The organism is Legionella moravica DSM 19234, assembly GCF_000423305.1.
In the GTDB taxonomy this organism is placed as follows: domain Bacteria; phylum Pseudomonadota; class Gammaproteobacteria; order Legionellales; family Legionellaceae; genus Legionella; species Legionella moravica.
In genome coordinates, this window is record NZ_KE383999.1 from 57672 (window position 1) to 115342 (window position 57671).

Here is a 57671-nt window from a genome sequence, read left to right on the forward strand (position 1 = left end):
CGAAGGTATTTACTATGGATGATTTATTGTATATGACGCTAGCTAACTGCTTTAATGAAAAGGGTCAATTTAAGGTAAGTTCGGTACTTTATGAAATCACGCATGGTAAAACTATTGAATTTGGCTAGTTTACAAAGAATAGGGAATAGCGCTTAGAATCAAAGAATATTGATTTAACCCAGTAGGCTAATGGTCCATCGAACTGGTGTTCAAATGAACCATTAATGCTTGGCTTATTATGGCTCAATACTGGGTATTTGTGAATAAGAATGCTCCGTTTCATTTTGAACAGTACTTTCGCCACTAAAAAATCCAAATGGATTCGAGAATGATGGCATCATCAATTCACAGAGTGATACTGTATCTGACTGAAGAGGCTGAGGTAACTGTTCGAGCGTTAGGGATTGAGGATGAGCCATAACGTATTGATTGCTGTCACTCAGATATTTACAAATCAGTTTATTATAGACTCCTTGTCCGTCTTCATAAACCAGAAGAGTCAAATCTGCCAAATGCGTATCGATCAATCCTTCACTGTTTCTACCGTATTTCGTTTCCAGATATTGTTCACCATACGCGCTTAATTTAGCCCAATGCAAATGATTATATGAGTCTCTTATCTCGCGATAATCTTCAGGGCAGGGATCAACGAAATCCTGCAGTTGAGAATTAGATTCAATTAATTCAGCCAGCGTTGCACGTCCAAGAGTCAGATCTCCAACGTGATTCACATGTATCCGGTAAGGAGTATCTTGACCGTAGAGGTCTCCAGGACGAATATCCCAGCCAAGATATCGAAGCACAGGCCTCACCGCAGGTTTCAATGGTTTCTGCCAGATAGATTGGTTTAATGCATTTTGCACTGCTTCTTGAAAAGTTGAAAAGGTGTTATTCAAAATACATCGTATTTCAACTCCAGCCTGTAGTTTAAATTGATCGCTTACTTTCCTGGCAATTGCGGCTCCAAAGGAATCACCTTGAAAAATTATGTCATCAATGGATATACCTTTTCGAAGCAAGTCATTTGTTACGGCGATTCCCGTATTAACCAAATCATTCACCTCGAGAACTTCTCCTCCCAGATGTCTCATCCCTGGGTATTCAAAAGCATAATAACTGGCCTCGGTTATGCGCACCGCTTCAGTGATATCTCCAAAACAATTTTGGTATAAAGAAGCAATACCCGTAAAATAGACAATGTGCTTTCCTGCACCATAGCCAGGTGACAATAAATCTCGGTTATTGTTGTTATGGAAGGCAATCACCTCAGTTCGGCAAGGGGTTTGATTTGCCAGAGTGACGTCAACTTCACTGCGTTGAAGGGCTATATCACGAAATGATTCATAGTATGGGGTTTCTTCCTGACGGACTGATTGTTCAAAGAGAGTGAACCGTTCATCCAATGTTGATTCATTAGTACCGTATCCTTTACTAATATACCAGTCTTCACGATTTGCCGGAAAGGTACTATCAGCGATTTGTCTTTGTAACCAGATTTGTAAATAGGAATTAGCCATGATGTACTCGCTTAATCTCTGAGGTAATATTGTGCGCCTTGCTCTCATTATTGTCAATTGTGGGTGTTATGAAAATTCATTGAACTGGCTCATTTTGTTTCCGCAGATAATCTATTATGGTTATAGGGAGGACTGCTTCATTTATCGAGCTGCCCTGATTTGCAACTATTAAAGTATAAAAAGCTTCACATCATTATTAGTATAAAACTAAAAAGCTCGACGGTAACATTATTTTGTGAAAATAATTCTTTATTTATCAATCATGTTTAATTTTGGCTTGTAACTCGGAGGATTTCTGCCAGTGACGTATCACCACAGAGTACGCGTTTAAAACCATCATCTCGAATACTTGGAGTTGTGGGTCTTAGATAATTTTCCAGTGTTTGCATGTTTTCATGGCGATGTATCATGCCTCTTAGTGTTTCATCAATGGTTATCAGTTCGTAAATACCAGTTCTGCCCCTATAGCCCAGGTTATTACACAAATCACAACCTTTAGGTTCAAAAACCTGGGAAACATCAGCATCTGGAGCAAGTCCCATCAGTTCTTTCTCATCAACACGCAATTGATGAGGTGTTTTACAATGAGGACAGAGTTTTCTTACAAGTCGTTGTGCAATTAAACCGACGATACTGGAGGACATTAAAAATGATTCGACTCCCATATCACGCAGACGGGTTAGCGCTCCCAGAGCACTGTTGGTATGTAGAGTAGATAAGACAAGATGACCGGTAAGACTTGCCTGAACGGCAATTTCTGCTGTTTCCAGATCCCGAATCTCTCCAATCATGACTACATCGGGATCTTGCCGTAATATCGCTCTTAAACCTTTAGCAAAAGTCATTTGAACTTTGGTATTTACCTGGGTCTGTCCTATGCCTGCCAAATCATATTCTATTGGATCTTCGATTGTAAGAATGTTTCGCGTGACCTGATTCAGTTCTGTGAGCATGGCATATAAAGAGGTCGTTTTACCCGACCCTGTGGGGCCTGTAACTAAAATGATGCCGTGGGGTTCAGAAATCATCTTACGCATAGCGTTTAGTGTTGATTTGGGCATCCCTAAAAGGTTTAAATCCAGCTGTGCAGCTTGTTTATCCAATATTCTCAAAACTACTCGTTCGCCGTGGTTTGAGGGAAGGGTGGAAACCCTGACGTCAATGTTGTGACCTCCAATTCGTAGGGAAATGCGGCCGTCCTGGGGAATTCGTTTTTCAGCAATATCCAGTTTTGCCATCACTTTGACCCTTGAAATGACCAAAGGAGCTATAGCTCTTTGAATTTCAAGAACTTCCTGAAGCACTCCATCAATTCGATTGCGCACCAGGACTCTATCTTCATACGTTTCGATATGGATATCGGAAGCTTTTTGTTTAATAGCTTGAGTAAATAATGCGTTTAGCAAGCGAATAATTGGCGCATCATCCTGGTTTTCCAATAAATCCTCGCTCACTGGAAGCTGGCTGGCCAGCATGGAGAGATCCATATCATCTTCCATGCCTTCTGCTGCATCCAGAATGGATGATTTGGATTGATAGATATGCGCAAGGTGTTGCTGAAAAGCAGACTCATCTATTTGTTTTAAATCCAGATCACGCTGGAGTATGCGTTTTACTTCAACCAGTGCCTGTAACGAAGTGTTCGGTAAATGGTATACCGTTGCAGTTCCATTTTTAATTTCGCTGACCACTACTCCATTGTTTTTAGCAAAGCTATAGGGCAGAGTTAGTGATTTGTCGTCTTTATCCATAGTTTACTTGGTCATTTTTGATAAGTTTTTAGGCCGGCCACTAAAGGGTACAGGCAAACTCCCTTGGGTTAACGGTGGTAATAAGGTCTGATTATTTACTTCTTCATATTGTTCCTGTGACCGTATCCAGTCTAATTGGTATTGCCGAACGTCATTGTATTTTGCTCCGGTAACCTCTAAGTTGTCTCGCTCATTACGAAGTATAATCGGTTTAATAAAGACCATGAGAACACGTTTGTCTCTATTCCGAATGTTGTGTTGAAACAGTTTACCAAGTCCAGGTATGTCACCAAGGATGGGGATGCGGTTATTGTCATTTCCCAGGCTGTCCTGGGTTAAACCACCTAATACAACAATATCCCCGCTTTCAACATGCACGGAGGTCACGATGCTGCTGATTTTAAAAGTGGGGTTAAGAGAACTTTCAGTAGTGCTGGATGGATCAAGGGTGTCGTTACCCTGGTCAATTTGCATTTGAATTCCCTGACCACGTGTGATTTGCGGTCTTACATAAAGGTGCAAAGCCACATTAACCCGGTCGAACGTTGTGAATGGAGTTCCTCCATTAGTCGAGCCTCCTGCGTTACTAGGCTGTGTGGTTGATGCTACAGATACCTGTTTACCTACGAGAATTTTAGCCTGACGATTATCCAGAACCACTACTGATGGAGTTGATAAAATATTGGCTTTTTGTTCTCGAGCCAAAGCATAAATCTGTGCCTGAAAATTATCGGTTCGTGTTTTGCTGTTTATAATGGCAAACCCTGGTCTGAACTTTTTGGGATCTCCAGTTTGCAGATCAGAACCCCATTCAATACCTAAATTATTAACATCATTTTCATCAACTTCCGCAACTAAAGCCTCGATCAATAGCTGGGCTGGTTTGATATCTAATTGAGCAATTACATTTTTAAGAATGCGAATAATTGAAGGAGGAGCATTGATGATAATGGAGTTGGTATTGGGTTCACCGATAATTTGTACCGTCGGCTTGGTAGACCCTTCATTTTGGGTGTTTGCCGAGGTGGTATTTCCCGTTGCCTGAGATGAGTTCAGCCCTGAGTTAGCTGACATCGATTGTGATGAACTCTGGCCATCTGCTCCGCTTAAACTGACCAGATTGGAGGCAGGATTGGTGCTGTCTAATGCAGGACGAGTAATGGTGCCAATCGTTGTTCCCACATTACCGCTGAAATTTGCCTGAGCAATGCCTGCGAGTATGGGGACCAAATCCTCAGCTCTCAGGTAATTTAGATAAACTACTTGCGTATTGGAGTTAATGCCTTCTGAACTTTCTCTATCCAATTTTAATATTAGCATTCTTAGTCTGATTCTATCGGTTTTATTGCCACTAACCAAAATAGCATTAGAACGATCATCTGCTGCAATGGTAATTTGCGTCCTGCTTCCTAAACTGGGTTGCGTCTTAACCAAATCTTTCAGGGTGTTGGCAATATCCATGGCAAGCGCATGTTTCAGTGGTACCATGTCAATTCCGTTTGACGAAGAGGTGTCAACCTGTCTGATAATATCCGTCAGACTTTTGATGTTATTTGCCCTTCCGGACAGGATGAGCATATTGGAGGGGGCATAAGCAGAAACACTGCTCCACTGGGGCATCAACGGGCGCAATACAGGAACAAGCTGTTCAGCCGGAACATAATGCACCGGAATGACAGAGACCATCATGTCATCCCCCCTGGGAGGATTTCTCATATCATTAAGCAGATCTGGCGATTGGGTCTTCGCATCAATATTCGGTATAATTTTAATGATTTCCCCGTTAGGAATGGCTGCATAACCTGATACCTGTAGTACTGAGAGAAATACTTGGTACAATTCACGATTGGATAGAGGAGATGAAGAGATGATCGATATCTTTCCTTGTACTCTGGGATCAATCACAAAGTTTTTACCGGTGACTCGTGAGACTTCCGCTATAACGGCACGGATATCTGCATTTCTCAAATTCCACAGCTTACTGGAAGGGGGAAGAGAGTGCGATTGTTCTGGATTTTGAGGCACCTGTCCAGCGCCAAGAGATGAGGAAGGTTTTACGCTTGCGCCATTCTGTTGGTTATCAGGTTTTTGAGACAAGGCGTTTTTTAGTTCTCTGGCGGTCTGATAATCTTCTATTGGCCCAATTTGAACAAGGTACAGATGCTTATCAGCAAGATTTTTAATCTCAATTTTTTGATTTGTTAGTTTTGCAAGTTCCTGTTGGCGTAGTTCTGCATCTTTCTTTAAATTAAATGCACCGGCCTGTAGATAAAAAATAGTCGAGCCATTTTTAGTGATGGTCGAAATATTAACGTCATTAGCATGAATTAAGGAAGACCACATCAAGGCTAAAAGTACAATTACTAAAGAGCGCATTTAAAAACCGTAAAGTCATGAATGCTAACATAATAACTAAAATTGACTGGTTACAATAGCTTTTTTGATAACTAACTTAAGGATTTTTATAAGGAAGTGAATTGGTGGCTATGGGTGGACTCGAACCACCGACCTCAGCATTATGAGTGCCGCGCTCTAACCGGCTGAGCTACATAGCCACAAGAGGCGTGATTTTGTCTTTTTCACGTTCTGATGTCAAGAGTGTGAGCCTGTTTTTTTTAATTTTTTTTATTTTTCCAGGCACAGAGTTTGTGCCATATCGTTCCACTCTATAAGACTCTATATTAAGCAATGCGATAAGTGTTTTGTTTGGAATCACTTAAGGTTTATTTAATACTGGCAGTTTATAATAGATTCAACTTCATTGTATGGGTGATAGCGTATATGACAAAAGTCGCGGTTACTTTCAGTCCTATTGTTGGTGGAAGCAGCGTTATTTCTTTGAAAGAAGCATTTGAACACGTTGGTTCTACTATTGTGGATGCTGATTACAGAAAGATGCTGGAGGATATCCCTGATGAACAATTTCAAGAGCTCTATAAAGATCCTCAAGGACGACAAATCCTTTTTGCACATGCTAAAGCTCGAGCCGCTGAAGTACTAGAGGACGTTGATTGTCTGGCATTATCGGGCAACAATGCAATGATTGATCCTGAATTATTCAATAAAGAGAGAGAAGAAGGGCAGCCTTATGACTTTTCCCGCACGGTAGCAGAACTTGCATTAGTCCATGTTGCCATCGAAAAAGGGATGCCAATACTGGGTGTCTGCGGTGGACATCAGGTGATCGCTGTATATGGTGGTGGGGAAATTGCTGATCTGAAAGCAACGCAGTTAGAGACGCAATGCTACATGAATTACGATTCGATCAGAATAAATAAAGACACCATGGCGGCTCAGATATTTGGCGGGCGAGAGTTTACTGAAGATGTTACTGCAACACATTATGAAGGTAATTTTTTTGGTGCACACAGTCAAATTATATCCAAATTACCTAAAGGTTTTATCGAGTCAGGTATCGCAAGTGATAATCAATCCAACGAATTAACAGAAAATATCAATGGTGTTCCAATTATCACTACTCAATTTCATCCTGAAATTGGTGCAAAAGGTTTGCCTGAAGCCAAGTTTGTATACAGAAGAACACAACACGACATAGAAACCAACCTGAGAATCTTCGAGTTTATGCACGGAGCAGCAGTTGCGTACAACCAGAAGAAACAAATGATGAATCAATTGCGTCAATTCAAAACTGAAAATGATGAGCAGATAAAGCCATCAGAAGTTCAATCTTCTATGAAAGAACTACGTGAACAAAAACAGGGCGAAGCACAAAAAATACTCTCTAAAAAGTCGCATGAATCCGGTATTCATTGGAGTGAACCATCAGGATATGCTTTGCTGGGAGTTTCACTTTTGCTAACGGGACTGTTTATTCTATTTCCTCCGGCAGGTTTAGCTGCAGCGGTAGGGATTGGTTCGGCGATTATATTGAGTGCTGTATTAGGAGTTCTGGCTGTTGTCGCGTCTGATTGGGTTGAAAAAACAACTAATGCTGTTATTGATAGCATTTCATCTTTAACTGCTTCTGTATTTAGAGCGACTATTTCAATGGGAATTACTAAATTTTTAGTCAATCAATTAAGTGAAAAAGAAAAGCTGAAGGCTAATGCAAATAGTAACGAAGCTGAACTAAATACAGCGAATCCATCATTAGAAAATGATAGTTCCACATCAAGAATACTCTCATCTATTCCTGATGTACCAAATAGAGAAGTTTTAACACCAGCAGATATTTTACGAGACACGCCTGCTCGGTTATGGACAGCTACAAAGGCTGATAAGGTATCTGTTACTGATGTAATGGAGGCCAATGGGGTTAGTAACAGTGAGCATGAGGGTGAAGAGCAAACACAAGAGCATCGAAATGAGTCTGGAATGAATTTAACTGCTTAACGCACTTTTAAGCTGTTTCCAAGTTGCCTTTTATCAGATTCAGCTCATATGCAGAATAGATGAATTATAGATTTTCTTACTAAGACCTATGAACAGTTTTGATTTGGTTCGTGCATCGTATTAGTTGTTCACGCATTTCCACCCAATTTATACCGAATGATCTAAACAAGTTGATTAAAGTCTGATGCATGTATTCATCGAACTGTTTTTCTATAATCAGCTGGTCGACAAAGATAGTGTTGTTCGTCTGCTCCTGACGACTAATTAGACTCTATCACAATCAGTACATCTTACTTCAACAACTGCCTTAACTAACTCTATGAACAATTGTGAATAATCATAAATTAACACTTTCAAAGCATTACCCTAATTAGCTTTACCGATGGAGGTAAACGCTTATTTTATTTCCTACACAATACCCCTTGAACTCTGTTTTAAATTTGTCTGATATAATTAATATATGAACATTTGAAATATTAATGTGTCTTTGCTTTATTGGCATGGAGAACTATATATGTCTCGCTCCAAAGATGAACATTTAGAAGCAAATGATTCTTTATTTGATATTACTGTCCAAACCTGGGGTACTCAGGATAGGCCTAGTAATGGAATGATGACTTTTGCGGATCAGACTCTATTTGGAGGAAATGTTGGTCATGCTGCGATAAATATGAAGTTACCCATTACAGAACAAATCAAAAAATGGATAGAACAATATTGCTGCAAACAATCATTTGAACAATTTTGCACAGAAAAAAATGATGAAACGATAACCTTTGATCAATATCTTGAGTCAGTTGAAAAATTAATTCCTGTCAGTAGAAAACGTGTTGAAGTACGACAAGCAAAATATCATTCCTCGGGTGTCATAATCCCAACTGAAAAAAGTTCATATGAACAATCTTTTTTTGAAATTGATTGGAGTTGGTGGCCTGGGAGGCTTCAAACAGAAAAAGATGATTACTTAAAAGAGCGTGAAGGCAAAGAATATCATTATGCGCCTGAATGGAAAGAATACTTTCAGCCAGAGCAACGAGTACATCGAGGTAAGTTAAGAGAGCGCGTATTAGACTACGCACCTTCTGTCATGATACATCAACGTGATTTACCCGAAGTTTTATTAAAAAGATATCAACAAGTAGCACAACTCGCTCAAATTGACGAAAAACTCAATTTAATTGAGCGTGTACAAATTAAAATTAATGGTCTTAATAGTTATAATGCGAGTGGATCTACTCGGTTGATGTTTAAAAATTTAAATTTAAATTTTGATGAAATTTGTGATGGATATTTAGAGCAATTAAATGGAGATAAATCTACAACCAAGAAATCAGATAATTCATCAAAAAATCCTCCTACGGAGAAGGAAATTGATAAATTTATTAAATATCTTACTTCCCAAATAAAAAAGAAAACACAAGAGCTCTTGAAAGAAAAAGCAATAATTGAAAAAGAGATTAAAAATCAAAATGTCACTGCAATTTTAGAAACTAAAATAGATGGACTTCAAAAACGAGTGGAATTTTCCCAAAATAAATTAGATGAACTAGCAAAAGCCCTTGATCCCTTTAAAACAGAACATATTGAACCAGTTCTATTATCAAAAGGAATTAATGCCGCTTTAGAAAAAGTATTCCCTGAATTGGAGATACAGCTGGAATATGGTGATATTTCAGTTGAGTCAATAAGTGCAATTTTAATACAAGTGGAAAGTGCGTTTAATAAACTATCAAGAAATAAAAATAAAAGCCCCGAAGATGAAAAACGCCTGGAAGTACTTAAAGACCTCAAAAACGAATTAATGCACTATGAAAATCATGGTGTAAAATTAACAAAAGAGCTAGAGCTTCTATTAAACAACGCTCTAAAAAACTGGGAAGAGTTACTTGATAAACCATGCAGAATTATTCCCATAGAGAATGTCAAAACAATTCGTGATAACTTATTCTTATTAGAAAAAGTCTTCTTGGGTAAAATTCAATTTTATGAACAAAATCATAAAAAATTACTGCAAGAATTAAATAAAGCAAAAATAGATTTGATGAAATTAAATAAATTTGATGAATTCTATAAGAACAATAAAGATCTCTATGTCATAGCCGGTGTTCCTCCTGATCATAGGGTATTATTGCCTTTAGCGGTGAACGGTAAAAGAGGTTTACACCCTGAGGCTATGCTAAAAAAAATGCATGAAATTGTAGCAGGGCCCCAAAAGAAAGAATTCAATTTACATACCAATAATTGTTCACTTACTTCAATAGAAGTCTTATCTGCAGGAGCAGAACATGATCCATTATTGCACTCAATAATGGGAACACGCGCCTTGGATTTTTTCGGAACACCACAGCAGGTACTGGAAAATGCCAAATTAACAAGTAAAGCCATTAATGGCGGGAAAACAAGTAATTTTTTTACACTAATAACTACTGCACGTCCATTAGACAGAGCTTTGGGCTATGCCTTTTCAATATATTTGGATCCTGAGGCTTCAAAAACAAAGCAAAATGCCGGTTTAGTACTTGGTGTATTGGTTGGTTTAGTCAAAACACCAGGCATTATTATTGGCTCTTTGTTAAATCCAAAAGCGGGTTTTAACGATATTTTAAATACTTTAAGTCGCGTCTACAGTCGTAATTCTACGGGATTAAAAGTTGGATTAACTCTCATGGCACTACTGCCAATGATAGTATTGGCTCCTTTAGCAGCAATACAAAAGGGCGTGGAAGTCATTGCAGAAACGATAGCCACGCCATTTAAACTGATAGCAAGTTTTTTTGAGCAAAAGCCTCAAAGCACTGATGAGATTACCGTGCCTGTTGGTAGTAAAAAGGTAGCTGAAAAGGAAGGCAGTTATTCTAAAACCGCGTTAGCTGGGTTAGTTAATAGTAAAATAAAATCAAAAATTGATGAACATACGATCACAGTAGAATTTCAAAAATCACCTCAAAAAATGATAGAAGAGTTTGAATCACAGTTAAAGGAAAACCCTGGCAAAGTTGTTGTATTGACTGAAAAGGCACATAGTGCTGTCCTGAAATATGTATCAGAAAGTGATGATGAGGCACTAAAACAGAAACTTTATTATTGTTTTAACCAATCAATAACTCGTAGTCAGGAATTCGCTCCCAGAACGAGGAGGGATATAGATGAATTGGTAGAAGAGGTTACATCGACTGATAAAACAGAGTTAACTACCGGCTCCAGACAAGAATTATTGATGAGTCCTTTGATTGACGAGGAAGAAAGCATTGATTTAGACCATCAACTAGAAACTAGAACTGAGAGTAAGATGCGCATATAAATCAAAGAGTGATATGTGATCAGGTTAATTTTAAAGCGATTATTATTTTTTTACTGGACTATCAGGGATAATATTTAGAGGCTTGGCCGATTAAAAAAGGCAGACATCATGAGAGAATTTATTGATGTCTGCGCTTTTATGAATATGAGGAATTAAATGATTAACAGGAATAAAGCTCCTGGACCACGCAAAACCTGAACTAATAATTGCTGCTTTTTATTTTGAGCTATGGATTGTAATGTTTTTACGTCTTTGGTTGGGACTTTATTAGCAGAGATAATAATATCACCCGGACGTAAACCTGCTCGCCATCCAGCACTGCTTTCTGACGCGCCTACAACCTGTACACCAACAACATTACCGTGAGGTGGTGATTCTTGTTCAAAATTGCGTAGAGCAAGTCCATAGAGAAATGGATTATTGGATTGCAGTTTTTGCTCATGTTTTTTGATATCAGTCACTTCAGCATTTAATGTTAAGGGCTTATTATCACGTAAAATCATGATTTTTGCTGTCGATCCGACCCGCAATAAACTAATCGTTGTTTTAACCTGAGTTGCTTGAGTAATTTTGGTATCATTAATTTGTACTATGATATCACCTGCTTTTAATCCGGCAATTTCGGCTGGAGAATTTTCATTAACCTGTGATACCAGCGCTCCCTGGACGTCTTCAGGATAACCCATAGATTGCGCTAATTCAGGAGTTAAGTGCTGAACAAAGATTCCCATCAGCCCTCTATGGATAGAGCCAAACTTGATAATTTGCTGAGTAACATCTTTAACCATATTGATTGGGATGGCAAATCCTATTCCGATATTTCCGCCGTAAGGGGATATGATGGCTGTGTTGATTCCTATCAATTCGCCTTTGGTGTTAACCAGCGCTCCTCCAGAGTTTCCTGGGTTAATCGCTGCATCAGTTTGAATAAAGTTCTCTACACCTTCAATATTCAGATCGCTGCGTTTCAGTGCACTTACGATACCAAAAGTGGCCGATTGGCTGTTACCAAAGCTGTTTAATCCAAATGGGTTACCAATTGCAACAACAAAATCACCGACTTGCAAATTATCTGAATCACCAATTACCAGTGATTTCAAATTTTTTGCATCAATTTTTAGGACTGCCAAATCTGTTTCGCTGTCTCCGCCAATCAAGCGCGCTTTCAAACGTCGCCCATCCTGAAGAGTTACGGTAATTAAATTGGCGTTACGTATAACATGGTCATTGGTCACAATGATGCCAGATTTGGGATCAATGATAACGCCTGATCCAATACTTTCAAATTTACGGCCTTTATCTGGAACTCGAGACTGGCGCTTGTTTTCTGGAGCTGCATCATCATCACTTCCTGAAGCTGAGGCGTCATTGGGTAAATAACCCTGAACGGCAACATTAACAATTGCTGGCATTATGTTTTTTAAAACGGGTGCCAAATTAGGCATAACAGTCTCATCAGCTTGCACTGCTAAAGAGACTGTTAAAAGAAGTAAGGTGCTTGCTAATAACTTTAAGTGTTTTATCATTTTATTCATCCCGAGGTTGATCGTTAAACCAGATAAAAGTACCTATTCTACCTGTTTGTGATTGTCTACGATAGGAATAGAACTCATTTTTTAATTCAAAAGTACATAAATCCGACTGATAAACCGCTGTTACTCCATGTAAATTAAGGATTAATTTGGCAATTTTAGGCAAATTTGCAAGCCATTTGCTGCCCGTGGGTTTAAATGCTACATGACTTAAAGGGTATTTTTCAGTAAAGGATTGATGTACTTCATCTCCCACTTCGTAACAATTTTGGCAGATTGCCGGACCAATCCAGGCCAGTAAGTCTGACGTATCGCTGTTCATTTTAGACAGAGTGTTTTCTACAATCCCATTAAATAAACCCTTCCAACCGGCATGGATGGCTGCGATTTCATCACCTTGTATGTTGCACAGAGTAATGGGGAGGCAATCTGCTGTCAGAATGACTAAGGGATGTAATGGGGAGCGAGTTATTGCTGCATCGGCACACCGATTCGAGTCTGCTTCAGGAATGACGCATGTGGTGCTGTGTGTTTGTTCTAACCAGACAGGTTCTTCCGGAAGACGCAAAACCTCTTTCAGCTGTTCTCTGTTTTTCATTACATGCAGGGGATCATCACCTACATGTAAACCAAGATTATTTTCATTATACGGCGAGACACTATACCCTGACAGGCGAGTAGTCGATAATGCTGTAATATTTCGTGGAGCGGACCAATTGGCTAATCTAGTATTCATAATGCTCATCCAGGGTTTCCAGCAATAATTTGAAATCATCAGGCATTGGGGCTTTAAATGTCAATTCCTCTTCTGTCTTGGGGTGACGAAAGGTAATGGAGCAAGCATGAAGTGCTTGTCGTTTAAATTGCTGAAGTTGCATTCTTAATTGATCGTTGGCATTCAGCGGGAATTTGATTCGTCCATTATAAAGTTGGTCACCAACAACAGGATGATTGATATGAGCCAGGTGAACCCTGATTTGGTGAGTCCTTCCTGTCATCAGGCTCACATCTAAAAGCGTGAAGTCATTATAGTGTTTTTTAATTGCATAATGAGTAATGGCCTGTCTGCCTTGTCCAGTAACTGCCATCTTAAGCCGGTTTCTGGGATGTCTGCCAAAACCTGTGTCAATCGTTCCTCCAGATATCACATGACCGAGTACCAGGGTGATGTAGTTTCGTTTTATGTCTCGTGCCTGCATTTGGCGAATTAAAGAGGTATGCGCCATTAGTGATTTTGCTACAATCAATAACCCTGTTGTATCTTTATCCAGACGGTGAACTATTCCTGCTCGAGGCAAATGTTGAAGATCTGATGCATGGTGCAGCAAGGCGTTGACTAAAGTATGTTCTTTATTACCAGCACCTGGATGCACCACTAGCCCAGCAGGTTTATTTAGCACCAGAACATCTTCATCTTCGTAAATGATATCAAGGGGAATAGATTCTGGTAAGCACTGGGTAAAATCAGTATCGATTGTATTCAGATCAACATGAATTTCGATCCGGTCGCCATCAAGTGTTTTATCTTTGGGTTTGCAGGGCTTGTTATTTAGTGTTACCGAACTTGATTTAATCCAGTTGCTGATTTGTGAGCGTGAATATTCCGGCAACAGTTGAGCGAGTACACTGTCGATACGTTGACTGTGATACTCGCGAGGAATTGTAATTTGCTTTTGAATGTGTTCTATCATCAGGCTGGTTGCATCTCAACTTCAGTCAGACGCCCTCGTAAAGAATTCGGCAAAGCATCTGTAATGTGTAGTGTGACAAATTGGCCAATAAGCTGCTCGGGGCCTTCGAAATTGACTACACGATTACATTCAGTACGGCCAGCTAATTGATTATTATCTTTTTTAGAAAATCCGGTAACCAAAATTCTTTGCGTCGTGCCTATCATGGATTGGCTGTAACGAGAAGCATTTAGTAACAATCGGTTTTGCAAGATTTGCAGGCGTTGTTTTTTTACCTCCAACGGAGTGTCATCCGGTAAATTGGCCGCAGGCGTTCCTGGTCTTGGGCTGTAGATGAAGCTGAACGAAGTATCAAATCCAATCTCATGAACCAAATCCATAGTGTCCTGGAAATCCTTATCAGTCTCACCAGGAAAACCTACGATAATATCGGTAGACAACCGGATATCAGGGCGGATTTTACGTAATTTTCTGATTTTGGATTTAAATTCAAGAGCGGTGTAACCTCGTTTCATTAATCCTAAAATACGATCGGAACCGCTTTGAACAGGAAGATGTAAATGATTGGCCAGTTCAGGAACTTCAGCATAAGCATTGATTAGATTGTCTGAAAAAGCCAAAGGATGAGAAGTAGTAAAGCGAATTCGACCAATTCCCTCAATTGCAGCGATATAGTGAATTAATAGTGCCAGATCAGCGGTTTCTCCGTGTTCCATGGCTCCACGATAATCATTCACATTTTGTCCCAGTAAATTGATTTCTCTTACGCCTTGAGCTGCAAGTTGGTAGCATTCAGCCAGAACGTCATCAAATGGTCTGCTGATTTCTTCTCCACGGGTGTAGGGAACCACGCAAAAACTGCAATATTTGCTGCAACCCTCCATAATCGATACAAAAGCTGTTGGACCCTCAGCTCTTGGGGCAGGAAGATGATCAAATTTTTCAATTTCAGGAAAGCTGATGTCAACAACTGATTTGTTTTTTTCAAGACGTTCATTCAACAGAGCAGGGAGCCTGTGCAAGGTTTGAGGACCAAAAACAATATCTACAAAAGGAGCTCTTTTTATAATATCAGCACCTTCCTGGCTAGCTACACATCCTCCAACACCTATAACAACGTGAGGATTTTTTGCCTTATATTCTCGCCACTGACCTAACTGTGAAAATACTTTTTCTTGAGCTTTTTCTCTGATAGAGCAAGTATTCAGCAATATGACGTCAGCGTCATCTACTTGATCGGTCTTAACCAAACCATGAGATTCCATTAAGACTTCTGCCATTTTTGATGAATCATACTCATTCATTTGGCAACCATTGGTTTTAATATATAATTTTTTAGCCATAATCTTCTACTTTTAAAACGCCGTATTATTTCATTAATGTACACTTTGGCAATAGGTTTCTTTAATTTTTGGTAAAATAAGCAGCGCAATGATCATACCCAAAGGCAGTATTGCCAAGGCGGTATGGTACGCAGCAAGTGGGTAAACTCGAATGGTACCACTTATTTCACCTTGCCACATTTTATCGAGAACATAACCTATCAGGGGTTGTGCCAGAGCAATGCCCACCATGTTCATCATATTCATAAAGCTCAGTCCTGTAGCAACGTATTTCTTGTTACACAACTCTTTTGCAACTGAGAATGCGGGCAGAAAGCCAGCCGAAAAAATCCCAAAGGCAAGGAGTAAAATTTGCATTATTAATGATGAGCTGACAGGAACAAAAATAAAGATGCTGGAACAGAGTAACGCGCCAATGCATCCAATATACATAGGGGGTTTTCTTAAACCGATGCGGTTGGAGAATATCCCCCATAGAGGACTGGCTATCGCCCATCCAATAAATACAAGCGAAATATAATTTGCTGCCGTTGATTTGGCAATCAACATTTTATTCATTAGAAAAGGAACACCCCATAGTCCACAAAAAACGGGTGTTGCCATATACATAAGGCCACCATAAGTGGCAACAAGCCATAGTTGTTTGTTTTTGATCAAGGCCATTAAACTGGGTAACAAGCGTTCTTCATCGTCAACCGGATGTTGGTGTACTGGAGGTTTATAATTTTTAGGGGTATCTCGGGCGATTAAGATGATCAAAATTGCAAGGAGCATTCCAATGACACCCATAATGATCATGCTATGACGCCAGCCAAAGCCATCAATGAGTAAGGCCAGGGGCGTTTCTCCGCCTATGGCTCCCAACATGCCAATAGTGACCATGAGTCCTGTTAATAAAGCGAATTTTTGTGCTGGAAACCAGTTTGCTGCTAATTTCATCGTACCAACTGCTGCAAAAGCAGAGCCAAAACCAATCATAAGTCGAGCAATGCAGGCCATAAAAAAATTATCAGTCATGCCAAAAGCAATCGTACTGAGAGCACACACTACTGTAGCTACAGTTAACAGGCGATGAGGACCAAAATAGTCCATTAATACTCCACCGGGCAATTGCATGGCAGCATAGGAGTAAAAATATACTCCAGAGAGTATACCCAGAGTTTGACTGGTTACTGAGAAATCTCTCATTAATTCATTGCTCATGACACTGGGAGAAACTTGTAACAGACACTCGTAGAAATAAAACAGGCATCCTAAACCCCAAACCATCCAGGGCATAAAGGATCGAATAGCAGTTGTCTGCACTGATTCTGACTGTGTATTATAATGAGCCATTATTTTATTGATCTCCAGGTTTACCAAGGTAATTTGATTTTGCGAGAATTACAGACCAAACAAAAAACGATAAAAGACGGGGGTACAAGATCCCTTGAAGTTCCGTCAGAGGTGCGGTTTTTTTAATCACAAAGTCAACTTTATAAGTTAGCATACCTAAAGACAAATATCACTTATTAAAATAGTACCATTTTGTGCTTTATTTGTCTATTGGGCTGGGTATGAGTACTTATTGTTCATTAGGGTCATCGGGAGCATCAAGAACCACGCGAGTTCCCTTCATTCCACCACCTGGAAGATCAATAAATTCTTCGTTGAGCCATCGGGCATCCTCTATGAACATTCGAACACAGCCATGGCTGGCTCTGTAGCCGGGAACATCATAGCTTCCGTGTAAGGCAAATCCTCTAAAAAAATGCATGCAGTAGGGCATTAAAGCGCCACCACTTTCTCCATTGGCTCTGCGCGGAAATACCGTTGAGACACAGTCTATATCCTGTTTTCTAATAATGCGAAACGAGCCAGTAGGGGTGCCACAGCCACCGGCAACATTACATTTTCCCACTCCTGAAGAAATGGGTCCCCACCAGAGCAGTTCTCCATCTTCATCATAAGCTCCCCAGGCTAATTTCTTTTGGCTTACATAGATGGTTTTTTCGCCATCAGATTCTATATAGCGAGGAAAAGGAGATACGTCATATATGGTCAGGCGCTCTATGTTTTTAGGAATGGCGATCGTCATTCCTGGTTTTAAGCTAATATTCATACGATTAATACGTCGGACTATATCTCGTTCTTCAGTATTGGGAAATAATTCCTCCCAGCTCTCCCCATTTTTAACTTTCATACAAAAATAATCAGGTTTATTGCATAAGGTTTCGCCGTAACGAACATAGGCAAAGCTGGTGTGACTCGTTAACATAAACCCAAGCAATGCGGATATTGATATCAAAATTTTGTTCATAATGATTTCAATTTTTTATTCATCGTATCTTTTATAGCGGCAAAAAGTGTATTTACTTAACATTTTTTAATGGATATTACTTGAATACTAGGCTCCGTGAATAAAATTCAATTGTTGCACAAAAAACCTTCATTGCGAGTGTTAGCGAAGCAATCCAGATCGAATCTTCGCTAACACGCTTTAATGGATTGCTTCACTTCGTTCGCAATGACGACTTATTTGCAATATATTAAAAATTCGTTCACAGAACCTAAGATTCAGCACTGGAACTTATAGATTGCCAGGCTTGATGAATTTCAGCGAGCAACATATTCGATTGAGCTAACAAATCTTCATCATTATTCAGATTGGCTTTAAGCAATATATGTTGAATGTATTCATATATTTTGTGGAGATTTACAGCGATTTCACCACCTTGATCCTGATTCAGGCTTGATTTTAAACCCTCCACAATGGTGATTGCTTTTCCAATGTGCTCACCCTTATCCTTAATTTGTTTCCTTTGAATATTTCCTTGTGCGGTGGCTATATGTGATCGCGCCCCTTGCAGGAGTAATTCAATGAGTTCATGAGGGGATGCCGTATCAATGCGAGTTTGCAGTTCAATTGATTTGTATTGATTTGAAATTTGCGCATATGGATTTTTCATCTCTGTACTCTCATTTTATTTTTTAATTTGGGGTAAATTAGCCAATTGCTGAGTTAAAAATCCGCTGGTGTTTTGCAGTTGTGTCAAGAGCGTATCAAGTGCAGTAAATTGTTTTAAATACCTGGCTTGAATGGAGTCGCTGCGTGTATCGATGACGTTTTGGACTTTTCCCAACTCTTTCACCTGATTGTTCAACTGGGATGCTCGAACATTTAAGTCTCCATCAGTACTCATATAAGTGTTTATTAACGAATTCATTAATACCGCGATGCCATCGGTTACCACTACTTGTCCTCGTGACCCAGTAGAACCAGACAGGACATTGATGGATAATCCTCCCAGTGCTCCGCTCCCACTTAACGTGACGCCATCAGAGGACGTTGCAGAAAGAGAGCCGATAGTTCCTGACATACTGACGCCTGGAGTGAATTCTGTCAGGGCGACGTTATAAGAGCCTGCTTTTACAGTTGTATTGACTGAGTTAATTCGAATGTTGGCATCAGTTGCTGAGGCGGTTTTTGCAAACAAGGAGCCAATATCTTTATAGTTATTATCAAGAGCTTTTTTAAATTGAGTCTGATTGAGCTCCAATAAGCCCTGTTTATTCGTGATAATTCCCAAATCGGCTAGTGATTTGATGGGACTGGATCCATTGTTTATAGGACTGGTGGCCCATTTGTTAATATTGAGCTTCAGATTTCGAAACTGAGGATCGCCTTGAAATACCCCACTTTGCTTCGTGTCAGAGTTGTAACCGGTCAAATTGGTGAGGAAGGTCATTGTGTCATTATATTGTTTAATAAAATCATTCACCAAACTGGATAATTGGTCTTTATTATCATCAATATTTAACGTGATCTGTTTTCCAATCTCTGCTTGTTTCAAGTTCAGTGTGACACCGGCTATCGCATCCTGCAACTGGTTACTGCTTTGGCTCAATGTTAACCCATTAATCTTTACAAGACTGTTTTGCGCACCGATGGTTTCAGTTAAGGCATTGACCCCGGTTGTTGGATCGTAATTTAGTGCCGCAACTCCTCCTGTAATTTTCATGGCATAATTTTCGCCGGTTTGTGAGGAGGTTAGGGTAAGTCGAGATCCCGTACTATCTTGTACTATACTCGCGGTAACAGATGTGCCTGCGTTATTAATGGCATCTCGTACAGCGGCAAGACTATCGTTACCTGGAGCAATCGTGATGGATAAAGGCGTAGCTGAAGCATTTGGAGTAAATACGGTCTTATCGGCATTATAGGTGCCAAAATTAATCGTCAGTGTACCACTGCCTGTGTTGGTCATGTAGTTGCTGGCAAGACTTTGTTGTTGAGCCAGCTTTTGAACCTCAACCTGGTATGAGCCTTTTACTGCCTGTGGTGTTATCGAGGTTGAAAAATGATCCTGATCGCTCATGGAGTATTTCATAGTATAAAACTGACTTAAATCCGATAACTTGGTCAAAGAGGCCTGGAAATTAGATAAATAGCTTTTTAATTGCCCAATAGCGGATAATTCAGTGTTTACATTAGTTAACTGTTTGTCATGTCGGGCTTGTGCTGGCGTAATTTCGGCTTTGACTAATGCATCAACCAAAGTTTTTACATCTAGTCCTGAACCCACGCCTGGTGATGATAAACTCATATAGTCCCTTAATTAAATTGATTTAAAATACTACTTTTTATTAAGTCAGTTTGAACAGGTCCATTTATTAAACGTGCTTATCTATAGAACCACTTATTATTTCATCAAGCAAACTTAATAAATGCAAGTATTCATCTGATGGCATTTTGCGTATTACTTTATCTGACAATTTATCGGAAACAATGGTCTGAATTAGACCTGTTGCTTCATCCAATGTCTGCTTTGTTTCAGGATCCTTGACAGAACCTACAGAGCTTTGTTGCTCCACACTGGCAACTTCATCTGCGTCAAGCAGAGATTCATTCTGGTTTGTCTGACTGATTGAAGGTGTAGATTCAATTTTCATTTCATACTCCTTTATACCCAAATTACTTTGGGGTACAAACTAATTAAGGTGCAGCAAACGCTGCACCTTAATTGTTACTTCATTACCGACCTAACAAGGACAGAACAGATTGTGGCATGCTGTTCGCTTGAGCCAGCATTGCTGTACCAGCTTGTTGCAGGATTTGGTTCTTGGTTAAATTAGCCATTTCAGCAGCGTAGTCAGCATCCAGTACTCGGCTGCGAGCAGCGGATAAGTTATCTGATACGTTTTGAAGGTTGGCTATTGTAGAGTCAAATCGGTTTTGCAACGCACCCATGCTAGCGCGGTTGGCGTTAACACTGTTTAACGCTGCGTCAATACGCTTGATAGCAGTTTGAGCGCCAGCAGCTGTGCTGACATCAACAGAGTCCACACCAAGAGCATCTTTGGCAATTGCAGCATTAAGGCCCAAAGTAGCAACTGTACCGCCGATGTTAATTGTATCTGTTGCACTTACTGACAGAGTTCCACGTAACGCGCCATCGAATGCACCACCAGTAACCGTTAAGCCGTCTGTACCTGCTGTAAAACCGGTACCACTCTCAGTTACAGTAATGTTACGACCATCAGCTGCGGTTAAGGTTAAATCACCACCGTTCAATGATGCAGTAACACCAGTTTGATCACTGACTCCATTGATTGCATCACGAAGAGTAGAGTTGGTCATTGCTGTTGCAACATCCTGTCCGGTGAAAACCGCAACACCGTTAATTGTCAAGTTATAAGTATCAGCAGCAGTACCACCTATGGCGCCAACTGTCTGAGTACCTGAGGTAGAAGCTGTTACTGATAAACCAGCAACACCAGCATCATTTATAGCGGCTGCTTTAGCGTATGCAGAAGTACCGTCTTGTCCGTTCTCTGCTCCAGCAAATCCAGCAGATGAGTTAATTGTTGTGGCTGCACCACCGCCTATAGAGATAGTGATGTCAGTAGCTGCTGCTGCGGAAACTTCAGTACCTGTTGCTGTAGCGATACCACCAATTGCTGAGGCTTTAATACTGCCAATACTGAAACTGATTGTTTGGTTTGCATTAGCACCAACCTGGAAGCTGGCATTAGTAAATGAGCCGTCCAGAATTCTTTGTCCGTTAAATTCGGTGTTGTTAGAAATACGATTCAACTCACTTTGCAGTTGTGATACCTCACTCTGAATTGATTGACGGTCAGATGAGTTGTTTGTTGAGTTTGCGGACTGTACTGATAATTCTCTCATACGTTGCAGAATGTTAGTCGTTTCCTGCATCGCACCCTCAGCTACCTGAGCCAGTGAGATACCGTCATTAGCATTTCGAACAGCCTGGTTCATACCACGAATCTGGGCAGTCATACGTTGAGAAATCGCCAAACCGGCAGCGTCATCTTTTGCGCTGTTAATTCTAAAACCGGATGATAATCGTTGTATTGATGTTTGCATTGCGTTTCCTGACACCCCGAGGTTTCTTTGGGCCGTCAACGACGCTACGTTGGTATTAATTACTTGAGCCATGATTTAGTCTCCTCAGACCTGAATCCTTGTTTATTGTTCGATAAATTCATTATTTTTCTTGCAAATTTACCGTACCCACTATTGTTATCGGAACAGACTCGAAAAACTTTAGTGCGCTTAGTACACTTTTTTAAAAAATACAAAAAATTGGCTAATAAAATTAGGATGTTATGATTTTGGTCATGATGAGTTAAATGTGGTGTAGAGCATGTATTGGGTAGATTTAAATCATTAATAATGAGAAAATGCGGAACGTGAATGTGATCCCATCAGGGGGCTGTATCTGGAAGTTTTAGTCCCACGACTTGGTCACTTAGTTCCAGACAAGGAATGGCAGAGCATGATGTGTTAAGTATATCTTCTCTTTTGTGTATAATAATAATCGATTCACTATATAGGTTCTAATTTATGAGCTGGTTTAAAAAACTATTACCGTCCAGGATACGTACTGAAACCTCACAGAAGAAAGGGGTTCCTGAAGGATTATGGGTTAAATGTTCAGGATGTAATGAAGTGCTTTACAGTACTGAGCTGGCAAAAAATCTCATGGTATGCCCGTCATGCAATTTTCATCATCGAATTTCAGCGCGCACACGAATTGCTCAGTTTCTTGACGAAGCTGGTCAGGAAGAAATTGCCGCGAATCTTGAGCCACAAGACAGATTAAAATTCAGGGATTCTAAAAAATATAAAGACAGAATTTCCCAAGCTCAAAAAGCTACTGGTGAAAAAGAAGCTCTTGTTGTTGTAAAGGGAACCTTATCCCAACAACCCATTGTAGTCAGCTCTTTTGAATTTAATTTCATGGGTGGTTCAATGGGGGCAACCGTAGGTGAAAAATTTGTCCGAGCAATCAATATTGCTACCAAGGAAAAACGTCCTTACATTTGTTTTACTGCAAGTGGCGGCGCTCGAATGCAAGAAGGATTGTTCTCATTAATGCAAATGGCTAAAACTTCTGCTGCTTTAGCTAAATTCGCTGAAACTGGATTGCCTTTTATCGTTGTATTGACCGATCCAACTATGGGAGGTGTTTCTGCCAGCTTTGCTAGTCTGGGGGATGTGATTATAGCGGAACCTAATGCTTTAATTGGTTTTGCAGGTCCTAGAGTTATTGAACAGACTGTCAGACAAACATTGCCCGAAGGATTTCAACGAAGTGAGTTTTTGCTGGAGCATGGACACATAGACATGATAGTTGAACGCAAAAATCTGCGTTCTACGATTTCTGAATTAGTTGCTAAATTGACGGGTAAAAATTTAGGGAGTCATTTTGCCTAGCCCGTCAAGTGAGTGGGATTTAAACCAGTGGTTACTTAATCTGGAATCCCGTCATAATCAGGAAATCCAATTGGGTTTAACACGAATCAGGGCAGTAGCAAAAGAATTAGATCTGCTTGCCCTGGATTGTAAAATAATTACTGTGGCGGGTACTAATGGTAAAGGCTCTACAGTATCTGCTCTTGAAACAATATACCATACCGCCGGATATCGGGTTGGGGCATACACCTCCCCGCATCTTATTCAGTTTAATGAACGTATTCGAGTCAATTTAAAGCCTATAGCGGATAAGGACTTGTGTCATGCATTTCAGGTTATAGAACAGGGACGCGGTGACGTTCATCTGACCTATTTTGAAATGACGACATTGGCTGCATTATGGTATTTCAAAAATCAACATCTTGACGTGCTGATTCTTGAGGTGGGATTGGGCGGTCGACTGGACGCGACAAATATTATTGATACAGACTTAGCAATTATTACGACTATTGACTACGATCATCAGGAGTTTTTGGGTACCACTCTGGAAGCCATAGGCAATGAAAAAGCCGGTATTTTGCGATTGAAAAAACCATTTATTTATGCAGATATAAATCCTCCCGCAAGCATTCTTCATGTGGCAAAAGACCTTGATTCACCGAGTTTTTTGTATTCAAGGAATTTTTCATTTCAGCTTCATGAGTCGAATTGGAGCCATGATTTTGAAGGCAGAACGATCTCTGATCTGCCAATACCTTGCATACAATTAAAATCTGCTTCCGCTGCTATTAGCGCCTGTTTATTGCTGGAAGAGGAAGTACCTGTATCAAGTGAACATTATCGTGCGGCAATGAAGTCTTTGTTTTTGCCAGGAAGATTGCAGCTGTGCAAAAGGGGTGATGTAACTGTATTATACGATGTATCGCATAATCGCCAATCTGCCCGTCTCTTGGCAGAGCGAGTCAAACACTTGAAAAACAAAAGTAAGGTACATGCAGTATTTTCCGCATTGAGAGATAAAGATATTTTTGGTTTAATTATTCCTCTAAGGGATTGTGTTGATCGATGGTATCCTGCACAATTAGATAACAAAAGAGCTGCCAGCGCAGATTTTCTGTTGGCGCAATTCAAGGGGGCAGAAATTGGTGCAGATTTATGCTATAATTCCCCGCTTCTTGCTTTTGAGCAGGCTTGGAATAATGCTGAAGCTGGAGATTTAATTGTGGTTTATGGTTCATTTTTTACGGTTAGTCAGGTAATGGCTGCCCAGCATAACACTTTGGAGCAGAAGGAGAGTCAATGAAACTGGTAATGGATGAGAAACTGAAACATCGTTTAATTGGTTTGGCCGTTATTATTTCATTAGGCGCGATATTTGCACCTGCCGTTTTGAAAAAATCCAGCCAAAATCTTGAAAATAATTACAGTGTTAATATTAAATTACCACCAAAACCATTTGTACCTGATGTGGTTTCTACCAATGAGAAGGATGTTTTTAAAACCATCAAGGTCGCTAAAGTCAAAATCCCGGCGGTCTCTGAAGAGAATCAGCTGTCTGAGTTGGTTCGGGCAGAACCAATTAAATCTGATCTGGTGAATACGAATAAGGCTGTTTCAGTTGCGAGTATAGAACCTGAACTTAAATCAGAACCCGTTCAACTTGCATTAAATCAGGCTGCTAAATCCACTGCAAAGCAAACGATAGCGAAACAATCCGTAGCGAAACAAACAGTAGCTGCAGCTGCCATAAAACATAAAAGCCCTGCACCTGTTGTCGCCACACGCAATAAAGCGATTCCAAAATCGACAAAAGTGCTTTCTGTTGCCAAAGCAAAAAACATCCCTGCAAATAAAAAAGATCTATACGCGCTTCAATTGGCATCTTTTTCCCAAATATCCAATGCACAATCACTGGTAAAACGATTACAAACCAAGGGCTATAAAGCGAATTTTATAAAGACTGCCAGCAGGAATGGAGCCGTTTATAAAGTATACGTTGGGCACTCCCCTAGAAAACTGGATGTAATGAAATTAAAAAATCAATTAGCTAGTGCCATGCAGCTTAATGGCTTCATTGTGAATACTGGAGTGAGTTAACCATGCAATTACAATGGGTTGATATTGCCATCATTTCTGTCATTAGTTTATCCGTTTTGACTGGATTATTTCGAGGATTTGTAAAAGAACTCGTCGCATTGTGCGTGTGGGTTCTGGCCATATGGTTAGGAATCAACTATTCGCAAAGGCTGGATCCCTGGCTTCAATCTTATATACAGGAGCAATCAGCACGGACTGCTATAGCGTTTATTATCATCATGTTTGGCACTTTATTCGTAGGTGGTGTGATTAATGCCATTCTCAGTTTTATTTTAAAGCGTGCAGGATTAAGTGGTACGGATAGAACCTTGGGCATGGGATTTGGATTTGTACGAGGTGTGTTTATCGTTGCGCTCCTTATGGTTGCAGTTAAAATGACTTCCTTGCCGTATCAACAGTACTCTAATGATTCAAAGCTTTATGCGCGTTTTGATCCTGTGGTTTCATTACTCTACGCTCATTTCCCTGAATTTATTAAACAGGTTAAAGCTGTAGATCAAACCGAAAACATTATTGATACAATGCCCACAACTTAATGTATTCATAAACTTCTTTGGGTAATTCCTTATTAACATCCAGGTTTTGCTTTAGTTTATTGCGTATGTCAGTTGACGAAATTGCATAATCTCCTGCATCAAAAAAGCAGATGATTCCTGATTCACTGTTTAATAACTCTTTTTTAGAACAATTTTTGTTAGCTGCAATGAGGTGTGCAAGGGCTTCTGGTACAGGGGTTCTCTTGTAGTGCTCTCTGTTAATGACCACCAGATTGGCTAGTTCTATAATTTGATTCCATTGATACCATTGAGGCAATGAAAGAAAAGAGTCATATCCAATAATTAAGCTAATTGATGCGTGTGGATAGTCCTTTCTAAAGCTTTGTAAAGTGTCAACCATATAGGACGGAGAGTCGCGATTGATTTCTCTTAAATCGATACTAAACTCTGGCAGTTTTTTTATGGCCAGCTTGAGCATTTCTATTCTTTGTTCATTGCTCGCATGTGCAGGGGGTTTTATTGCCGGTATTTTACAGGGCAGAAAATAATAGGAATTAAATTGATAATAATTCTGCAGGGTAATACTTGTTTCGATGTGCCCGTTATGAACCGGATCAAAGGTTCCTCCAAAGATTGCTATACTGTGCATTGCGTTCCCAAACTAAGAGACAGGGTCAGTTTTTCCAGGGAATTCCATACCTGGGTGTTGAGGCTGGATTTGATCTGTTCATCAATAGCTTTACAATAACAAAGCAGCTGCTGTAAATGCATCTCATCGAATCGCTTGATGGCTAATTGATATAAATTGACTCGTTGCGCCCAGATTTTTAATTCACTGCAGGCGTTTTTAATATGTGCTCCAAGTCGAATCAAAGAAGATAGCTGGAGTAATAATCGTATCTCTTGAGTAAGCATCCATAAAATTAATGTTGGTTCAGATTTACTGTTAACCGCTTGTCTCAGGATTTGGATTGCTTTATCTGCTTGTCCTTGCAGGCATGCATCAACCAGTTCATAAAGAGAATAATCGCACTGATCGAATAAGTGCTCTAATGCCAATTGATCTGTAATCTGGCTACCCGGAGGGTTGCATAAGGCAATTTTTTCAATTACCTGAGCACAAGCAAGCATATTTCCTTGAGTATATTGGTAAATTAGGTCGGCTATTTGAGGGGTACTATTCAATGAGTTCAATTTAAATTGAGATTGAATCCAGCTTTTCATTGCATCCGAGCTTAATGGATAGGCTACTACGACCAGAACCTGATTGTGATTGGACAACCAGGTTAATTGTTTTGCTGGAATGTTTGGAGCTCTGATAATAATAAAGCAGCGAGGGTTAATTGCGTTAAGGTATGCGGTAAGAATTTTTTTTCCTGTAGCATCTATGGATTTTTTATCATAGAGAATATTAAGTAAAATCGTATCGGAAAATAAGGAGTAACTGTTTGCTTCTTCCATCACGGTGTTCCAGTCTTCCGAAGATTGAATGGAAATGATTTTTTCATCACAGTCATGCATCGTTTTAATTGATGACTTGATACTATTAAGGGAATCCTCAATAAGGTAGTTATCCTGTCCAGTTAATACATAGACTGGGTCAAGTTTTTTCTGGATTTGCTGTTTAAGCAATTGATGTTTTATCTGCATGATATATTTTTTTAATTGTAAGTTTATATCCATCCACCAAAACGCTGTTTGCGATTGTGATTAACTTAACAGAAAGAATCAACTATTTATGGCTAATTCGGTTAAGAATTTGGATAACCGTATCTTGATGCATTTCGTTTAATAAAATAGCTTGCTCCTCGTTAGAACCTAGGATTCTGTCATTATTGATAGTGAGCTGACGAGTGACCATTACTTGTTTTGGGGCTTTAATTATTTGACCTTTCGATGTTTGCAGAGAAAACAGAGTAGTCATTATTAATTGATACTGTCTTGGATTGGTGCTGGCACCAATACTGATGATTTGTTGCTGTACATTGGATTTATTAATAATTAGCCAATATTTTGCGGTGGCAGGATCAGGATTGACATCAATTTTGTATCCTTCCAATTGTGTTTTCATTTTTGAAATTAAATCTTTATCTCCATCCCTGGAGATAATGGATACATTGTTGAGCCACTCTGGAACATCAATTATCCCACGCAGATGAAATCCGCAGGCGGTTAAAAGAATGGTCAAAAGCAAGGTGATGCAATATTTTGCTTTCATCAACCTGCAACCAAATTAATGAGTTGTCTGTGTGAGACTACTATAGCTTTTTTGATGCTAAGGTTTTCCAGAAAACTTTTGGCATGCAGTTTGGCTGCCTCAATTAATTCATCTTCTGTAGCCTCCGCACTTGCCGTAAATTGCGCTCTCAGCTTTCCGTTGACCTGAACCACATAATCAACTTCTTCTGTTTTTAACGCACTTTTATCTACTTTTGGCCATGGCGCATCAATAATTGCTTTTTCAAAGCCCAGTTGCTGCCAAATATGGTGGCAAATATGGGGTGTTATTGGCGCAAGCAATTTAAGTAAAATGCTCATGCTTGAATGGATGAACATTTTATCGTCTTCCGTTTCGATGGTATACGATGAGATTTCGTTAAATAATTTCATGCAACCCGAAACAACGGTATTAAATTGATTTCTCTCGTAGTCATTATTTGCTTGGGCCAGTATTTGATGAACAACATGTCGTGATTTTTTTAAACGATTTTCAGTGTGTTGCCAATCGATAATGCCATTACCACTTAAAATAATGTCATTAATATCAATGAATAAATTGATGTGTTGATGAGCAAAAGCCCAAACTCGCTTGAGAAAACGATGCGCGCCTTCAACTGCAGCATCAGACCATTCTAATGATTGTTCTGGTGGTGCTGCAAACATAACAAAAAGACGGGCTGTATCCGCGCCATAGGTATCTATCAGATGATTGGGATCAACCACATTGCCGATGGATTTGGACATTTTATGTCCATCTTTTAATACCATACCTTGGGTTAGCAAGGCTTTAAATGGCTCATCTGAATTAACAAGACCTTCATCACGCATTAATTTATGAAAAAACCGCGCATAAAGTAAATGCATTACCGCATGCTCGATACCACCGATATATTGATCAACTGGTGTCCAGTACTTGGCTCTATCGTCAAGCATGGCACTTTCCTGGCCTTTGCAGGCAAAACGAGCGTAATACCAGGAAGATTCTACGAAGGTATCAAAGGTATCAGTTTCCCTAATTGCATCTTGTCCGCATTTGGGGCAGGATACGTTAACAAATTCAGGGCATTGCGCAAGAGGAGAGCCTGCACCAGTAAACTCTACATTTTCTGGTAATGTGACTGGAAGCTCCTCTTCCGGAACAGGTACCACGCCACATTGTTCACAGAGTATCATGGGAATAGGAGTTCCCCAGTATCTTTGTCGGGAAACACCCCAGTCACGAAGACGGTAATTAATTGTTGCTTTACCTGATTCATGCGTTTCAAGAAACTGGGTGATTGACTCCACAGCCTGAGAAGAATGTAATCCGTCAAATTGTCCTGAGTTGATTAATGTTCCTTCACCAGTATAAGCTGATTGAGACAGATCATGCTGTTTGTCGTGATCCGGTTTTATCACTTCTATAATCGGAAGTTGGTATTTATGGGCAAATTCCCAATCTCGTTGATCATGAGCAGGAACAGCCATTACAGCTCCTGAGCCGTATTGCATGAGCACAAAGTTGGCAACCCAGACAGGAATATCTTTACCCGTGATGGGATGAACCGCAGTCATTCCTGTATCAATCCCACGTTTTTCCATAGTGGCCAGTTCTGCTTCGGCCATTTTTGTTCCCTGGCAACTGTCTAAAAAGGCTTTAACCTCTTCGTTGTGAGTTGCAGCTTCCTTTGCTAGCGGATGATCGGTTGCCACTGCAAGATACGTTGCGCCCATCAGCGTGTCTGGTCGAGTCGTATAGATTTTAAGGCGTTTTGGGTAATTATTTACATTGAAATAGATTTCTGTACCAATGGATTTACCGATCCAGTTGCGCTGCATCTGTTTTACCTGAGCTGGCCATTCATCAAGAGTATCCAGAGAATTCAGCAATTCATCAGCATAGGACGTAATTTTTATAAACCATTGCGATATTTCTTTTCGTTCTACTAGGGCACCGGATCTCCAGCCCCGACCGTCAACCACTTGTTCGTTTGCTAAAACAGTCTGGTCAACTGGATCCCAGTTTACTACGGCATTTTTTTTGTAGACCAGGCCTTTTTCAAATAATCGAATGAAAAACCATTGTTCCCAGCGATAATATTCAGGATCACAGGTGGTTAATTCTCGTTTCCAGTCATAAGCGTTACCCAATCGTAAAAATTGCTCTTTCATTGCGGCAATATTTTTCTTGGTCCATACCGCTGGCGGGATCCCGTTTTTAATTGCGGCATTTTCAGCAGGAAGGCCGAAGGCATCCCATCCTATAGGCTGAAGGACGTTTTTACCAAGGGCTCGTTGATAACGGGCTATAACATCCCCCAAGGTATAATTGCGAACGTGCCCCATGTGCAGGGTTCCGCTGGGATAGGGGAACATAGATAAACAATAAAATTTCTCTTTGTTTAAATCTTCGGTTACATTAAATGATTGTTTTTTATGCCAATATTGTTGAGCTTGTTCTTCAACTTCTTGGGGTTTATAGGTATTATCCATAGTCCAATTAAATTAGTGACTGTAAAGCGCTTAGAATAACCCCTCTTGTCCTCGCCAGCAATAGATTATTGCTTAGTTAATCGTCTAACCTGCAAAATCAGTGCAAAAATAAGAATTAATGAGCACAAAAAAAACACTGGATACTCATTCCAATGAATCCAGGGTGTAGAGCCTACGGCAGGAAAAATCTCACTTTGTAAAATACCTGAACTAAAGGGTGGAAGGCTATCAAGAACTTCTCCCTGATGATTAATTACAGAGGATAAACCATCGTTATTCACTACAACCTGGTATCTTCCAGTAAGCAAAGAAAGCATTTGTGCCATTTGTAACTGTTGATAGCTGGCAAGTGAGCGTCCAAACCAACCGTTATCGCTAATGGAAATGATCCACTGAGCCATGGGCATCTGCAATCTGACGATATTGGGGTAAGCGATTTCATAACAGATTAAACTGGCTATGGGATGATTCGCGACATTGATTAATGGCTGATGTGGTCTTCCTGGAAGGATATTGGGTTCGGGTAAATTCATCCACCGATTAATTGCTACAAAGGGCTTGGGTATATATTCTCCAAATGGGACAAGGTGATTTTTAACGTGTACCCCTCGTGCCGTTCCAAGGCTTATGATCGAATTATGGTAATGTGTCTCATTAGTGTCCGTTGGTTGTAAAATACCAAGAATCAGGGCGCTTTTTGCTTTTAATGCTTTCTCATGAAGACGATCCAAATAATCCTCAAGATAGCTCGCAGGCAAGGGTATTGCAGACTCTGGCAGAATAATTAATTGTTTTCCCAAAAGCTGTTCAGTTGTTTGTTCGTAATATTTTAAAAGTTTCCAAAATAAATTCTCATCCCATTTATCACGCATGGACAGGTTGGCTTGAATTACTCCTATAGAAACGGGATCATTTTTAACCTGTGTCCATTGGATGTATTTGCCGGCAGCAGGAATGATTAGGATCAAGACAAAAGAGCTGAGATAGTAAAAACGCCTGATTGATTGTTCGCGAATTCCAACCGCTAATAGGCAGGCAAGAAAGACACACAGGAAGCTTAAACCATGAAGGCCAATAATTGGCGCAAGGTATTTAAGCGGGGTATCGATTTGCGTGGTACCGGCGATTAACCAGGGAAAACCGCTGAATATCGAGGCTCGGATTATTTCGCTAAAACACCATAAAGTACTAAACAACAACAGGGTAAGCAGTTTATAGCGAGGTTGCTCAAGTATTTTATATAACCACATAACCAAAGCAGGGAATAATGCCAGGTAGGCGATAAAAGCAAGAGTCGTTATTCCAGCGAGTAGATAGTTTAATTCACCATAATCGTGGATGCTGACAATAACCCATGATACCCCAAAACCAAAATAACCTAATCCAAAGAGGAAGCCGAGCATAAGACCTTGTTTCCTGGTGCAGTTGAGTGCCACTGAAAACAACAGCGCCAGACTTATAATAGTGATTCCGGGCATATGGAATGGGGCAAACCCTAACGGGCCCAAGAGACCTGCAAAAAAGACTGAAAGATAAGTCAAATAGTTGTTCTTTATTGAAGATTCCATTAATAAGGTGTTGGTAAGAGCTACTGGCTTCATGAACTAATCATATTGATTAAAGTGGTCAAGATAAATGACTAAGCCATTAAGGTCAAGTTATATAGAAAAAGAAGAGATATGCCCGGATTATCAACTGAAAATTTATTACGTTCCTGCATGGATTTTTTTGTTCTGTCTATCAAATCAGTTTTATTTTGTGTAGGATAATTACGTTTTACAAAGGAGAGGGATTGTATGTACAACGTAATGATTACTGGTGCTGGGAAGATAGGTAGCTTGATTGCTTGTTTATTAGCTGATAGCGGGTCTTATCAAGTTCATTTGGCAGATGTGGATTTTAATGGATCTGATGTTAAACGATTATTAGCCGCATTGCCTGAAATAAAAACGGTTGCTTTGGATGTTAAAGATGAACAATCCACTCGAGCCTATTTAGAAAAACACAATATTATCGCAGTCATTTCTAGTTTACCGTACTTTTTAAATACACATGTGGCACTTGCTGCAAAAGCTGCTAAGGCTCATTATTTTGATTTAACCGAAGATACTGCTGTTACCGAAGCGGTTAAAGCTATCGCAGAGAATGCTGAAACAGCATTTGTTCCACAATGCGGTTTGGCTCCTGGTTTCATCAGCATCGCGGCAAACACTCTGATGCAGGAATTTGACCAATGCCATCATGCTAAATTGAGAGTGGGCGCATTGCCTCAGCGAGCTAATAATGCACTTCATTATTCATTAACCTGGTCTACAGATGGGGTGATTAATGAGTACGGAAATCCATGCTACGGTATCGAAGGCGGCAAAGCTGTTGTGATGGCGCCTCTGGAAGGTTTGGAATCCATACAAATTGACGGTTGTGAATATGAGGCATTCAATACTTCTGGTGGTCTGGGTAGTTTGGGTGAGCTCTATTCGGGTAAAGTTCAATCCATGAATTATAAGACAATGCGATATCCTGGGCATTGTGAAAAAATGCGCTTATTAATGAATGACTTGCGATTAAATGAAGATCGGTCTACTTTAAAACGCATATTGGAACATGCTATTCCCAAAACGTATCAGGACATAGTTATTGTTTATGTGACTGTTGAAGGAATCAAGCAAGGTGAATTGACTGAAAAAAGTTATGTCAAAAAGGTGTATCCTGAAACCATTCGTGGTTTGGAATGGTCTGCTATTCAAGTAAGTACTGCTTCTGGTGTTTGTGCTGTGGTGGATTTGGTATTGGGTCAGGCAAATGAGTATAAAGGATTAATCTTACAGGAACAGTTCCATCTGGATAGGGTTCTGAATAATCGCTTTGGTCAATACTACGCTTAGGAGCTTTCCGTGGAAATATTACAGCAATTAAATATCAAAGAAGTCAATCCAGGTGCCTTTAGTGGCCAGGGTTGGCAGAGTAAACTTCATCATCATACTTTATCTTCATTTTGTCCCGCAAACGGAGAAAAACTCGCTGAAGTTGCCACATGCACTATGGATGATTATGAGCAGGTTATGCATCGTGCGGAACAAGCGGCTGAGACCTGGAAAAAAGTCCCTGCGCCCAAACGAGGTGAAATCATTCGACAAATTGGTCAAGCCTTGAGAGAGCATAAAGACAGTTTAGGCAGTCTGGTTTCACTTGAAATGGGTAAGTCAAAACAGGAAGGTGATGGCGAAGTACAGGAAATGATTGATATCGCAGACTTTGCAGTGGGGCAATCCAGAATGTTGTATGGTAATTCCATGCATTCAGAGCGTCCAAACCATAGAATGTATGAGCAGTGGCATCCATATGGAATTATTGGAGTAATCTCTGCATTTAACTTCCCGGTTGCTGTTTGGTCCTGGAATGCGTTTTTAGCTGCCATTTGCGGTAATGTTACTGTTTGGAAACCTTCGGCTAAGACACCACTCTGTGCTGTGGCTGTACAACACATATGCAATAACGTTTTGAGGAGCAATAACTGTCCTGAAATCTTCAGTCTGATTATTCCTGAATCGCATGATGTAGTTGAAGCGATGGTGGATGATGCACGAATCCCATTAATTTCCTTTACTGGATCTACTGCTGTAGGGAAAAAGGTTTCAGCTAAAGTTGCGGCACGCCTGGGGAAAACAATTTTAGAACTAGGGGGAAATAACGCGATTATTCTCGATGAATCAGCGGATCTACATTTGGCTATTCCCGCGATCGTGTTTGGTGCAGTGGGAACTGCAGGTCAGCGCTGTACTTCTACGCGACGTTTGTTTGTTCATGAATCTCAGTATCAGAATGTTATCAAGAGATTACAGCACGCATACGAGCAGATTACTATTGGTGATCCATTGGACAGTCGTAATTTAATGGGACCTTTAATTGATCAGGGTGCTGTAGAGCAATTCAAGAATGCAATTTCCAGAATCAAGGAAGCAGGCGGTCAGATTGTTTTTGGTGGTGATGTTATAAACCATGCCGGTTCATTTGTTCAGCCTACTCTGGTTTGTGATGTTAAAAATCATTGGGATATTGTGCAGGAAGAAACTTTTGCGCCTATTCTTTATGTAATGTCTTATCGCTCTTTAGATGAGGCAATAGCTCTGCAGAATGGTGTTCCTCAGGGACTGTCTTCTGCGTTATTCACCCAGAATCTAAAAAATGCCGAACGGTTCTTAAGTGCTTGCGGCAGTGATTGTGGAATTGCCAATATCAATATTGGTACTTCAGGAGCTGAAATCGGCGGGGCTTTTGGTGGTGAAAAAGAAACTGGTGGGGGTAGAGAATCAGGTTCCGATTCATGGAAAGCGTACATGCGACGTCAAACCAATACCATTAATTGGGGGGATGAACTGCCCTTGGCTCAAGGAATTCGATTTAATTTGTCTTAAGTCGTAAATTCGAAGAGTAGAGCTGAATTATATCTCAGCCGAAATCCCGAGGCTTGCCGGCGGGATCCTGGATTTGGGGTGGTGATTGTGGATTCCGCGGTCAAGCCGCGGAAATTCGAACGGTTTAGCTGATTTCCCACTTTGCCTAAATCCCGTGGACAAGCCCTGACTCTTGGTCACAAATATGAAGTCTTGGGGAAATGTCAGATTTGCGTGCGGGTTTTCGCTCAAGATGCACCAAATATCGCATTTCAGTGAGTTGTGCACAAGAGACAGGGACAAGCCGCAATATCTAAGCGTTTGCGAGTGATTGAACAAGTTAATTGTCAACAGCCCCTGGTTTAGCTAAAAAAATCGGGGATTTTTATTAATTTTATGACCAATCAAGAGGAAACAATAATGCAGGAACCATTTTTCATCAAGAAAGTCGCGGTTCTGGGTGCAGGTGTTATGGGTGCTCAAATAGCTGCGCACTGTGTTAATGCAGGAATAGAAACTTTGTTATTTGATTTGCCAGCAAAGGAGGGGCCAGTTAATGGTTTAATCGACAAGGCAATCGCTAATTTGACTAAGTTGAAACCTGCGCCTCTTGCGTCAGCGCAAACAGCCGCATACTTGAAGGCTCGAAATTATACGGATAACCTGGCCGATTTGTCTTCATGCGATTTAATTATTGAAGCTATCGCTGAGCGATTGGATTGGAAAGAAGAATTATATAAAAAAATCTCACCTTACCTTTCAGAGAAGACTATCCTGGTAAGCAATACCTCCGGTTTGAGTATTAATTCTTTATCTGATGTATTGCCACATCAGCATCGACATCATTTTTGTGGTGTTCACTTTTTTAATCCACCTCGATACATGCATCTTGCCGAGCTTATTCCAGCAACTACCACATCACCAAGATTATTGGACAATCTGGAAACCTGGTTAACCAGTCATTTAGGCAAAGGAGTGATTAGGGCAAAAGATACTCCCAATTTTATCGCTAACCGCATTGGAGTCTTTTCACTGTTAGCGACCTTGCATCACACTATGGCGATGGATATGGGATTAGATGAAGTGGATGTACTAACAGGTCCTCTGCTGGGCAGACCTAAATCTGCAACCTTCCGGACAATGGACGTTGTTGGTTTGGACACCATGCAACACGTTATTCATACCATGCATCATCAGCTTAGAGATGATCCCTGGCATAGCAGCTTTCAATTACCCGAGTGGTTGCTGGGCTTGATAAAAGAAGGACATCTCGGGCAAAAGTCAGGCCAGGGGATTTATAGAAAAAATGGCAAAATCATTGAAGTTTATGACATTAAATCAGGCACATATGTTCCTTCCAAATCAGAAGTGAGTGATGAACTGAAAGCGATAATGAAGATTAATGACCCCGTCGAACGAATGCACAATCTGGTCTCTTCATCTGATAAACAAGCTCAGTTTTTAGCGGCGTGCTTTAAGGATTTATTTCACTACTGCGCATATCACCTGGAATCAATTGCTGATAATGTCAGAGACGTTGATTTAGCCATTCGTTGGGGTTTTGGCTGGATGCAAGGACCTTTCGAAACCTGGCAATTAGCTGATTTACGTAAGATGACCGGGTATATCAATCAATCCATTAAATCAAATGCATCGTTAAATAATGTAGCATTACCTGGTTGGCTGGATGAACTTCATTTGTTTTACACAGAGGAAGGAGCTTATTCACCGCAACAGAATCAGTATCAACCTCGAAGCTCCTTACCCGTTTATCAGCGTCAATTTTTCCATGATCGCGTATTAAAAGAATCTCAGCATCCAGTCGATGTTATTTACGAAAATGAAGGCGTGTGTTTGTGGCATCTGAAAGATGATGTAGCGGTAGTTAATTTTAAAAGTAAGGCAAATACCGTAGGCCAATCCGTGCTGGATGGTCTGGAGGAGGCACTTGAAATTGCCGAGAGACAATTTCAGGGACTCATTATCCATCAGAGCGATGCTTCCAATTTTAGTTCAGGAGCTGATTTACGTGGTGTTTCGATGTTAATTCAGGAAGGCAGATTTCAAGCCCTGGATAATATGATTGCTCAATTTCAGCGTGTAGCGATGCGCTTAAAGTATAGTTCAATACCTACTATTGCGGCATTGAGGGGAAGAGCTTTAGGTGGTGGCTGTGAATTGATGATGCACTGCGATGCAGTAGTCGCCTCATTTGAATCATACCCTGGGCTGGTTGAGGCGGGCGTTGGAGTAATCCCTGCTGGTGGGGGATGCAAGGAAATGGCATTGCGCGCAGCCAATCATGCCCAGCAAGCCGATTTGTTAACTTTTATTCAACCCTATTATCAACAGATTGCAACTGCTCAGGTCGCTGGAAGTGCAGTGGAGGCCATGCAGATGGGGTATTTGCGTCATTCAGATTCTATTGTGATGCATGCAGATGAAGTTTTATTTGCAGCATTGGCTCAAGTCAAAGCCATGCAGGCAGCAAGTTATTTACCTCCGCTCAGTAAACACTTTAAAGTGGCTGGTATTGAAGGTCACGCTCGGTTGCAGGCGGGATTAATCAACTGGTTAGAAGGTGGTTTCATCTCCAAACATGACTATTTTCTTGCAAATGAGCTAGCTAAAGTGATTTGTGGTGGTGATGTAAATCAAGGCACACTGGTCAATGAAGAGTGGATTTTGACTTTGGAACGGAAGTCTTTTATCACTCTGGCTGAGACTCCATTAACTCAGGCAAGGATCAGTCATTTGTTAGAGACTGGTAAACCACTGCGCAATTAAGAAGGAGATTTAATAATGACCAATGTTTATATAGTAGATGTATTGCGCACTCCGGTTGGCAAAGCGCCAAGAGGCGTTTTTCGTCACACTTTACCCGATGATTTATTAGCTCACACGATCAGGTGTTTAACCCATAAACATCAATCTGTAGATTGGCAGGAAATAGGGGATGTGATAATAGGATGTGCCATGCCGGAAGCAGAGCAGGGTATGAATGTCGCTCGTATCGCTTCTTTATTGGCTGATCTGCCTCAATCGACACCCGCGATGACGATTAATCGTTTTTGCTCTTCAGGGGTGCAGAGTATTGCCACTGCTGCAGCATCCATTAATAACGGAGAGATGCATTTAGCTTTTGCTGGTGGTGTTGAAAGTATGTCTATGGTTCCTTTAGGTGGCAATAAATATACAGCAAATCCTGTGATTTTTAAGGATGAGGACATCGCTATCGCATACGGAATGGGTATTACGGCTGAGAATGTTGCAAAACGTTGGGAAATATCACGTGAACAACAAGATGTGTTTGCTGCTGAGAGCCATAAAAAAGCAGTAGCAGCTCAGCAACGAGGTGATTTTGAATCTGAAATTAGTCCTATTGAAATCACCGTGAGACATGCGGATCTCGATACGTCATCTGTGAGCGTCAAGAAAAAAATGGTGAGTATGGATGAGGGGCCAAGAGCGGATACTTCCTATGAGGTTATTTCCAAACTAAGACCTGTATTTGCCGCGCGAGGAACTGTAACCGCGGGAAACAGCTCTCAGACTAGCGATGGTGCTGGAATTGCATTGCTTGCAAGTGAAGAGGCATTGAAAAAATACAATCTGAAGCCCATGGGACGACTACTGAGTTTTGCAGTTGCCGGTGTGCCTCCTGAAATTATGGGAATAGGACCAATTAAAGCAATTCCTGTTGCATTAAAACGTGCTGGAATTACTCTGGAGCAACTGGATTGGATTGAGCTCAATGAAGCTTTTGCTGCTCAGGCCTTAGCCGTGATCAAGGAACTTGATCTACCTGCAGATAAGGTAAATCCACTTGGAGGTGCTATTGCTTTGGGACATCCACTGGGTGCTACAGGAGCAGTCAGAACTGCTACATTACTACATGGTTTAAGAAGAACCAAAGGTCGTTATGGAATGGTTACTATGTGTATAGGTACAGGAATGGGTGCTGCCGCGATATTTGAAGCTTTATAAATATCAGGCTTGTGCATTACTGTCACTCTTCTATAAATACATAAACTTCGTCATTCTGAACTTTGTTCTGTCTGGATTGCGAGATCCTTATCAAGGCTCAGAGTGACGAAACCAGGAACCATCATCCCGAATAACACCAGGGATATCCTCAACAAGGTACAAGAAATGTATGATTTCAAGACATTCAGAATGCACGGGTTCCTTGTTTTTTTAACTTTAGGCTCTGTGAGCAAAATTTATTTATTGCAAAAAATACGGTATTTTCTGCCTTAGCGAATCAGCTCGAATCTTCGTTCAAATGCTGTACGGCTTCACATTGTTCGCAACGACGACTTATTTCAACGAGTTAAAAAATTCTTCACGGAACCAGGAGTTCTCTGTAATTAACCCTCTAATTTTGTTCAATTACTTGCTTTGTTGGCTCCATATTCTAATCTTTATATTAAGGGAGTTGAATTGGAGAACTCATGCGAGGGTTTATTCTAGGAATAATGCTGTTGGCAATAAATACAGCATTTGCAGATGAACTTATTGGATTTGCTGCTTATGAAAATGGTGATTATACAACGGCATATCCTCATTTAATGCAGGCAGCCAAAGAAGGGAATGAGGAAGCCATGTATCTGTTAGGACGTATGTATCAGTATGGATATGGCGTTCCCGAAAGCTATGATGAAGCACGAAACTGGTACTTAAAATCTGCTGAAAAAAATAATGCGTTATCACAGTTAAGCCTGGGTTTTTTATATGATACAGGAAAAGGAGTAACACAGAATTTTACTGAAGCATTTAAATGGTATATGAAAGCTGCGGAACAGGGCAATCCAATCGCGCAAAGAAATATTGGCTTAATGTACGCTACGGGCGATGGGGTTCAAGCTAGTGAAGAAAATGCATTTACCTGGTTCAGAAAAGCTGCAGATCAAGGATATAGCAAGGCACAGGTTAATCTGGGATATCAATACATGACGGGTAAAGGTACCCCTAAAGATGTAAACAAAGCTCTGGAATGGTATCAAAAAGCTGCGGAACAGGGAGATGAGAAAGGGGAGTACAGTCTGGGTCTTTTGTATACTGGCCAGCAAGGTGGTGTCTCTGCAGATGACGCAGCTGCATTTTATTGGTTTTCACAAGCGGCAAACCATGGGCATGTCAATGCACAAACTTATTTGGCATATTATTATTTGAAAGGTTATGGTGTTGACGCCAATCCTCAAAAGGCAGCGTATTGGTATCAGGCTGCAGCTGAAAAAGGACAACCAGAAGCACAGGCACAAATTGGTCAGTTGTTACTCACCGGAACTGGAGTTGATAAAGATTATCAACAGGCCGCCTACTGGTTTGGAAAATCAGCCTCTCAAGGTAATCCCGTCGGACAAGCAAAATTAGGCTATATGTATATGGCTGGATTAGGCGTCGAGAAAAATTTAATAAAAGCCTATGCATGGCTTAAGATTGCTTCAGACAATAAAAATGAAGACGCGCTTAAACAGCTTAAGGCACTTGAAGGGAAACTCACTGAGAAAGACAAAATCGAGGGCGATAAATACATCAAGGAACTTGGTCCTTTAGAAGCTCAAGTGAATTACGATGATTAGGGGCTGTTGGCCAGTGCTTTCTTAGCCTACGTTATATGCTTTTTGCGTAGAGTTGCATATGTACTGTTTGCTTGCCACTGTCTTTAATTAAAAATCAAGACTGTTGCTGCTCTTAAACAGTGAGGATCGTTGAGACATATAGATTAAAAATAATTAAAGCTTTGTCTTAGAATGCTTGCAGATACAGTACCTTTTTTGTCTTTATCACGTTGAATTAAAGTATAAACAATCAATTTAAAATCATCACTTTTCGCAAAAGCAACGCTGAGAAAATATTTGCTTTCTATAGTTATTTGATTCTTGGGCAGATCAATTTTTTTAATTAATTCATCAATTTCTTTAACATCTTTAATTCCCGCTTCACCCCTGGCCATGATTACTTCATTCGTTTGAGCTTCACTAAGCCCATTACCCAGAGACATCAATATGCTTTTGGGCGCGGTGTTAATATTAATGGGGGTCGTTTCTGGTAATGCGGTAATATAGGGCTCCAAAGCTAAATAGAGAGAAGCTGATACATCCTTAATCAGACGAAACTCTGAACGACTTTTCATCAGTTGATGGCCTGGATTGTAGGGTGGATTTTGCGCGTGGTAGTAGGAAGTAAAAATGTCTTTACCACGAGACAGATCATAATTCAGCAGCCAATTCTTTAATGCCTTAGTCAAATTGATTTTATCCATCTGATTTGCTTTGGAATCAACAGTACCAATGAGATTAATGAACGGTAAAGTAAACTTTTTTTCTATTAGATTATTCAAATTAAATCGAGCCTGTAAGTCATAAAGTCCACCTGATAAAGTGACTTGATGATATAGAGAAGCTCTGTTTTTAGGGAACTCATCCACCATCCCTTGTTCATTGGCTTTGTTAAATGTATTTTTTTTATTATTTAGTTCGCTTAGTGACCAGAATGTCACTGCTTGAGAAGCAAGATAGAGCTTATCATGGATGATCATTAGATGAGTTCTGTATATATCCAGTTGTAATCGCGTACTCATTGCTGTAGCAACAATTGCAACCAGTGTCATAATAAATAAAGCCGTAAGAAGGGCGCCTCCTCGGGCAGTATTACTTGGGTGCATAAAGAGCTCCAGGTATGATAAACAATAAGTTCAATTTACCCCAATCATTCAGTACTAAATTAATTTGGATCGCTTTGGGTAGCGGCTCTTTGCGTTGGTTTTGAGCAAGCGCTTGCTCGCGCCATTCGGACAAGACCTGTAGGTTTTGATTTAAGTAATTGAAATAACAATCGTTTAAATTGTTGACTAATATTTTATCCAAATGCATGTTTCTGTTTACAGGATCAAGGCTGGACCAGGTTCGGCGGATGAGTTTATCGTCCTCACAAACCAGTGCAATGCGTTTGAGAGAGCTGCGTTTTTCACTACTTTGGGGATTAGCAACCCCATCGCGAGTCAATTCCAGATATCGTTCCTGGCCAACGAATCCAGGAAACAAACGCATTTCATTTCCTCTTATAGGACGCTCGATGGTTTGTGTTGTATCTTGTTGAATGATGCTGATTGCTAGTTGAAGTGAATTCAAACGATCAGCCTGTTCATTGACTCGAGTTCGGGCATTAAAGGAGTAATACAGGACGGAGGATGTAATTGATGCTAAAATAGCAAATACGGTTAGAGCAATTAAAATTTCAATCAAGGTAAACCCTCTGTTTCTCTTCATGGCAGATACCTGAATGCAACCAGTTCGTCTCTGAAAGGCCCTGTCTGTTTAGGACTTACTGAAATGGTGATTTGTTGTACTTTGTTAAATGGAGTAGTACTGATTTTTGCTCTCCAATACCACTGTTGGCCTAACATTGTTGTTGCCTGTGTTGATTCTTGACTTTGATTTGTCTGTAATAAATTTAATTGAATCATTGAAACACCCTGCATCGCAATCCAATGACTGATGGATTTTTCTTTAATTCGGTTGGTGTTTTCAATATTTTGAGCAGTTGCTTTTAATAGAGCAGTTAAGGCAATAGCAATGATTGCGAGGGCGAGCAATACTTCAATTAGTGTAAATCCAGAAATACAACGTTCCAATTTAGGCTTAGATGTCATTTGGATTTGGCCGAGCTAAAAGATAGGGTGCCATTTGGTGTAGCGCTCAGTGTGGTAATCATTTCTTCTTTAATGGTGCTGAACACCATAGTAAAAGGAGTAATGTCGCCTGAAGAGTGTATTATAATGGCGGGTGCTCCCTGGACAGGCTTGTTTCCCGTTTTAAGTGTTATAACTGTGTTTTTGGGGAAGTAATTAATTTTGAAAATTCCTTTATTTGAAACAGCTCTCCATTCAGTAGCGTCCTGAAGCTTTAGAATTTGATAGCTGGAACTATCGACTCGAAGCCCCATAGTACTGCTTTCCAATATTGCTTGCTGCTGAGCAAGACGTATCGTGTTTGCTAATTGTTCCGCTGCAAACTGGATACGCTTGCTTTCGCCAAAGTCACCATAAGCGATGAGGGCAAAACCTACAGTAATGCCTAAAATCACGATGACTATCAAAATCTCAATTAAGGTAAATCCTCGATTAGTGGTCATCCCAGTTACCAATCTCCGCATTGATACCTGTACCTCCAGGTTGTCCCTCTGCACCTAGTGTAAATACATCAACTTCTCCATGTTGTCCTGGATTCAAATACAGATAATCTCTACCCCATGGATCTTTAGGTACTGACTTAAGGTATTGTTTCCAGTTCGTAGGAGAAGGATTACTGGAGGGTTTTTCAACAAGAGCACTTAATCCCTGGTCTGTTGTTGGATAAGAGCCATTATCCAGTTTATATAAATCCAGTGCATTTTGAATAGCCAGCACGTCCTGTTTTGCTTTTACTTTTCGTGCTTCATCAGGTCGTCCCATAATTTTGGGAACAACAATTGAAGCAAGAATGCCTAAAATCACTACAACGACCATAATTTCAATCAAAGAAAAGCCTTTTTGCCGGTTCATCACAGTTCCTCTTAAAATCAAATGTACCAGTATAACATGCTTCTGCTGACCTGATGAATAGATCATGAATCTCGATCAGGTCACCAGTTGTTCCATAGAAAATATAGGCAACAATGTTGCTAAAACAATAAATAATACGACGGCACCCATAAACAAAATTACCAAAGGCTCTAACAAAGTTAATGAGGTATCAATGAGCCGTTTTACTTCATTATCCAAATGAGACGCAGCTCGTTCCATCATGCTTGAAAGCTGTCCACTTTTTTCTCCACTGGCAATCAAATGAATGGCCATTGGACTGATGTAATGAGTTTCTTTTAGTGCTTCGCTTATTCCGCTGCCTTCCCTGACTCGAAGTGTGGCAGTATTAAATGATTGCCGCATTACCACATTGGTTATCAGACTTGCAGAGACACGCATGGTTTCCAGCACACTAACTCCGGCAGCAAACAAAATGCCAAAGGTATGAATATAACGTGCAACGTTAATCGTTTTTACAAGATAAGAAATAATAGGTAACTTCAGCAACAGTCGATGCCAGGCTGTTTTGATTTTGATATTGCTTAGACTTTTTTTGAAGCCTGCAAACAGGATTATTAAAGCCATTAAAGTATAGAGACCATAAGATTTAATGTAGTCACTAATGCGAATTAAAACCTCTGTCATTCCGGGCAGGGTTTGGCCGCTGCTGGTAAACACCTCGATTATTTTGGGTACAACAAAAGTGAGAAGAAAACTGATTATTGCAGTAGAAACGAGAATCATTAAGATAGGGTATATGAGAGCCTGCTGTACTTTTTGTCTGGTTTGCTGTTGGTTTTCAGTGTAATCCGCCAATTTTTCCAAAACCAAATCAAGGCGTCCGGTTTGTTCGCCTGAACCGACTGTTGCACGATACAACTCAGGAAAAGCATTAGGGTAATAGGACATCGCCTGAGCCAATCCATACCCTTCAAGAACCTTAGCACGAATACCTATTATGATTTCTCTTACTTTATCTTTTTCAGTTTGTTCGCTGACACCTCGTAATGATTCTTCTACAGGAATCCCTGCTGCTAGCAGTGTCGCTAATTGTCGGGTGAGAAGTGAGAGATCGGCAGCGGAAATTTTACCTTTGGTATTTCCTGTACGTTGCTGTGCCAAAGCATGTACCTGAGTTGGGATTAAACCTTGTTCTCTTAATAATTGACGTGCGTGACGCTCCGAATCGGCCTCGATGATGCCCTTGTTAGCACTGCCATTTTTTTTTAGCGCTTGATATTGGTACGCGCCCATATTAACTTTGATAAAGTAGAAAACTATAGAGTGTAATCTATTGGGATTAATAAGTCACTTAAGGTAAACTACAATCGGACTATCCTGGAGACTAAAAGATGAGTAAAAATGTAGTACTTACAGCAATAAAGGAACATGATGCAAAATTTATTGATCTGAGATTTACTGATATACGGGGTAAAGAGCAACACATCACCTTACCTGTTTCAGCAATAGATGATGATTTTATCGAAAATGGAAAAATGATTGATGGATCGTCCTTTGATGGATGGCAGAAAATTCACCAATCTGACTTGGCTCTGATGCCTGATTTAGATTCAATTAAGCTCGATCCTTTTTTCCAGGATAATACTTTATTTATACGATGCAACGTTGTCGATCCTCAGACTATGCTGGGTTATGATCGTTGTCCTCGTTCCATAGCTCAACGCGCTGAAGCGTATTTGCAATCTACCGGCCTTGCTGATGTAGTGAATTTTGGTCCAGAGCCTGAGTTTTTCCTCTTCGACAATGTTCGTTGGGAAACCAACATCAGTGGTTCTTTTTATTTTATTGATTCTGATGAAGCACACTGGAACTCCGGAAAAGAAATGGAAGGCGGTAATATTGGACACAGACCTGCTCTAAAGGGTGGCTATTTTCCAGTTCCTCCGGTAGATTCTTCTCAAGATATTCGTTCGGCAATTTGTTTGACTTTAGAATCTTTAGGTACCGTTGTTGAAGCACATCATCATGAAGTGGCCACTGCAAACCAGTGTGAAGTCGCAACACGCTTTAATACTTTGACCCAAAAGGCAGACGAAATACAAATTTTAAAATACGTAATTCATAACGTAGCTCATAATTATGGCAAGACGGCTACGTTCATGCCTAAGCCTTTAGTGGGCGATAACGGTAGTGGTATGCACTGTCACCAATCTATAAGTAAAGATGGTGTTAATTTGTTTTCTGGTGACCAATATGCTGGTTTGTCTGACACTGCGCTCTACTACATTGGTGGTATTATTAAGCATGCTCGTGCATTAAACGCGTTTACCAATCCTTCAACAAACAGTTATAAACGTTTGGTTCCAGGATTTGAAGCCCCGGTCTTGTTGGCGTATTCTGCCAGAAACCGTTCAGCAGCAATTCGCATACCTCATGTCAATAATCCCAAGGCGCGCCGTATTGAAGTACGTTTCCCTGATCCAACAGCAAATCCTTATCTGGCATTCTCTGCTATGATGATGGCGGGTCTTGATGGCATCCAGAAGAAAATTCATCCTGGTCAACCTATGGATAAAGATCTTTATGATTTGCCGCCTGAGGAGCTTGTTGATGTTCCAACAGTATGCTCTTCTCTGGAGCAGGCGATGGAGCACCTGGAAGCAGATTATGAGTTTTTATTACATGGCGATGTGTTCAGCAGAGATTTTATCAACAACTACATTACCATGAAGAAAAAAGAAATCACTAAAATCAGAAGTTTAACTCATCCTTATGAATTTGAGCTATATTATAGTCTTTAAGGAATGCATTAATGAAAAAACTACTTCTGGCTGTTTCATGCATGGTACTGATTTGCGCTTCCTATGCGCAAATTTACAAATGGACTGACAGTCAGGGTGTAGTGCATTTTAGTGATAGACCTCATCCAGGTTCTGAACAATTAAAGATCCCGGATACTCAAAGCTATACACCACCTGTGAAGCCATCAGGTGGTGATACTCAAAATCAAGACAAAAACGATACAACCACATCCGAAGAACATAAATATACTAAAATAGGGATCATTCAACCTCTTAACGAGGCAACCATTCGTAACAATCAAGGTTATGTCGTTGTCGCCGTTGAATTAGAACCCACTCTGGCGCAGGGTGATAGTGTGCAAATCATTTTTGATGGCGCTCCCATGGGAGAACCTCAGCAGAACCTACTGTTTCAATTAAACGGAATCTATAGAGGGAAACATACCTTAGCGGTTCAAGTAATAAACTCTGAGGGTGAGGTGCTTCTGACCAGTGACACTATTACCATTTTTATGCACAGACCTCGAGTTGGTATGGTTCAGGGAATGAAGAAAACTCATTTCAATCGTCTGGCACAGCAAAGCAATTAACAAATGGTATCCGCATCGTTTATAGAGTTAATTCGTTAAATCTCCGCGTTAAGTTTATTTCCATCTTGGCGTTTGTTTTAAATACTGATAGATTATGTGTCGATTTAATTGCTACCCATAGGTATCCATTTCATGTTTACTCTCTTGTCACCTGCAAAAAAATTATTGCCTGTCTCCAAACCTTATAACAATGACACGACAGAGCCTTTGTTAATCAAAAATGCCCTAAAACTGGCTAAAATTATGCAATCTAAATCCATTGAGGATATTGCACAATTAATGGATTTATCAAAGGATCTCGCTGTTTTGAATTATGATCGATATCAACAGTTTCACTTTAAAGACGTTTCTGTCTTGCAATCTTATCCTGCGATTTATTTATTTCAGGGGGATGTATACCAAGGGCTCCAGGCCAATACCTGGATGAATGAAGACATTGACTATGCACAATCTCATTTGGGAATTCTATCCGGTCTTTATGGACTTTTAAGGCCTCTGGATAGAATTCAACCCTACAGACTTGAAATGGGGGTTCGCCTGGAAAATCCTAAAGGCAATAATCTCTATGAGTTTTGGCGTGAGCCGATTACCAAGGCATTAAACGAAGAACTAGCCTCTCAAGCGAACCCTGTTCTTATTAATCTGGCATCCACTGAATATTTTAAAGCAGTGGATCTCAAAAATATAAAATACCCCATTATCACAATAAATTTTTATGAACATAAGAATAACGTAACAAAAATGATTGGTATTTATGCTAAAAAAGCTCGAGGGCTGATGGCGAAATACCTGATGCAGAATAAAGTAGATACTTTAGAACAGATTAAGAATTTTTCTGATTCAGGATACAGATTTAATGAGCAATCTTCTTCAGAACATCATTTGGATTTCATTAGAGACTGTTGATGTTTCATTCTTTTCAGGCCAGCTTCCCGTGAACATGTCACGGGACATCTAAACCTGAACTGTCAACAGATCCTGGAGGTTAGCTATTAAATGAATGATACCAATGTTTCTGAACGGTTGCATTAAAATAGTTAATACAGCCTCACCCTGGTAGTTAAGAGAAATTTATGTGGAATTTAGAAAGCCGAATTCATCGATTAAACCATTTTCCAGATAATGGGGTAGTGTGTTATGCGAAACGGGATGATGAATTAGGATGTGGTATCAGCGGGTCAAAAATTCGCAAATACTCCAGCTTAATGCCTTATTTAATTAATAAAGGGATTAAGCATTTGATCATTATCGCAGGTCCTCAGTCTAATAATTTGCTTTCAGCGCTTCAATTAGCTCGAGAACACCAATTGAAAGTTACCGCATTTTTAATTAAACCCAGAAATGCGGAGATCCAGGGTAATTTTAAATTGAGTCGTTTATTTCTTGAGGAGCAGGAAATTATCTGGGTGACTCGGGAGGATTGGCCACACGTTCAAGAGCAGGCTAATCATTACTTGAATGAACTTAAGGAACCTGGATTTGTATTGACCGAAGGGGCCAGCGTTCCTGAAGCCATGGTTGGTGCGTTGAGTATTGCTGCAGATATAATTCGTAATGAGCAATCATCTGGCGTTATTTTTCAACATGTTTTTGTAGATGCAGGTACGGGTTTTTCAGCTGCTGCTTTAATTAAAGGCATGGCCGAACGAAACCATCAGGCATCGATTCATGTGCTTTTGTTAGCTGATGACGAGCACACATTCAGATTGAAACTGAAGAATTGGATAGGGGAAGTACCCCCTCAAGTGTATTGTTTCTATCCGGAAACAGCGAAATCATTTGGTTCTGTAAATCAGGTGATTAAACATGAAATCAGAAGATTGGCTCGAGAAGAGGGGATACTGGCTGATCCCATCTATTCTGCAAAATTATTTCATTCAGCGAGAATGTATATCAAGAATAACAACTTGAAAGGTAATGTTTTGATTATTCATTCTGGTGGCATTTTAACGATGGCTGGATTTGAGTTGTAGTGCTTTGAATGATTTAGATTGTCCTTCTCCCTTAAGGAGAAGGAGATTCTTACAAAACTAAAAAAGAAACAGGGATTATTTTGCCAAGAAAGACTCAAGGCTAAATGGAAGTTCAATTGTTGATCACCTTGCATTTTGAAATCAACTTCACAGGTTTCAGAGTGATGAAATTTCCAAATATACTGAGAAGGTTCTACATTCATGCCTCAACTTTTTGTATTTAAAATCACAATAATTCCTCTTCACCCCCTTGAAATTTAATAATATACCCTTATATGAATCTCATTGTTTCGTTAATGAGTAACAGGAGATCGGATAATGGTTAGTAAACAACAAACAATGGGATTTCAAACTGAAGTAAAGCAAATGCTGCATTTGGTAGTCCATTCATTATACAGCAACAAAGAAATTTTCCTCAGAGAGTTAATATCAAATTCCTCTGACGCATTGGATAAATTACGCTTTCTAGCTCTTTCTGACAGCACCTTGTTTGAAAATGATTCCGATTTAAAAATTACAATTCAGGTTAATGAAAAACTTAAAACCATTACGATCAGCGATAATGGAATCGGTATGAGCTGGGATGAGGCTGTTGAGAACCTGGGTACTATAGCCAAATCGGGTACTAAAGAATTTATGAGTCGGTTAACTGGTGAGCAATCTAAAGACTCTCAATTAATTGGCCAATTTGGAGTGGGTTTTTACTCTGCATTTATAGTAGCGGATAAGGTAACCGTTAAAAGCAGACGTGCTGGCATGAAGCCAGAAGAAGGGATTGTCTGGGAGTCCACTGGTGATGGTGAGTTTACCATTGGCTATGAAAAGAAAGCATCTCGTGGGACAGAAATAACCCTTCATGTGAAAGATGAGAATGATGAGTTTCTCAGTAATTGGAGAATTCGTAGCATAATCAGTAAGTATTCTGATCATATTTGCTGGCCTATAGAGATGAAAAAAATCTCCGATGAAGACAATGAATCCAAAGAGTCCAAAGAATCCAGCGAATTTGAAACGGTAAATAAAGCAACTGCATTATGGACTATGCAAAAGCCGGACATTAGTGATGAAGAGTATAAAACGCTCTACAAGCACATTTCACACGATTATATGGATCCCCTTTCCTGGTCTCATAACCATGTAGAAGGGAAGCATGAATACATTACATTGCTTTATATACCAAGTCATGCCCCTTATGATTTATGGCAACATGAAGTAAAGCATGGATTAAAACTGTACGTTAAACGTGTTTTTATAATGGATGATGCAACCCAGTTTTTACCCAGATATTTACGATTTGTTAAAGGTATTGTAGATGCCAGTGATTTACCTCTTAATGTATCTCGAGAAATCTTACAGGATAATAAACAGGTTGAAAGCATTCGTGCCGCATGTACCAAACGTATTTTATCCATGTTAGAAAAAATGAGTGCAAACGATAAGGAAACCTACCAAAAATTTTGGGATGAATTTGGCTTGGTACTTAAAGAGGGACCGGTAGAAGATTTTTCTAATAAGGAAGCAATTTCCAAGTTATTACGTTTTGCTACAACAACGAGCGGATCCGAGAAGCAAGATGTCTCTTTAGAAGAGTACGTAAGCAGGATGAAGGAAGGCCAGGATAAAATCTATTATATTACCGCATCCAGTTATAATGCTGCGAAAAATAGTCCTCACCTCGAAATATTCAAGAAGAAGGGCATCGAAGTACTGTTGTTAAGCGATAAAATCGATGAGTGGCTTGTAGGGTACATGAATGAGTTTGCAGGGAAAAAACTGCAATCCATATCCAAGGGTAAAGTTGAATTCAATGATGATGAATCAGCCGAACAGATTAAAGAACAGGAAAAAACTTTAGAGCCAGTAATAAAACACATCAAAACCATTTTGAATGAGCGTGTAAAAGATGTATTAATTACCAATCGATTAACTGACTCTCCTGCATGCATTATTGCGGATGAACAGGATATGGGCTTGGAAATGCAACGGATTTTGCAGGCGGCAGGTCAGCAAGTTCCGGTCAGCAAACCTATTTTCGAAATTAATCCAGAGCATGCCCTGATTAAACGTCTGCATGATATTCAGGATGACAGCCAATTTGAATTATGGGTGACCATGCTGTTTGAACAGGCTGTTTTAGCTGAAGGCGGTCAATTGGATAATCCTGCTGATTTCGTCAATAGAGTGAATAAGCTTCTGGTTTCCTCGTAAGGACTTTCAGCCATTTTTATATAACCTCTTGTGGGGCTGCATGTACGAAAAGAGCCTCACATTCTTACCTCTCATCCTGGCGAAAGCGGGGACTTCCAATTAGCCTTAAATTTTTCGTCAAGAACAACTTAAGGCTAATTGGAAGAGCGGGGATGCACTTGAAAAAAATTATCTTTCAGAGCTTATTGGCACAATTCATGTCTATTTTGAATGTTGAGGTATGGCACTGACATCAGTGTTGTATTTCTATCCTGGATTTTAAACAAAAAAAAGGCTCGTTAAACGAGCCTGTTACGAATAAAGTAACTCTTATTCGTCTGTCAAGCGAAAATACTTGGTGCCGAAATAACGTTGTAGTTTCTTCCTGATCGTACCACGGCTGATACCCAACATCTTAGCAGCCTGCAATTGATTGCCACGGCGTTTTTCCATAACAGCCTGAAGTAAAGGAGGCTCAACTTCTGACAATATCATGTCATAAAGATCATCAATTGATTTTGTTTTATTTTCGGCAAGAAAGCGAGTGACCAAACTGTACACTAAATCTTGTAAACCTTGTTCTTGTTTGGTGCTTTGAGTAGTCGCTTGTGTATCAATGACATTCATCTTAACTTCCTTATTATTAATTAAATCATACAGTCCAATAGCTTACACGTATTAATGAAAGCAAAATTAATTGTACATGAAGGTTAATTGATTATCTAGATTTTCTAGCGAAAACTCTGCATTTTATTAGGGCAATTCACTCGCTACAAGTTCAAACAGAGAGCAGTCGGATTTGTTTGAAGACAAAGATTCATTTAAGGCAGATAATTGGCTAATCATTTTAGCTGGCTGCTCCGTATCCTGATAAAAATCTGAAATATATCGAGATAATTCAATAGCGTTACAATCATATTGCAAAAACTCGGGAACCATCATTTTATTGACAAGAAGGTTGCATAAACCAAGAAATTTTACCTTAATCAAACGCATCGCCATGTGATAGGTTAAGAGGGACGACTTATAGATAATACACATGGGTTTTTGGAGGAGGGCACATTCAAGAGAGGCTGTTCCAGAGGCAACGATTACAAAATTGGCTGCGGACATACATTCAATAGCTCTTCCATGCGTAAAGGTCACTGGTAGCGTCACATCCTTGAAATAAGAAGTAATCTTATCTGCGTTAATAGTTCCTGCAATCGGAATAACAAAACGAATGTTCGGGTTATTTTGATGGATTCGAATCGCGGTGTCCCTAAGAACAGGCATGTGGCGTTCAATTTCATGGGTACGACTGCCAGGAAGTAAGGCAAAAATCGGTGCATCCAATGGTAATTGTAATGACATTCTGCTGGATAGTGTATCGGTTGTCTGCGACATTTTGTCAACAAGCGGATGTCCGACAAAACTGACGGGTACGCCTGCTTGTTCGTAAATGGATTTTTCGAAAGGCAGAATCACCGCCATTCTATCAACACATTCCTTGATGGTATGAATACGATTTGCTTTCCATGCCCAAATTTGTGGACTGATGTAATAGAGTATTTTAAGCCCTAGCTTTTTTTTGGCATACTTGGCTAACCTTAAATTAAAACCTGGATAGTCTACCAATATGAGCAAATCGGGTTTTTGCGTTTCAAGATGGCGTTTAATGGCATTAAATGCTTTGCGGATAATATTTAAATAAACAATGACCTCTGTTAATCCAGTAACGCCATATCGCGCCAAATCGGAGACAAGCTCCGCTCCGGCTTCCTGCATGTGCCTGCCTCCAATTCCACTAATGCGAATATTCGGATGAGCAGTTTTTAACTGTTTTATAAGTTCTGAGGCGTGAATATCACCAGACTCTTCACCCGCAATAATGACAATATGCTTAGCTTTCTGCATAGCGTTCTGTTAGATTATTATGGATTAAAGCCGTTATATGTTCTGCTGTTTCAAGGGCATCCCGACCTTCTTCTCCAGTCACTAATGGCACACTGTCCTGTTCTATGCAGTGAATAAACGCTTTTATTTCTTCTAATAAAGCATCGCCTTTTTCGAACTCCTCTGAGACGCTGGTAATATCAGGAATTCCTGGATACATTTCGCCATTTCCTTTTTTAAAAACGGCGAATTGCTTTTTGTGATAATCAATAGAAATATAAGAATTGTGTTGAAAGATTCGCGTCTTTCGTTCTGTTTTGAAACTGATGCGGCTGGCTGTTACATTGGCTACGCAATGATTTTCAAAGGTAATTCTGGCGTTAGCTATATCAATTGCCTTGGTTAATATGGGCGTGCCCTGGGCAACAATAGAGGTAATTGGGCTTTTGACCATGTTTTGAATGATATCAATGTCATGGATCATTAAGTCCAGGATGACGTTGACATCGGTTCCCCGTGGATTAAATGGTGCCAGACGTTCTGATTCAATAAACAAAGGGTTTTCCAGGTACGGGTCCACGGCAAGCCGGGCGGAATTAAAGCGTTCCAGATGCCCTACCTGCAATTTGGCATTATGAAGAGCAGCTATCTGGATTAATTCTTCTGCCTGAGCCACTGTTTCAGTGATTGGTTTTTCGATTAAAACATGTATGCCTTGCTCTAAAAACGCTTTTGCAATTTCATAATGTTTGTTGGTAGTCGCTGCTATATTGACTGCGTCTACTTTGCCAAATAAATCACGGTAATCAAAAAATGGAGTGACATCAAGCTCTTGGGCTACTGCTTTGCTTACTTCAGGGTTAACATCACAAACTCCAACCAATTCCGCATTAGGAATTAATTGATATTTTTGTGCATGAAATCTACCTAGATAGCCAACACCAATTACCGCGCATCGAATTTTACTCATTGTCTTTCATTTGCGAATTATTTGCACGCATGATCGCATTTCTTAGGTGATAAATCAATTTTATCCAGGTATTATCTTGCACCTTACTGGTAACTGGGAGTATGGCAATGGATTTTGATAGTAAATCATTAATTGCAGGAGTGGATGAAGTAGGGCGTGGCCCACTTGCCGGAGCAGTCATTACTGCGGCTGTCATTTTGAAAGAACCAATTGAAGGTCTGGCTGATTCAAAAAAATTGAGTGAAAAGAAACGAACCATGTTAGCTCGACACATTCAGGAGCAGGCTTTGGCTTTCGCTTATGGGCGTGCTGAAGTGGAGGAGATTGATGAGTTGAATATTCATCATGCCACCTTACTGGCGATGCAGCGCGCCATAGAAGCCTTACCGATTCAGCCTCAAGGAGTTCTGGTGGATGGCATACATATTCCAAACGTTTCTATGCCCTGTAAAGCGATTGTTCAGGGAGACAGTTTAATTCCTGCTATTAGCGCGGCCTCTATATTGGCAAAGGTTGCACGTGATGAGGAAATGAAAGCGCTTGATAAACTCTATCCGGGATACGGTTTTGCAGGACACAAAGGTTATCCGACTGTTGCGCACAGGGAGGCTTTGAGTCAGCTTGGTCCCTGTATTATTCACAGACGAAGCTACGCGCCAGTTGCCGCCTTACTTAATTCAGACTGTTAAAAAGAATCCGATGCGAGCTTATGGACATTAATATCCCGAAACTGGCTAAAAAGGTGACCATAGCGGTACCACCATAACTGACCAGGGGTAGTGGTATTCCTACCACAGGAATGATTCCCATTACCATGCCGATGTTCACAAAGCCTGATAAAAAGAAGGACATTGCCAGACTGGCGGCTAATAATCGGGTAAATGTAGTTTGGGCATTGCTGGCGATATTTAAACTTCTAAGTGAAATTAAAACAATAAGCGCAATAATTGCAAATCCTCCAGCAAAACCAAACTCTTCGCCACTGACTGCAAAGATAAAGTCTGTGGCATGCTCAGGTAAAAAGTTCAAATGCGATTGACTGCCTTCTAACCATCCTTTACCCATAAGTCCACCCGAACCAATAGCTATTTTGGATTGGATAATATGATAGCCTGCACCAAGTGGGTCTTGCTCGGGATCAAGGAGGGTGTATACACGTTGTTTTTGATAGTCATGCATTACATGCCAGACAACAGGGACAGCTAATCCCATCAGTACGACAAGTAATAAAATTAATTTAAAGCGAATTCCCGCGAGAAAAACTACACATAGGCCTGCAGACGCAACCATGATTGCTGTCCCCAAATCGGGTTGTTTAGCAATTAATACTGCAGGAATAAAAATGATAATTGAAGCTACTGCAATAGATCGGAGACTACCGGGATGAGCCTGGCGGTCAAAATACCAAGCCGCCATCATGGGGACAGCAAGTTTCATTATCTCGGATGGTTGAAAGCGGAACAATCCTAACTCAAGCCATCTTTGAGCTCCTTTACCAATTTTACCCATTAACATTACAGCCAGTAGTAAACCTAAACCAGTGCCATAGATCCATGGAGTCCAGATTTTGTATTTGTGTGGTGGGATAAACCCGAGGACCAGCATAATCAGAGTGGCTATTACGAGTCGCATGGATTGACGAAAAATCATCCCCATGTTTGCATTGGAGGCGCTGTACAGTATTAAAAGACCAAAGGTAATTAAAGTTAGCAACAAACCTAACAATGGAAAGTCCATATGTAATGCTTTTGCTGTAAATCGGTATACGGGTTTTGAATGATGTCTGTTCATGGATTCACTTTAATTGGATGTATTTGGTAATAAGCGTCCAGGACTTTGCGAGCTACTGTTGATGCAATGACATCATTTTCTACGACCACTGCTATAGCTATGTCCGGCTTATCCACGGGGGTAAACGCTATAAACAACGAGTTATCGCGGAGTGCTTCCGGGATGTCTTCGTATTTTGCTTTTTCATATTGTCTTCCGCTAAATACTTGTGCAGTTCCTGTTTTTCCGGCAACGGGGTAAGGTGGATTGCGGCCAAATCGATAACCGGTTCCTTCGTTGCTCGTAAGCACATTATGCATTGCATCAGCGACTATATCCCAATTGGACTCATCTCTCAGATAGACAGGGTACTCTTCAACTGGTTTGTATTCTTCAATTTCGCCGTTATCACTGTTGACTGTTTTAGTGAGTAAATGCGGTCTGAATCTTTGCCCATGTTGGCTTAAAGACGCTGTAGCATTAGCCATCTGCAAAGGGGTCGCTAACATGAACCCTTGACCTATTGCAGAGATTAAAGTATCACCGGGGTACCAGGAAACTCCCTTAGTTTGTTTTTTCCAGCGAGCACTGGGAATGATGCCATTGGCTTCTTCGTGAAGATCAACATGAGTCAATTGGCCTAAGCCAAATTTTACCAGCATGTCTTCTATATTGGCTATTCCCATTTTATGCCCGAGCTGATAAAAATAGGTATCACAGGAGACCGTAATAGCGCGCTTAAAATTAATGACACCATGTCCTGTTTTTTTCCAATCTCGATAGATATGACTGGCTGTTGGGAGCTTGAATTTACCCGGATCCCATATTTCAGTAGCAGTAGTTACAAAACCTTTATCCAATCCCGCCAGCCCCACAAATGGCTTAATTGTTGAAGCAGGGGGATACACACCGCGCACAGCCCTGTTAAAAAGCGGTCTTTGCAAGGCATTGGATAAAATTTTATAATCCTTGGTGCTTACACCTCCCACAAAAATATTGGGATCAAAACTGGGGGAACTGACCATAGCCAATACTTCACCATTGTGTGAGTTAATAACGACTACTGCACCTCGTTTGTCTTTAAGTGCGTTATAAGCTGCTTCTTGCAATCGCACATCAAGGCTGAGGTAGAGTTTGGCCCCTGAATGCGGATTAACTTTATTGATGACTCGCAACGTACGTCCACTGACATCCGTTTCTGTCATTTGATAGCCTACTTTTCCATGAAGAATATCTTCATAGTATTTTTCTATCCCGGCCTTGCCGATAAAGTTGGTCGCGCGATAGTTGGTAGGATCTACTTTTTTTAATTCGTCGATGTTGATTCTGCCCACATAACCTAAGGCGTGTGCTGTCATTTCACCTAGCGGATAATGACGCATTAATCGAGCCTTAATGCTCACTCCTTTAAAGTGATATTGATTAATGGCAAAAACAGCGACTTCTTCCTGGCTTAACTTAAGTTTGATTGGAATAGGTACGAAGGAGCGGTTTTGTGACCGAGCACGATTGAATGCTTCTATATCATCATCAGAAATAGAAGGAATTAACTCGCGGAGTTTTGCCAACGTTTTTTTCATGTCTTTAACATGTTCCGGAATAATTTCGAGTACATAAACAGGAATATTTTCCGCAAGTAAGACTCCATTACGGTCAAGAATCACGCCTCTGGGAGGTGCGATAGGAATAATGCTCATTTGATTTTTTAAAGACAGTGTCTGATAACGTTTGAATTCCGAGATTTGCAGATAGGCCAATCTTAGAATCAATATTAAAGACAAAATAATTAACATGGCTACTAATAAATTAAGCCGGAAACGCTGATTTTGTGATTCTGCTCGATAATTTTTGAACGACTGATTCAGAGGCATCGCACACAGTAAAGTTTAGGGTACAATTCAAAATGGTGATAGTAACTTAAAATGGAATTATTTACCAACAAATATACGCGTCTCCTGCCTGGACAGTGGTTACTGCTCTGGGTGATGAGCCTGCTGGAACACAAGTTGGCTTTGTTTTTACTTATGATAAGGATGGTTGTTGATGATGGTCCAGGCTCTATATAAGGTTTCAAGCAGAATAATTCGAACCAATGGATGTGGAAG

The 57671-nt window shown here is 40.3% G+C and carries 47 protein-coding genes, 1 tRNA gene and 1 pseudogene (2 of these 49 cut by a window edge); 18 read left to right on the forward strand and 31 right to left on the reverse strand.

Translation table 11 applies throughout. The features are described from left to right. On the forward strand, window positions 1-128 hold the end of the coding sequence (locus G543_RS0110365; RefSeq protein ID WP_051190673.1) for a hypothetical protein. Its footprint begins 1048 nt before the window's first position; the window shows 128 of its 1176 coding nt (coding positions 1049-1176); the start codon falls outside the window, past its left edge; it ends in the stop codon at window positions 126-128. A gap of 108 nt (window positions 129-236) precedes the next feature. Here G543_RS0110365 and sdbB read toward each other — a convergent pair whose 3' ends face one another. The 4 genes from sdbB to G543_RS0110385 form a co-directional block, all read right to left on the reverse strand. Next, complete coding sequence (gene sdbB, locus G543_RS17755; RefSeq protein WP_051190674.1) at window positions 237-1517, reverse strand: Dot/Icm T4SS effector alpha/beta hydrolase; 1281 nt, start codon at window positions 1515-1517, stop codon at window positions 237-239. Between the two features lie 266 nt (window positions 1518-1783). Further along, on the reverse strand, window positions 1784-3268 hold the full coding sequence (gene lspE, locus G543_RS0110375) for a GspE family T2SS ATPase variant LspE (protein ID WP_028384441.1): 1485 nt from the start codon (window positions 3266-3268) through the stop codon (window positions 1784-1786). Between the two features lie 3 nt (window positions 3269-3271). Next, complete coding sequence (lspD, locus tag G543_RS0110380) at window positions 3272-5644, reverse strand: GspD family T2SS secretin variant LspD (protein ID WP_028384442.1); 2373 nt, start codon at window positions 5642-5644, stop codon at window positions 3272-3274. A 102-nt stretch (window positions 5645-5746) separates the two neighbouring features. After that, window positions 5747-5823: transfer RNA gene (locus G543_RS0110385), tRNA-Met, on the reverse strand. A gap of 226 nt (window positions 5824-6049) precedes the next feature. Here G543_RS0110385 and G543_RS18450 point away from each other — a divergent pair. Then, complete coding sequence (locus G543_RS18450) at window positions 6050-7621, forward strand: gamma-glutamyl-gamma-aminobutyrate hydrolase family protein (protein WP_051190675.1); 1572 nt, start codon at window positions 6050-6052, stop codon at window positions 7619-7621. Window positions 7622-9719: 2098 nt separating this feature from the next. Beyond that, window positions 9720-10922, forward strand: a pseudogene (locus G543_RS19570) (Dot/Icm T4SS effector SidG); the annotation flags it as partial. A gap of 152 nt (window positions 10923-11074) precedes the next feature. Here G543_RS19570 and G543_RS0110400 read toward each other — a convergent pair. The 10 genes from G543_RS0110400 to G543_RS0110445 all read right to left on the reverse strand — a co-directional run bounded on the left by G543_RS0110400 (window position 11075) and on the right by G543_RS0110445 (window position 21930). Beyond that, entirely contained in the window at window positions 11075-12448 is a 1374-nt protein-coding gene (locus tag G543_RS0110400) for a Do family serine endopeptidase (protein WP_028384444.1), read from the reverse strand. Window position 12449: 1 nt separating this feature from the next. Continuing rightward, window positions 12450-13190: a peptidoglycan editing factor PgeF gene (gene pgeF / locus G543_RS0110405; RefSeq protein ID WP_028384445.1), complete on the reverse strand. Its 741-nt coding sequence runs from the start codon at window positions 13188-13190 to the stop codon at window positions 12450-12452. Beyond that, the gene (rluD, locus tag G543_RS0110410) at window positions 13180-14145 is read right to left on the reverse strand and encodes a 23S rRNA pseudouridine(1911/1915/1917) synthase RluD (RefSeq protein WP_028384446.1); all 966 of its coding nucleotides are present in this window, start codon (window positions 14143-14145) and stop codon (window positions 13180-13182) included. The genes pgeF and rluD overlap by 11 nt, the downstream gene beginning before the upstream one ends. Then, complete coding sequence (miaB, locus tag G543_RS0110415; RefSeq protein ID WP_028384447.1) at window positions 14145-15488, reverse strand: tRNA (N6-isopentenyl adenosine(37)-C2)-methylthiotransferase MiaB; 1344 nt, start codon at window positions 15486-15488, stop codon at window positions 14145-14147. Before miaB ends, rluD begins: the two co-directional genes overlap by 1 nt. Window positions 15489-15521: 33 nt before the next feature. Next, a complete protein-coding gene (locus G543_RS0110420) occupies window positions 15522-16823 on the reverse strand; it encodes an MFS transporter (RefSeq protein ID WP_028384448.1) in 1302 nt (433 codons plus the stop codon). 229 nt (window positions 16824-17052) lie between these two features. Further along, entirely contained in the window at window positions 17053-17745 is a 693-nt protein-coding gene (locus G543_RS0110425) for a L,D-transpeptidase (protein ID WP_420795222.1), read from the reverse strand. A gap of 292 nt (window positions 17746-18037) precedes the next feature. Then, window positions 18038-18436: a flagellar export chaperone FliS gene (fliS, locus tag G543_RS0110430; protein ID WP_028384450.1), complete on the reverse strand. Its 399-nt coding sequence runs from the start codon at window positions 18434-18436 to the stop codon at window positions 18038-18040. A 15-nt stretch (window positions 18437-18451) separates the two neighbouring features. Continuing rightward, the gene (fliD, locus tag G543_RS0110435) at window positions 18452-20074 is read right to left on the reverse strand and encodes a flagellar filament capping protein FliD (protein ID WP_028384451.1); all 1623 of its coding nucleotides are present in this window, start codon (window positions 20072-20074) and stop codon (window positions 18452-18454) included. A 67-nt stretch (window positions 20075-20141) separates the two neighbouring features. Next, the gene (locus tag G543_RS0110440; protein WP_028384452.1) at window positions 20142-20420 is read right to left on the reverse strand and encodes a flagellar protein FlaG; all 279 of its coding nucleotides are present in this window, start codon (window positions 20418-20420) and stop codon (window positions 20142-20144) included. A gap of 82 nt (window positions 20421-20502) precedes the next feature. Then, window positions 20503-21930, reverse strand: a complete 1428-nt coding sequence (locus G543_RS0110445; protein ID WP_028384453.1) for a flagellin N-terminal helical domain-containing protein — start codon at window positions 21928-21930, stop codon at window positions 20503-20505. 408 nt (window positions 21931-22338) lie between these two features. On the opposite strand from G543_RS0110445, the gene accD reads away from it, so the two are divergent. The 4 genes from accD to G543_RS0110465 are packed head-to-tail and all read left to right on the forward strand — an operon-like array spanning window position 22339 to window position 25823. Continuing rightward, the gene (gene accD / locus G543_RS0110450) at window positions 22339-23211 is read left to right on the forward strand and encodes an acetyl-CoA carboxylase, carboxyltransferase subunit beta (RefSeq protein WP_028384454.1); all 873 of its coding nucleotides are present in this window, start codon (window positions 22339-22341) and stop codon (window positions 23209-23211) included. Continuing rightward, window positions 23204-24493: a bifunctional tetrahydrofolate synthase/dihydrofolate synthase gene (folC, locus tag G543_RS0110455; RefSeq protein ID WP_028384455.1), complete on the forward strand. Its 1290-nt coding sequence runs from the start codon at window positions 23204-23206 to the stop codon at window positions 24491-24493. The genes accD and folC overlap by 8 nt, the downstream gene beginning before the upstream one ends. Then, window positions 24490-25287, forward strand: a complete 798-nt coding sequence (locus G543_RS0110460; protein ID WP_028384456.1) for an SPOR domain-containing protein — start codon at window positions 24490-24492, stop codon at window positions 25285-25287. Before folC ends, G543_RS0110460 begins: the two co-directional genes overlap by 4 nt. A 2-nt stretch (window positions 25288-25289) precedes the next feature. Continuing rightward, the gene (locus tag G543_RS0110465; protein ID WP_028384457.1) at window positions 25290-25823 is read left to right on the forward strand and encodes a CvpA family protein; all 534 of its coding nucleotides are present in this window, start codon (window positions 25290-25292) and stop codon (window positions 25821-25823) included. Here G543_RS0110465 and nadD read toward each other — a convergent pair. The 5 genes from nadD to lnt form a co-directional block, all read right to left on the reverse strand. Continuing rightward, complete coding sequence (nadD, locus tag G543_RS0110470) at window positions 25798-26433, reverse strand: nicotinate-nucleotide adenylyltransferase (RefSeq protein WP_028384458.1); 636 nt, start codon at window positions 26431-26433, stop codon at window positions 25798-25800. The genes G543_RS0110465 and nadD overlap by 26 nt on opposite strands. After that, the gene (gene holA / locus G543_RS0110475; protein ID WP_028384459.1) at window positions 26421-27434 is read right to left on the reverse strand and encodes a DNA polymerase III subunit delta; all 1014 of its coding nucleotides are present in this window, start codon (window positions 27432-27434) and stop codon (window positions 26421-26423) included. The genes nadD and holA overlap by 13 nt, the downstream gene beginning before the upstream one ends. Window positions 27435-27516: 82 nt before the next feature. Continuing rightward, window positions 27517-28002 carry an LPS-assembly lipoprotein LptE gene (locus G543_RS0110480; protein ID WP_028384460.1) on the reverse strand — a complete coding sequence of 162 codons (486 nt, stop codon included), beginning with the start codon at window positions 28000-28002 and terminating at the stop codon, window positions 27517-27519. Then, window positions 28002-30476 (reverse strand): leucine--tRNA ligase, encoded by a 2475-nt coding sequence (leuS, locus tag G543_RS0110485; RefSeq protein WP_028384461.1) that lies wholly within the window; start codon window positions 30474-30476, stop codon window positions 28002-28004. The genes G543_RS0110480 and leuS overlap by 1 nt, the downstream gene beginning before the upstream one ends. A 65-nt stretch (window positions 30477-30541) precedes the next feature. Then, window positions 30542-32077, reverse strand: coding sequence for an apolipoprotein N-acyltransferase (lnt, locus tag G543_RS0110490; RefSeq protein ID WP_028384462.1), 1536 nt, complete (start codon window positions 32075-32077; stop codon window positions 30542-30544). Window positions 32078-32272: 195 nt separating this feature from the next. Between lnt and G543_RS0110495 the strand changes: the two genes are divergently transcribed. From G543_RS0110495 to G543_RS0110515, 5 genes are all read left to right on the forward strand, one after another. Continuing rightward, entirely contained in the window at window positions 32273-33361 is a 1089-nt protein-coding gene (locus G543_RS0110495; protein WP_028384463.1) for a saccharopine dehydrogenase family protein, read from the forward strand. Window positions 33362-33370: 9 nt separating this feature from the next. Next, window positions 33371-34891, forward strand: coding sequence for an L-piperidine-6-carboxylate dehydrogenase (gene amaB, locus G543_RS0110500; protein ID WP_028384464.1), 1521 nt, complete (start codon window positions 33371-33373; stop codon window positions 34889-34891). 399 nt (window positions 34892-35290) lie between these two features. Beyond that, window positions 35291-37657, forward strand: coding sequence for a 3-hydroxyacyl-CoA dehydrogenase/enoyl-CoA hydratase family protein (locus tag G543_RS0110505; protein WP_028384465.1), 2367 nt, complete (start codon window positions 35291-35293; stop codon window positions 37655-37657). Between the two features lie 15 nt (window positions 37658-37672). After that, window positions 37673-38857 carry an acetyl-CoA C-acyltransferase gene (locus G543_RS0110510; RefSeq protein WP_028384466.1) on the forward strand — a complete coding sequence of 395 codons (1185 nt, stop codon included), beginning with the start codon at window positions 37673-37675 and terminating at the stop codon, window positions 38855-38857. A gap of 467 nt (window positions 38858-39324) precedes the next feature. Next, window positions 39325-40455, forward strand: a complete 1131-nt coding sequence (locus G543_RS0110515) for a tetratricopeptide repeat protein (RefSeq protein ID WP_028384467.1) — start codon at window positions 39325-39327, stop codon at window positions 40453-40455. Window positions 40456-40598: 143 nt separating this feature from the next. Here the strand turns inward: G543_RS0110515 and gspK are convergent, their stop codons facing one another. The 6 genes from gspK to lspF form a co-directional block, all read right to left on the reverse strand. Beyond that, the gene (gspK, locus tag G543_RS0110520; protein ID WP_028384468.1) at window positions 40599-41540 is read right to left on the reverse strand and encodes a type II secretion system minor pseudopilin GspK; all 942 of its coding nucleotides are present in this window, start codon (window positions 41538-41540) and stop codon (window positions 40599-40601) included. Then, on the reverse strand, window positions 41527-42144 hold the full coding sequence (gene lspJ / locus G543_RS0110525; RefSeq protein WP_028384469.1) for a GspJ family T2SS minor pseudopilin variant LspJ: 618 nt from the start codon (window positions 42142-42144) through the stop codon (window positions 41527-41529). Before lspJ ends, gspK begins: the two co-directional genes overlap by 14 nt. Continuing rightward, window positions 42141-42527 carry a GspI family T2SS minor pseudopilin variant LspI gene (gene lspI / locus G543_RS0110530; protein ID WP_028384470.1) on the reverse strand — a complete coding sequence of 129 codons (387 nt, stop codon included), beginning with the start codon at window positions 42525-42527 and terminating at the stop codon, window positions 42141-42143. Before lspI ends, lspJ begins: the two co-directional genes overlap by 4 nt. Continuing rightward, window positions 42524-43009, reverse strand: a complete 486-nt coding sequence (gspH, locus tag G543_RS0110535; RefSeq protein ID WP_028384471.1) for a type II secretion system minor pseudopilin GspH — start codon at window positions 43007-43009, stop codon at window positions 42524-42526. The genes lspI and gspH overlap by 4 nt, the downstream gene beginning before the upstream one ends. After that, window positions 42999-43418, reverse strand: a complete 420-nt coding sequence (lspG, locus tag G543_RS0110540) for a GspG family T2SS major pseudopilin variant LspG (RefSeq protein WP_028384472.1) — start codon at window positions 43416-43418, stop codon at window positions 42999-43001. Before lspG ends, gspH begins: the two co-directional genes overlap by 11 nt. Window positions 43419-43493: 75 nt before the next feature. Beyond that, complete coding sequence (gene lspF / locus G543_RS0110545) at window positions 43494-44693, reverse strand: GspF family T2SS innner membrane protein variant LspF (protein ID WP_028384473.1); 1200 nt, start codon at window positions 44691-44693, stop codon at window positions 43494-43496. 98 nt (window positions 44694-44791) lie between these two features. On the opposite strand from lspF, the gene glnA reads away from it, so the two are divergent. The 5 genes from glnA to htpG all read left to right on the forward strand — a co-directional run bounded on the left by glnA (window position 44792) and on the right by htpG (window position 50972). Beyond that, window positions 44792-46201 (forward strand): glutamate--ammonia ligase, encoded by a 1410-nt coding sequence (gene glnA / locus G543_RS0110550; RefSeq protein WP_028384474.1) that lies wholly within the window; start codon window positions 44792-44794, stop codon window positions 46199-46201. Between the two features lie 11 nt (window positions 46202-46212). Further along, on the forward strand, window positions 46213-46791 hold the full coding sequence (locus G543_RS0110555) for a DUF4124 domain-containing protein (RefSeq protein ID WP_028384475.1): 579 nt from the start codon (window positions 46213-46215) through the stop codon (window positions 46789-46791). A 132-nt stretch (window positions 46792-46923) separates the two neighbouring features. Beyond that, window positions 46924-47697: a peroxide stress protein YaaA gene (gene yaaA / locus G543_RS0110560; protein WP_028384476.1), complete on the forward strand. Its 774-nt coding sequence runs from the start codon at window positions 46924-46926 to the stop codon at window positions 47695-47697. Between the two features lie 167 nt (window positions 47698-47864). Beyond that, complete coding sequence (locus G543_RS0110565) at window positions 47865-48764, forward strand: pyridoxal-phosphate dependent enzyme (protein WP_028384477.1); 900 nt, start codon at window positions 47865-47867, stop codon at window positions 48762-48764. Window positions 48765-49082: 318 nt separating this feature from the next. Next, window positions 49083-50972: a molecular chaperone HtpG gene (gene htpG, locus G543_RS0110570; RefSeq protein WP_028384478.1), complete on the forward strand. Its 1890-nt coding sequence runs from the start codon at window positions 49083-49085 to the stop codon at window positions 50970-50972. A gap of 309 nt (window positions 50973-51281) precedes the next feature. Here htpG and G543_RS0110575 read toward each other — a convergent pair whose 3' ends face one another. From G543_RS0110575 to G543_RS0110585, 3 genes are all read right to left on the reverse strand, one after another. Next, a complete protein-coding gene (locus tag G543_RS0110575; RefSeq protein WP_018576869.1) occupies window positions 51282-51578 on the reverse strand; it encodes a helix-turn-helix domain-containing protein in 297 nt (98 codons plus the stop codon). A 126-nt stretch (window positions 51579-51704) separates the two neighbouring features. After that, window positions 51705-52847, reverse strand: a complete 1143-nt coding sequence (gene lpxB / locus G543_RS0110580) for a lipid-A-disaccharide synthase (protein ID WP_028384479.1) — start codon at window positions 52845-52847, stop codon at window positions 51705-51707. Further along, on the reverse strand, window positions 52834-53796 hold the full coding sequence (locus G543_RS0110585) for a Gfo/Idh/MocA family protein (RefSeq protein ID WP_028384480.1): 963 nt from the start codon (window positions 53794-53796) through the stop codon (window positions 52834-52836). The genes lpxB and G543_RS0110585 overlap by 14 nt, the downstream gene beginning before the upstream one ends. A gap of 107 nt (window positions 53797-53903) precedes the next feature. On the opposite strand from G543_RS0110585, the gene rnhB reads away from it, so the two are divergent. Then, the gene (rnhB, locus tag G543_RS0110590; RefSeq protein WP_028384481.1) at window positions 53904-54485 is read left to right on the forward strand and encodes a ribonuclease HII; all 582 of its coding nucleotides are present in this window, start codon (window positions 53904-53906) and stop codon (window positions 54483-54485) included. Here rnhB and rodA read toward each other — a convergent pair. From rodA to rlmH, 3 genes are all read right to left on the reverse strand, one after another. Further along, complete coding sequence (gene rodA, locus G543_RS0110595) at window positions 54469-55587, reverse strand: rod shape-determining protein RodA (RefSeq protein WP_028384482.1); 1119 nt, start codon at window positions 55585-55587, stop codon at window positions 54469-54471. The two genes, rnhB and rodA, sit on opposite strands and share 17 nt — an antisense overlap. Continuing rightward, window positions 55584-57437 (reverse strand): penicillin-binding protein 2, encoded by a 1854-nt coding sequence (gene mrdA, locus G543_RS0110600; RefSeq protein ID WP_028384483.1) that lies wholly within the window; start codon window positions 57435-57437, stop codon window positions 55584-55586. The genes rodA and mrdA overlap by 4 nt, the downstream gene beginning before the upstream one ends. A gap of 147 nt (window positions 57438-57584) precedes the next feature. Next, on the reverse strand, window positions 57585-57671 hold the end of the coding sequence (gene rlmH / locus G543_RS0110605; RefSeq protein ID WP_028384484.1) for a 23S rRNA (pseudouridine(1915)-N(3))-methyltransferase RlmH. It continues 384 nt past the right edge of the window; the window shows 87 of its 471 coding nt (coding positions 385-471); its start codon lies off the right edge, out of view — the gene reads right to left on this strand; the stop codon is at window positions 57585-57587.

Excerpts from the sequence above, each read along its gene's own strand:
- sdbB (WP_051190674.1), bottom strand. The coding sequence starts at position 1,517 with ATGGCTAATTCCTATTTACAAATCTGGTTACAAAGACAAATCGCTGAT.
- lspE (WP_028384441.1), bottom strand. The coding sequence starts at position 3,268 with ATGGATAAAGACGACAAATCACTAACTCTGCCCTATAGCTTTGCTAAA.
- lspD (WP_028384442.1), bottom strand. The coding sequence starts at position 5,644 with ATGCGCTCTTTAGTAATTGTACTTTTAGCCTTGATGTGGTCTTCCTTA.
- G543_RS18450 (WP_051190675.1), top strand. The coding sequence starts at position 6,050 with ATGACAAAAGTCGCGGTTACTTTCAGTCCTATTGTTGGTGGAAGCAGC.
- G543_RS0110400 (WP_028384444.1), bottom strand. The coding sequence starts at position 12,448 with ATGATAAAACACTTAAAGTTATTAGCAAGCACCTTACTTCTTTTAACA.
- pgeF (WP_028384445.1), bottom strand. The coding sequence starts at position 13,190 with ATGAATACTAGATTAGCCAATTGGTCCGCTCCACGAAATATTACAGCA.
- rluD (WP_028384446.1), bottom strand. The coding sequence starts at position 14,145 with ATGATAGAACACATTCAAAAGCAAATTACAATTCCTCGCGAGTATCAC.
- miaB (WP_028384447.1), bottom strand. The coding sequence starts at position 15,488 with ATGGCTAAAAAATTATATATTAAAACCAATGGTTGCCAAATGAATGAG.
- G543_RS0110420 (WP_028384448.1), bottom strand. The coding sequence starts at position 16,823 with ATGGCTCATTATAATACACAGTCAGAATCAGTGCAGACAACTGCTATT.
- G543_RS0110425 (WP_420795222.1), bottom strand. The coding sequence starts at position 17,745 with ATGTTAACGAGTCACACCAGCTTTGCCTATGTTCGTTACGGCGAAACC.
- fliS (WP_028384450.1), bottom strand. The coding sequence starts at position 18,436 with ATGAAAAATCCATATGCGCAAATTTCAAATCAATACAAATCAATTGAA.
- fliD (WP_028384451.1), bottom strand. The coding sequence starts at position 20,074 with ATGAGTTTATCATCACCAGGCGTGGGTTCAGGACTAGATGTAAAAACT.
- G543_RS0110440 (WP_028384452.1), bottom strand. The coding sequence starts at position 20,420 with ATGAAAATTGAATCTACACCTTCAATCAGTCAGACAAACCAGAATGAA.
- G543_RS0110445 (WP_028384453.1), bottom strand. The coding sequence starts at position 21,930 with ATGGCTCAAGTAATTAATACCAACGTAGCGTCGTTGACGGCCCAAAGA.
- accD (WP_028384454.1), top strand. The coding sequence starts at position 22,339 with ATGAGCTGGTTTAAAAAACTATTACCGTCCAGGATACGTACTGAAACC.
- G543_RS0110460 (WP_028384456.1), top strand. The coding sequence starts at position 24,490 with ATGAAACTGGTAATGGATGAGAAACTGAAACATCGTTTAATTGGTTTG.
- G543_RS0110465 (WP_028384457.1), top strand. The coding sequence starts at position 25,290 with ATGCAATTACAATGGGTTGATATTGCCATCATTTCTGTCATTAGTTTA.
- nadD (WP_028384458.1), bottom strand. The coding sequence starts at position 26,433 with ATGCACAGTATAGCAATCTTTGGAGGAACCTTTGATCCGGTTCATAAC.
- holA (WP_028384459.1), bottom strand. The coding sequence starts at position 27,434 with ATGCAGATAAAACATCAATTGCTTAAACAGCAAATCCAGAAAAAACTT.
- G543_RS0110480 (WP_028384460.1), bottom strand. The coding sequence starts at position 28,002 with ATGAAAGCAAAATATTGCATCACCTTGCTTTTGACCATTCTTTTAACC.
- leuS (WP_028384461.1), bottom strand. The coding sequence starts at position 30,476 with ATGGATAATACCTATAAACCCCAAGAAGTTGAAGAACAAGCTCAACAA.
- lnt (WP_028384462.1), bottom strand. The coding sequence starts at position 32,077 with ATGAAGCCAGTAGCTCTTACCAACACCTTATTAATGGAATCTTCAATA.
- G543_RS0110495 (WP_028384463.1), top strand. The coding sequence starts at position 32,273 with ATGTACAACGTAATGATTACTGGTGCTGGGAAGATAGGTAGCTTGATT.
- G543_RS0110505 (WP_028384465.1), top strand. The coding sequence starts at position 35,291 with ATGCAGGAACCATTTTTCATCAAGAAAGTCGCGGTTCTGGGTGCAGGT.
- G543_RS0110510 (WP_028384466.1), top strand. The coding sequence starts at position 37,673 with ATGACCAATGTTTATATAGTAGATGTATTGCGCACTCCGGTTGGCAAA.
- G543_RS0110515 (WP_028384467.1), top strand. The coding sequence starts at position 39,325 with ATGCGAGGGTTTATTCTAGGAATAATGCTGTTGGCAATAAATACAGCA.
- gspK (WP_028384468.1), bottom strand. The coding sequence starts at position 41,540 with ATGCACCCAAGTAATACTGCCCGAGGAGGCGCCCTTCTTACGGCTTTA.
- lspJ (WP_028384469.1), bottom strand. The coding sequence starts at position 42,144 with ATGAAGAGAAACAGAGGGTTTACCTTGATTGAAATTTTAATTGCTCTA.
- lspI (WP_028384470.1), bottom strand. The coding sequence starts at position 42,527 with ATGACATCTAAGCCTAAATTGGAACGTTGTATTTCTGGATTTACACTA.
- gspH (WP_028384471.1), bottom strand. The coding sequence starts at position 43,009 with ATGACCACTAATCGAGGATTTACCTTAATTGAGATTTTGATAGTCATC.
- lspG (WP_028384472.1), bottom strand. The coding sequence starts at position 43,418 with ATGAACCGGCAAAAAGGCTTTTCTTTGATTGAAATTATGGTCGTTGTA.
- lspF (WP_028384473.1), bottom strand. The coding sequence starts at position 44,693 with ATGGGCGCGTACCAATATCAAGCGCTAAAAAAAAATGGCAGTGCTAAC.
- glnA (WP_028384474.1), top strand. The coding sequence starts at position 44,792 with ATGAGTAAAAATGTAGTACTTACAGCAATAAAGGAACATGATGCAAAA.
- G543_RS0110555 (WP_028384475.1), top strand. The coding sequence starts at position 46,213 with ATGAAAAAACTACTTCTGGCTGTTTCATGCATGGTACTGATTTGCGCT.
- yaaA (WP_028384476.1), top strand. The coding sequence starts at position 46,924 with ATGTTTACTCTCTTGTCACCTGCAAAAAAATTATTGCCTGTCTCCAAA.
- G543_RS0110565 (WP_028384477.1), top strand. The coding sequence starts at position 47,865 with ATGTGGAATTTAGAAAGCCGAATTCATCGATTAAACCATTTTCCAGAT.
- htpG (WP_028384478.1), top strand. The coding sequence starts at position 49,083 with ATGGTTAGTAAACAACAAACAATGGGATTTCAAACTGAAGTAAAGCAA.
- G543_RS0110575 (WP_018576869.1), bottom strand. The coding sequence starts at position 51,578 with ATGAATGTCATTGATACACAAGCGACTACTCAAAGCACCAAACAAGAA.
- lpxB (WP_028384479.1), bottom strand. The coding sequence starts at position 52,847 with ATGCAGAAAGCTAAGCATATTGTCATTATTGCGGGTGAAGAGTCTGGT.
- G543_RS0110585 (WP_028384480.1), bottom strand. The coding sequence starts at position 53,796 with ATGAGTAAAATTCGATGCGCGGTAATTGGTGTTGGCTATCTAGGTAGA.
- rnhB (WP_028384481.1), top strand. The coding sequence starts at position 53,904 with ATGGATTTTGATAGTAAATCATTAATTGCAGGAGTGGATGAAGTAGGG.
- rodA (WP_028384482.1), bottom strand. The coding sequence starts at position 55,587 with ATGAACAGACATCATTCAAAACCCGTATACCGATTTACAGCAAAAGCA.
- mrdA (WP_028384483.1), bottom strand. The coding sequence starts at position 57,437 with ATGCCTCTGAATCAGTCGTTCAAAAATTATCGAGCAGAATCACAAAAT.